Origin of the sequence: Olsenella sp. CU969, assembly GCF_905219715.1 — a bacterium.
GTDB classification, from domain to species: domain Bacteria; phylum Actinomycetota; class Coriobacteriia; order Coriobacteriales; family Atopobiaceae; genus Granulimonas; species Granulimonas faecalis.
This window is the reverse complement of record NZ_CAJMXC010000010.1, coordinates 1-42,340: the sequence shown is the minus strand read 5'-3', so window position 1 is coordinate 42,340 and position 42,340 is coordinate 1. Positions and strand designations below refer to the sequence as shown.

Genomic DNA, 42,340 nt, shown 5'->3' with positions numbered 1-42,340 from the left:
GTCTTCCCCGTGCCCCCGGAGCCCGCCGCTGCCAAAAGTCGCTCGTCCCGGCTCGGGCTCGTTTCGGCCGTCGCCGTGTTCCTCGCCGCCCTGGCGCTGCTCGCGGCCTTCGTCACCTGGCGAATGGAGCTCTGGGGCGGCCGCACCCTGCCCGACACCGTGGGCATGGACCAGGCCCAGGCCACCCAGCTCCTGCAGGACGGGGGCTTCTCGGTGGCGACGTCCGACGTGGTCTCCGACGGCAACGTGGGCAAGGTCGTGGAGCAGGATCCGGCCCCCGGCCGCCGTGTGGACCCCGGCACCGTGGTCGCGCTGGGCGTGGGCGTGGAGCGCTCCGTCCCCGACGTGGAGGGCATGAACCTCGACGACGCCAAGCAGGCCCTGGAGAAGCGGGGCATCGCGCGCCTGCGCATCGAGTACGAGAACTCCGACAGCGAGGAGGGCACGGTCATCTCGGCGTCGCCCGCCGCCGGCACCGTGGNGACCGAGAACGACGTCGTGACCCTCGTGGTGGCCCAGCCCTACACCGTGCCCGACGTCGCGGGCCTCTCGAGCGAGGAGGCCCATGAGGCCGTGGCGCGNGCCGGGCTCACGCCCAAGGAGNTGCTCGTGGCCTCCGACGAGGAGTCGGGCACCGTGGTGTCCACCGACCCCGGCGCCGGCGCCACCCTCAAGCAGGGCGCCACGGTCACGCTCAACGTGAGCTCGCCGTACCCCTCCACCCCCTACGCCGTGACCGAGTACCTCTCCTGCCGGCCGCAGGACCTCTCCACCTACCTGCGCGATCGCGGCTACTCCATACGCTACGGCGCCTCCAAGGACAACGCCGCCACCNTGACGTGGACCGGACCCGCGGCCGACCCCGAGGTCGTGGTGGGGCCCAACCCCTTCGCCCGCTACGAGGGCTTCCAGTTCTGGGCCACGGACGCCCTGGCCGCCGGCGCCTCCGTCGACGGCGTGCGCCTGCAGGTCACGCAGGAGAGCGCCCCCGCCGACGTCGGCACCCTCAAGGTGGACCAGTCGTGCGTCAACGCGCTCATGAATGCTTGCGGCCTCAAGGCGTCGTCGGGCACCACGACGGTGGCCACGCCGCAGACCGTGACGCCCAAGATGAAGGACGCCCCCGACTTCGTGGCCAAGGCCGGCACCTCGGGCGACACCGTGTGGGCCGTGGTGGTGTGGCGCCAGGGCGACGCGGTCCAGGCCGCCGTGTGCGCGGCGCCCACCGAGGCGCTGGAGGGCAACCTCAAGAAGGAGTCGGTGGACCTGGGGCACTACGGCGACTCCATGGCCAACCTGGCGGCGTCCTACATCGTGGGGGAGGCTGGGCGGTGACGGCGGGCCACGGGACCGCGGCCGTGCCGGGGGCCGCCGGTGCGCCGGGCGGCGACCGGCGGCGGAGCGAGGGCGAGCACCGCGGGACCGAACGCCGCGACCGGGAGTTCTGCCGCGCGGAGAACGAGGACGACGACGGCTACGACCCTTGGAGCGACCGTCGGCCGGAGCCGGAGCCCCTCTGGGAGGAGGACCCCTGGGCGTGACGNCCCGCCTCCCTTGAGAGAAGACGGGGTGCGAGGCCCGGGGGCACGGGGTTTATCAATAGTAAAATAATCGAAGTGACAGATGCGCCAGGCACCGCTGTCACGAGGCGCCGCTGGCACGCGCCGTCTGCCGGCGGCGGCCCCGGGGTCCTAGCGGACGACCAGCCACACGACCAGCGCCACCACCGCAAGGGCGATCACGGCCGCCAGGGCCATGGTCACGCGGCGCCGCTGCGTCTGGCGCTTGGAGGAGAAGAGGTCGCGCCGGCCCTTGGGCACGCTCAGGTACTGGCCGTACCTGAGGTCCTTCTTGAAGCGCTTCTCGTCGGCGCGGCTGCGGCGGTACCCGGCGCCGGAGAGCACGGGACCGCGGCGCGTGGTGAAGCCCGACTCGTGGGCGTAGTCGATGGCGCCCTCGGTGTCGTCCTCGTCCATGAGGTCCACCGCGGGCTGGGTCACGTGGGGCACCGGCTCGCGCACGAAGGCCTCGCGGCTGCGGCCCACGGACGGCGCCGGGGCGGCGTGGCGCGGGGCGGTGTTGGTCGGCCGGGCGAGCTCGGGGTCCGGGGAGCGGTGGTCGAGGTCGCCCTCGAAGGCGGGGTCCACGGCCGAGAGGTCGCCCTCCGGCGTGGGGGCCGAGACGGTGGGCGGCTCGTCGTCGAAGTCGGGCAGGTCGAGGCCGGTGACGCGCTGGGTGCGCCCCAGGTTGGGGATGGCGGGCCCCGTGGTGGGTCGCTCGGTCCGCTCGTGCTCTGCCATGGTCGCTCCCGTCCCCGGTGCCGCTCGGCTTGGTGTGTTCACGTCATTCTAGAAGAGCCCCGCCGCGGGCGACGCTCCTCCAGGCACCCGCTAGAAAACCGACACGGGCGCGTCCTGCGCCGCCGCGAGCACCCGCAGGCGGCCGTCGGGCGTGGCGGCGTGCACTCCCAGCGCGTCCAGCGGCTCGGCGNCCACCGCGGCCGCNAGGCACCGCACGGCAACGGAGGGCCGGTTGTTCTCCTGCGAGAGGTGCATGGCCACCACGGCCTCGGTCTCGNGGGTGACCAAAGACGGCAGCGCCGCGGCCGCCTGGGCGTTGGAGAGGTGCCCGCGCTCGCCGGCCACGCGGGCCTTGAGGTAGGCGGGGTAGGACCCGTTCCGGAGCATGGCCTCGTCGTGGTTGGACTCCAGGGCGAGGATGCGCACGGAGACCAGGGCGCGGGCGGCCTCGGGGGTCAGCACGCCGGTGTCGGTGCAGATGCCCACGGCGTCGCCACCGCAGCGCACCGTCACGCCCATGGGCTGGCGCACGTCGTGGCTCGTGGGGAACGTGGAGACCTCCAGCCCCGCCACCGAGAAGCCCTCGCCGGGCACGACGGTCTCAAAGGGCAGGGCCTCCATGGCCGGCCGCGCCGTGGCCGTGCCCTCGCTCGAGACCAGGCGACCGCGCCAATGGCGGCACCATACGGCCAGGCCGCGCACATGGTCGCCGTGCTCGTGGGTCACCACGCAGGCGGAGGCCGCCTCCACGTCCACGCCCAGCTCGGCCCCGCGGCGCAGGAGCTCCCTGCGCGAGAGGCCGTCGTCCACCAGCAGGGAGCCGTCGGGCCCCTCGACCAGGTAGGCGTTGCCCTTGGACCCGGAGGCCAGGACGTGCAAGGTCAGCAGGCGTTCCATGGGGCCTCCTCGCGGGCGGGGCGGTGTCTCGGGCCCCACAAGTCTACACTTCAATGCTGTCCCTGAGCCCCGCGTCCGCCCGAGGAGGACCCCATGACCAGCGTCGCCAAACGCTACGGCACCGGTACCGCGCGCTTCTCGCNCCCCGCTCCCGCCGGCGACCCCGCCCTGCGCGCCCCCGTGGTGCTCATGGTCTCCGGTGGGGCGGACTCCTGTGCCCTGCTCCTCATGGCGGCTACATCGAGCCTCGACGTCGACGACGGCCGCGGCTGCGCCCCCATCGCCCGTGAGCGCCTGCACGTGCTCCATGTGAACCACGGCCTCCGNGGCATCGACGCCGAGGAGGATGCCGAGTTCGTGGCCGACCTCGCGGCCCGCCACGGCATCCCATGCACGGTGCGGTTCGTGGACGTGCCCGCCCTCGCCGACGCCACGCCGGGAGAGTCGTTCGAGTCCGTGGCGCGTCAGGTGCGCTACGAGGAGGCCACGGGGCTCGCCAACCGCCTCTGCGCCGAGGTGGGCTGCCCCCGATCGGCCGCGCGCATCCTCACCGGGCACACGGCCGACGACCGCTGCGAGACCTTCTTCATGAACGCGCTCANGGGCGNGGGCCCGTCGGGGNTCTCGTCGATCCCCCGGCGCCGCAACCGCATCGTGCGCCCGCTTCTGGACCGCACCCACGACGACCTCTGCGACTACCTGCGCATGCACGGCGTGGTCTGGCGCGAGGACGCCACCAACGCCGACACCCGCTACCTGCGCAACTACGTGCGCCACGTCGTGGTGCCCGCCGCGGCCGAGCGCAACCCCCGCCTCGTGGAGGCCGTGGCCACCTCGTGCGACCTCATGGCCGACGAGGACTCCTTCATGACCTCCGTGGCCGCCCGGGCCCTCCGCGACGTCTGCCGCCGTGCGGACCCCGGCGCCCGCACCCTGGACGCCGGGCGCCTCGCCGCCATGGACGTGGCCGTCGCCCGCCGCGTGGTGCGCATGNCCCTGCTCGAGGTGGCTCCGGGCGCCCGGCTGGAGGCCCGCCACATCGCCCGGGTGCTGGCACTGGTGACGGCGGGGGAGGGGTCGTTCACGGCGCCCCTCGGCGTGGACGTCTCGGTGCAGTACGGGCTGCTCCGCATTCGCGGCCGCGAGGGGGTCGCCGTGCTCCGTGGCGCGTGGCTCGACGTCCCGGGCACCCTCGACCTCGGCGACGGCCGCACCCTCACGGCGTCGCTCGTGGCCGTCTCGGGCGCCGACGACCCGCCCGGCCTCGCCCGCACGTTCGCCTCGGAGCGCGGCGCGTCCTCGGCCATGCTCGACGCCGAGGCCTCTTGCGTGTCGCCCACAGGCGGCCGGCTCTGGGTGGCGTCGCCGCAGCCGGGCGAGGTGCTCTGCCCCCTGGGCATGCACGGCCAGTCCAAGCGGCTCTCGGACCTCCTCCAGGACGTCCGGGTGCCGGCCCGCGATCGCGCCTCCGTGCCGGTGGTGCGCACCGGTGCCACAGGCCCCGTGGTATGGGTGGCCGGCGTGCGGGCCGACGAGCGCAGCCGTGTGGGGCCCGCCACAAAGACCCTGTTAGTATTGAACCTGCACGGCGCATGAAGAGGCATCGAGGAGANGAAGCCGTCATGGCAGAGCTGCACCCCGACATCGAGCGCGTGGTCTTCTCGGAGGAGGACATCGCNGCCATCGTGGAGAAGATGGGCCGCGAGATCACCGAGGAGTACGCCGACAAGAACCCNCTGGTCGTCTGCGTCCTCAAGGGCGCCGTGGTCGTCATGGCCGACNTCATNCGGGCCATCAGGGCGCCGCTGACCATCGACTTCATGGCCGTCTCCAGCTATGGCGACGCCACGTCGTCCTCCGGCGTCGTGCGCNTCCTCAAGGACCTCGACTCCCGCATCGAGGGCCGCCACGTCATCATCGTCGAGGACATCCTCGACTCCGGCCTCACCCTGTCGTACCTCATCAACATGCTGCAGTCCCGCGGCCCCGCCTCCGTGGAGGTGGCCGCGTTCCTCGTCAAGGACGTCGACGACCGTGATTGCTCCGTGGTCCCCAGGTTCGTGGGCGCCCACGTGCCAAACGAGTTCATCGTCGGGTATGGTCTGGACTATGCGGAGCGCTACCGCAACCTTCCATACATCGGAGTTCTCAAGCCGGAGTGCTACTCCTAGGGCGAGCGCGCCCAGCAACGGGGAGGGCCCTTCGGACCGGCAGGGGGTAACCACATGGCCGATCAAAAACCCACGGGAAGACCTACGGGGCCGTCGGGCAAGGGGCCCGGCCCGTCCCGCTCGAGCCTTCTCTACGTTCTCATCCTCGTGGCCTGCGCGGCTTACCTGTTCTGGTCCATGGGCGGCGTCGGCCAGCCCCAGGGGACCCAGACCACCGGTGACGCCGCCGGCCAGAGCCAGCAGGCCGCGCCCAAGAACGGCGGGCGGCTGTCCACAAGCGAGTTCGTGGCCGCCGTCGACTCCGGCCGCGTGAAGGCCGCCACCTGGTCGTCCTCGTCGGGCACGGTCACGGGTACCTACTGGGCCGAGCAGGACAAGGTGGGCAGCTAGTCCGACCTTGTCTCGTTCACCAGCTCCTATGCCGGGGCCGACTCCCTCGAGGAGCTCATGGCCGCCCACCCCGACACTGACTTCACCGTCGACACGAGCGACGCCAGGGCCGGCATGGACTTCCTCTTCGCGCTCCTGCCCACGGTGATCATCATCGTGTTCATGTTCTACTTCATGAACCACATGCAGGGGCAGAACTCCGGGGCCATGNAGTTTGGCAAGACCAAGGCCAAGACCACCNAGGAGACNCGGCCCACGGTGAAGTTCTNCGACGTGGNGGGCATCGACGAGGCCGTGGCCGAGATCCGCGAGATCCGCGACTTCCTCGTCNACCCCGAGCGCTTCCAGCGCATGGGCGCCGAGATTCCCCACGCCGTGCTGCTCATGGGCCCTCCGGGCACCGGCAAGACGCTGCTCGCCAAGGCCGTGGCCGGCGAGGCCCAGGTGCCCTTCTTCTCCATCTCGGGCTCCGACTTCGTGGAGATGTTCGTGGGCGTGGGCGCCAGCCGCGTGCGCGACCTCTTCAAGCAGGCCAAGGCCGCTGCGCCCGCCATCGTCTTCATCGACGAGATCGACGCCGTGGGCCGTCAGCGCGGCGCCGGCCTGGGCGGCGGCCACGACGAGCGNGAGCAGACCCTGAACCAGCTCCTCGTGGAGATGGACGGCTTCGAGGGCAACGCCACGGTCATCCTCATCGCCGCCACCAACCGTCCCGACGTCCTCGACCCGGCCCTGCTGCGCCCCGGGCGCTTCGACCGTCAGATCACGGTGGACCGCCCCGACGTCAAGGGCCGCGAGAGAATCCTCCAGGTGCACAGCGCCAACAAGCCTCTNGAGCCGGACGTGGAGTANGGCGCCCTCGCCAAGCTCACCCCTGGCTTCACCGGCGCCGACCTCGCCAACCTCATGAACGAGGCCGCCCTCCTCGCCGCCCGGCGCGACAAGGACGCCATCGGCATGGAGGAGATCGAGGAGGCCATGNAGCGCGTCATCGCCGGCCCCGAGCGCAAGAGCCGCGTGGTGTCCGAGCTCGAGCGCACCACCATNGCCTTCCNCGAGTAGGGCCACGCGCTGGTGGGCCACTACCTCTCCAACGCCGACCCGGTGCACAAGATCACGATCGTGCCCCGTGGCCAGGCCCTGGGCTACACCCTGTCCCTGCCCGAGGAGGACCACTTCCTCCAGACCCGCAACGCCATGTTCGAGCAGATCGCGGTGCTGCTGGGCGGCCGCACCGCCGAGGAGCTCTTCTGCGAGGACATCACCACCGGCGCCTCCAACGACCTCGAGCGCGCCACCAAGCTGGCCCGCCAGATGGTCACCCGCTACGGCATGNCCAAGGTGCNGGGCACCCAGGTGTTCGGCGAGGCCCAGCACGAGGTGTTCCTGGGCCGCGACTACGCCGACAGGCAGGACTACTCGCCCGAGACCGCCCTGCGCATCGACGGCGAGGTGAGTCGCATCATGCGCCAGGCCCACGAGAAGGCCAAGGCCATTCTCGAGGAGCACGCGGATCAGATCCGCACCATGGCCGGCGTGCTGCTGGAGCGCGAGACCGTGGAGGGCGAGGCCGTGCAGGCCCTGCTCGACGACGCCTGGGACGAGTACCTGGCGGCCCATCCCGAGGAGAAGGTCAACGAGGAGGCCGCCGAGGTGGGTCACGTGGTCGTCCCCGCCGGCGACGCCACGGGCGACGGCGGCCTGGACGAGCTGGGCAGCGAGGAGGCCCATGAGTCCGAGGAGGGGATCGACCACGAGCTCGACCCCAAGGACCCCAAGAGCCCCGAGGACCCCGAGGACTAGCCGTCACACAGCGTCACCGAAGAGGGCGGGCGCGGTCGGAACCGATCCGGTCGCGCCCGCCCTCCTGTCATCCCCGTCCCATTGGTCGGACACTTTTGTCCCAATGGTCGGGCACTTCTGTCACATTGCGCAATTTATGCAGCGGGCCCCCGTCACGCCACCACGTTCTGAGGGTTGCCCTCGCAGAACGCGGTCACGTTGGCGAAGGCGATCTTGGCGCGCCGCTCCATGGCCTCGGCGGTGTAGTAGCCCACGTGGGGCGTGAGCACCATGCGGGGCGCCGAGAGGAGCGGGCATGACGGGTCCAGCGGCGGCTCCTGGTCGAACACGTCNACGGCGGCGCCGCCCAGNTGGCCCGAGACGAGGGCNTCGGCCAGCACCGTGGCATCCACGATGGGCCCGCGGGCGCAGTTCACGAGCACGGCCCCCTTCTTCATTGCGGCGATCTTCTCGGCGTCGATGAAGCCGCGGGTGGACTCGGTGAGCGGCAGGTGCAGCGTGACGATGTCGGACTCGGCCAGCAGGGCGTCGAGGCCCCGGTAGCTCACTCCGGCATCCATGCAGGCGGGGTTGGGGTGGCGGGCGTAGCCCAGCACCTTGGCCCCAAAGGCCGAGAAGAGCCGGGCCACCCGGGTGCCGATGCGGCCGGTGCCGATGACGCCCACGGTCTTGCCGGCGATCTCGGTGCCCATGAGGCCCTCGGAGGTCCCCCCGTCGCGCACAGCCTGCTGGCCCGACGGCACGCGGCGCAGCACGTCCACGGTGAGGCCCATGACGAGCTCGGCCACCGCGGCGTCGGAGTAGCCGGCGCAGTTGCACACGGTGACGCCCTGGTTGCGGCAGGCCTCGATGTCCACGAGGTCCACGCCGGTGAAGGCCACGTCCACGAGCTTGAGCTTGGGTAGGGCGCCGATGACGCTCGCCGGGAACGGCGTGTTGGCGATGATGACGACGTCGGCGCCCTCGGCGCGTTCCCTCAGCTCATTGGGGTCGGTGGTGCGGGTGGGGAAGGCCTTGAAGCTGTGGCCGGCCTCCACAAGCGGAGCCGAGAGCTCGGCCACGATCTTGTCGGGCACGGAGAGGGGCTCGAGTAGGGCGATGTTCACGGGGGCTCCTTTCNTCTGATGCATCCTANCGCACCGGGNTGCGTAATGNATCAACGGGGAGCTGACGGCGCGTGACAGCGGTGCCTGGCCCATCTGTCACTTCGCCTATTGCCCGATTGATGGTCTATGCGCACCAAGGCCGCGCGGTAAGGGGCCCTCGACGCAGGTGCGGCTTGCCGTGCGTCCATAGGGCCCCTCCCGACGCGAGAAGGGCCCTGCGGACGGACTCCGGCACACGGGGCCCGTGGGGAGCGGTAGGCCGCCCGGTGAGGCCCCCTCGTGTAGAGAGGCCCTTACCGGGCGGCCTCGGTGTGTGCCGCGGCAGTTCGGGTGTGCCCCGACCCCAAGGCCGGTTCCGGTGGGCCCATGACGGCCCGTCGCGGCTCGCGGATGCCCCCGGCCATCCACCCCCGGCCGAGAGGTCATCGCACCGCGGCGCCGGCGGAGAGCCCGTCCACCACGGCCGGAACCTCGTCGAGGCGGTCCACCATGCGGTGCGCGCCCTCCTGCGAGAAGCCGAACCGCGTCTCCCTCCTCGCCACCACGAAGAGCCCCGCCCTCCTCGCCGCCTCGATCCCCGTGTCGGAGTCCTCCACGGCCACACACCGCCGCGGGTCCACGCCGAGGAGGCGCGTCGCCTCGAGGTAGACGTCGGGTGCCGGCTTGGAGCGGGCCACCTCGTGGCCGCTCGCCACGGCTGCGAACCGGTCGCGCACGCCGCAACCATCGAGGGCCGCCTCTATCTCCGCCGGCGAGGAGCACGACGCCACGGCGCAGGGGACGTCCCGGTCGCGCAGCCCGTCGAGGCAACGGTGCAACCCGGCCATGGCCAGCTCGCCGAGCCTCCCGTCGAGGACGGAGAAGGCCGGCTCCACCACCTCCTCGGCGCCCATGCCCTCCCATGCGGGGTCGGGGCTGGGTACCCTCGCGAGCCACCGCTCCAGGTGCTCGCGGTACACGGGGGCGGCGCACCCGACGATGGCACCCGCCTCGTCCCATCCCAGCGGGACCCCGTGGCGTCCGAAGAAGTCAACGAGGATGCGGCAGTAGGCCGCCTCGGTGTCGACGATGACCCCGTCAAGGTCGAACACGACGGCCGCAACAGTGTCCATGTCCCCTCCTGTCNGAAAATTGGTATTAAGAANACACNATATTGTCTACAATCACAGAAAGAAGGGATTTGTTCAAGGGGGTTGTCATGGGGCTGCTCGGGCGCAGGGATCCACGGAGGGTCTTCGACGGCCCCGACTTCGCGGTGACGTCGGTCCTGTTCGAGCCGCCGCGTCTCTCGCTGCTCCCCTGGGTGGTCGAGGACTCCTCCCGGGGTCTCTGGGCCGTGCGCTTCCCCGGGTGCGACCCCGCCGTGTTCCGCGACTCCGAGCTCCTCGACTGCCGCATCGTCGAGCGTGCGCCCGATGTCGGCGACGGCAGCGACCGTGGGCTGGCGGCGCGCATCATGGCCAACCCGGCGGCGGTGTCCCGGGCCAACGCGGCCGGGAAGGGCCGCTGCCTGGGTCTCTCGGTGGTGCTCGCGGTGCGCTCCGGCGAGGAGGGGGTCGCCCGTCTGGAGATTCCCGTCATAACGAGGGAGGTCCGCCGCGACTCACCGGCGTTCGAGAGTCTGAGTGGCTATGCTGGGGAAATAAAGGGGCGCATGGACGTCGTGATAGAACGAGGGGCCGCGGGGCCCGGGGGAGCGGGACGCGAGGGATGGGCTCAGGATTGACCATACCGGCCAAGGACCGCGCATCCGAGGGCATCCGCTGGCTCATCACCTCCCGGGGGCTCGGTCCCGGGGACCGCCTCCCGCCCGAGCGGGAGCTCTGCGAGCTCGTCGGGGTGTCGCGTACGGCCCTGAGGGGTGCCATCGCCGAGCTCGTGGCCGGCAATGTGCTCGAGAGCCGCCAGGGGTCGGGCACCTACGTGGCGGACCCGCGGGTGCTCCTGGTCTTCCAGGAGACCTACAACTACGGCGCCGCGGCGCGCGACGTGGGCATGGCGCCGGGCAGCCTCCTGGTCGCCTCCGGGGCGGAGGGGGCCCCGGCCGATGTGGCGGAGCGTCTCTCCCTGACCCCTGGCGACCCGGTCTTCTTCCTCAAGCGGGTGAGGACCGCCGACGGCAGGCCCAGCTCCATCGAGACCGGCTGGATCGACCATGGGCGATTCCCGGGTGTCGAGGCCCACGACTTTGCCCGGGAGAGCCTCTACGAGGTGCTCGAGAGCGATTACGGCGTCCGTATCTCCCACGGCGAGGAGCGCATCTCGGTGACGAGGGTCCGCGAGGACGAGGCCCCCCTGCTGGGCCTCGCCCCCGGCGACGCCGCACTCTACTTCCTGGCCGTCGAGAAGGACGACGAGGGGCGTCCTGTGGAGTTCGGCCGCCACATCATCCGGGCCGACCGCTACCACTTCGCCAGCAACGACCTGCCCGAGCACCTCAAGGGGAAGGTGGGCAAGAAGCCGTGGCTCTTCTCGTGACCGACAGGGCCCCGTCCGAGGACGAGCCCGTCTACCTCAGCATCCGCAGGGTCATCGCAGAGCGAATCGAGCGCGGCGACTATCCTGCCGGCCTCGCCCTGCCGTCCGAGAACGAGCTGGCGGACGAGTTCGGCTGCACCCGCCTCACGGTGCGCAACGCCGTGGGGGAGCTCGTGGACCGCGGCCTCGTGCGGCGCATCCAGGGCAAGGGGGCCTTCGTCGTGAGCCTCTGGGACGGGGCCGAGGCCGCCGGCATGGGCTTCCGCGAGATGATACGGGCCCACGACGCCGAGCCCTCCGTGCGTATCCTGTCGCGTTCGCGGCGCCTCGCTGGCCCCCTCTTCTCGGACCTGTTCGGGGTGGCGCCCGAGGACGAGCTCTACTGCGTGCGTCGGCTCAACAGCGTCGACGGTGTCCCGATCTCCATCGAGAGCGCGCTCATCCCGCTCTCGCTCTTCCCCGACATCGAGGGGGTGGACGTGGCCGTCTTCAGCCTCTACGAGACCTACGCGATGTACGGGCNCGAGGTCGTGGGNACCCAGGAGGTCCTCGGCCTGACCNAGCTCTCGGCGCGCGACGCCGGCCTGTTCCGCGTGCGGGCCGGTGACCCCGCCTTGACCCTCGACTGCGTGAGCTACGACGGCGAGGGCCGTGCCGTGGAGTACGTGAGGGCCCTCAACCTNGGCGACCGCGGGGGCTACGTCTACACCTACTGACGCCCGTTGGGCGGTGGGGGCGGTTCCGCTACCGCTTGTCCCTCATTTTCTACCGCTCGCCGGTATCCCTTGGTTACCGAGAATTGGTATCAAAACAGTGTTAGCTTGTGTATAGCAAATGGTCACAAAAAGTCGCCACTTATATTCTCATTATCGCCAACCGTCGATTCAAGGGAAGGGGCAGCAGTGAAGTCGCAGACCCCCACGATGCTCGATTACGCCCGGTCGGCGCNGAACCGCATGGCCGAGAACCTCGGNCGTTCGGCGGAGCTCACCTGCTGGCTGGTGGATTCCTATGCCGCGACGCTCCGGCGCTCCGGCGGCCCGGCGGTCAGGANCGTCGCGTCCGGGTCCTCCCGCCACGCGGCCGACTGCGCCCGCNACTTCATGGCCCGGACCCTCGGGGAGCAGGTGTGCGTCGTGACCCCGGAGCGGTTCATGGCGTTCGACCACGACTACCCCGNCAACGCGTTCAACGTGGTGGTCTCGCAGAGCGGATACTCCACCAACGTGCTCGCGGCCCTCGACTTCCTGCATGACAGCGGTCAGCCGGCGGTCGCCCTCACNGCGAACCCCGGCTCGCCCGTGGCCGCCCGCGCCGACGTGGCGGTGGACTACGGGTGCGGGCTGGAGGCGGTGGACTTCGTCACCCAGGGCATGCTCACCCTGGTCGAGTTCTTCATGCTCTTCTCGCTCTACGGGGCAGAGGCGGCGGGGACCATCGGGCAGCGGGCCCTCATGGAGGGTCTCGCCTCCGTCGAGGACGCCGTGGCCGCCCACGGTGCCTGCCTGCCCGTGGCCGACGCCTTCGTCGAGCGGCACATGGGCGAGCTCTCCCGCCGCTCCCCCGCCCTCGTCGTGGGCAACGGCCCCGCATGGGGCGTCGCCGAGGAGGCCGCCCTCAAGTTCCAGGAGACGCTCAAGATCGCCGCCGCCCCCTTCGAGGGCGAGGAGTTCATGCACGGCCCCGAGATGCAGGTGGCCCCCGGACACCTCGTGTTCATCCAGGACGACCCCGCAGGGTCGCCGCGCCTCGCCCGCTGCGCCCGGGTCATGTCCCAGGTGACGCCGTCGGCGTGGCTGCTCACGGCCCACCCGGCGGGGGAGCCCTGCGAGGTGGCCCTGCCCCCCTTCGCCGACCCGCTCTGCACCGCCATTCCCAACCTGGGGTTCTTCCAGGTCGTGGCGGCGACGGTCGCCCAGGCGACGGACTCCTGGGACGTCCACCCGTTCCTGGCGGCCCACGAGGGCGAGCTCGGCAGCAAGGCGCCCGGCTACGACGAGGCCGTGGCCGAGCTCGAGCGCCGGGCATCCACTTCCGCAGANACGGCGCGTCCCTAGGCGCCTGNCCCTTGGACGGCCGCCGGTACCCGGCCGCCCCGTACCACCGGAGAGAGAGTGAGAGGAACACCGTGAAAGAGACTGAGAAGGTTGAGATCATGCACTTCGACCAGGAGGGGTACCTCGCCGNCGGCGAGGCCCTCCACGAGACCGGCAAGCGCATGGCCGCCATGGCCGACAAGGTGGCCGACGAGGGCTACGACGNCGTCTTCCTCATGGGCGTCGGCGGCACGTGGGACGAGCTCATGCAGCTCGAGTACATGATGAACAAGTACGGCGACAAGGACCTCGAGGTCTACCTCATCCACGCCGCCGAGTGGCTCGTGGCGGGCCACAAGCGCATGACCGAGCGCTCCGTGGTGCTCACCGCGTCCGAGAGCGGCACCACGCCCGAGATCCTCGAGGCGGTGGCCAGGCTCAAGGAGATGGGCGTGCGCGTGGTGGCCATGACCAAGCCAGACGGCCCCATCGGCAAGGCGGTGGGTGCCGAGAACTGCGTGGCCATGGCGTCCAGCCACGGGTGCGGCGGCTGCGAGGGCGGGTATTACCTCGCCGACTGCTTCGGCCTCAAGCTCCTCGAGCGNCGCGGCAGCTTTCCGGCCTACGACCGCTTCATCGAGCAGTGCCGCGGAATTTGGGCGGACCTCGTCGACATCCGCAAGAGGTTCGAGCCCGTCGCCGAGAGGATCGCGCGCTCCTACGCCCTCGCCCCCTACACCATGTTCGTGGGCTCCGGCGCCCTATGGGGCGAGACCATCCTGTTCGCCATGTNCATTCTCGAGGAGATGCAGTGGAAGCGCACCCGCTACATCAGCTCCGCCGACTTCTTCCACGGCACCCTCGAGCTCGTGGAGGAGGGCGTCCCCGTCGTGCTCTTCAAGGGCGTCGACGAGTACCGCAAGCTCGACGACCGCGTCGAGGCGTTCCTCAAGAGCGGCCGCACCGGTGACGACGACGTTGTCGTCATCGACGTCGACGAGTTCGCGACGCCCTCGATCGACAAGGAGTTCCGCACCATCGTGAGTCCGTGGATCCTCTCGTCCCTGGTGACCGACCGCGTGTCCGCCTACTACGAGACCGTCACGAAGCACAACCTCAACTATCGCCGCTACTACCACCAGTTCGAGTACTAGCCAGCAGCCGTGGCCGGCCGGGGTGCTGGCCACGGGCAGGGGGGTCCCATGAGAAGGTTCGTTATCGCATCCCATGCCCACTTCGCCCAGGGAATCGCCGAGGCCCTGGCCTTCCTTGTCGGGGAGCGCGAGGACCTCACGACGGCGTGCCTGTTCGTCGACGGCAACGACGACGTGGCAGCGGTGGCGGCGGAGGCCGTGGGCGACGGGGACGACGAGGTCGTGGTGTGCTGCGACATCCTCGGGGGGTCGGTGTGCAACGNGTTCACCAAGCTCCTCGCCGGNCACCCCAACCTCCATGTGGTGGCCAACATGAGCCTCCCGCTCCTGATCTCCCTGCTCTTCTCCGACTCGGCCGAGCCGGTGGGAGAGGTGGTGCGCCGGGCCGTGACCTCGCCGGATACGGCACCCAAGTACGTGAACGACCTCGTGGCGTTCGAGGGCGCCGAGGAGGAGGAGTTCTGAGAACGGCCTCGAGGCCGGGACCGCACGTCCGTCCGTTCGTCTCTAGTTCCTGGGGGTATCAACTATGATTCNTTTGCTGAGGGTCNACCACCGGTTGCTCCATGGGCAGGTCGCCGTGTCGTGGTGTCAGGGGCTGGGCGCCAACTGCGTCTTCTGCGTCGGGGACCACGTCGCCAACGATCCCGTGTGGAAGACCACGTTAAAGCTGGGCAAGCCCGCGGGCTGCAAGCTNGTCATNNNGGACATGGACCATGCCGTCNAGGCCATCAACTCCGGCGTCANCGACAAGTACCGCATGGTCGTCAGCGTGCAGANCATCGCCGAGGCCAAGGAGCTGGCCGACCGCTGCCCGGTGGTGACCAGCATCAACCTCGGCAACACCAAGGCGAGCCCCACGACCCGGGAGGTCTCCCGCCAAGTCTTCCTCGAGCCCGAGGAGGAGGCCATNATCCGCGAGCTCGTCGACCGCGGCGTCGAGGTGGAGATCAGGCCCCTGGCCGACGACCCCAAGGTCGACGCCGCCTCCGTGCTCTGAGGCCACTCCTTTGCATCCACTCCACAGATTGGCGGAACCATGATCGTACAAGCCGTGCTCGTCGNCCTCATCGGGGCCCTCGGGTGTCTCGACTACCAGTTGGGAACGCTCTACATGTTCAGGCCCATCGTCATGTGCCCCCTCGTGGGCCTTGCCCTGGGTGACCTCCAGACCGGCCTCGCCGTGGGCGCCAGCCTCGAGTTGCTGTTCATGGGGTCCATCTCCATCGGCGCCTACGTGCCGCCCAACGAGACCATCGGCGGCGTGCTGGNCTGCGCGTTCGCCATCTCGCTCGGCGAGGGGACCGAGGCGGCCATCGCCCTGGCGATGCCCATCGCGGTGCTCTCCCTGGCCATCGGCAACCTGCTCCAGCCCATCTNNCCCTTCTTCGTCGACAAGGCCGACGCCTTTGCCAAGAAGGGGAACCTCAGGGGCATCTACGCGCTGCACTGGGGTATCGGCCTGTGGGGCTGCGTCGAGTACTTCCTGCTTTGCGNGGGCGCCTTTCTCCTCGGCGTGGACGCCGTGCAAGGCATCCTCGATTGGATCCCCAGCTTCATCCTCGACGGCTTCGGAGTGGCCGCGAACCTTCTGCCGGCCATGGGCTTCGCCATGCTCGGCCGCCTCGTGATCACGAAGAAGCTCGTCCCCTTCTACTTCCTGGGTTTCCTGCTCTGCAGCTACATGGGGGTGCCGGTCCTGGGCGTGGCCATCCTCGCCATCATCATCGGCATCGAAAAGTTCGACCTTATCAATATGAACACGGGCGCCCAGATGGCCCTCGAGGGGGATGACGACGATGACTTCTGATGCGATGAACCTCGGCGCCACCGGCGCGACGGTAGAGGACGACGGCAAGATCACCCACAGGGACCTCGTCAAGTCGGCCCTGGGTGTGGGGTCCCTGGGCATGGAGTTCTCCTGGACCTACTACAAGCAGATGAACATCGCCTTCTGCCTGATGATCGCCAATATGCTCAAGAAGATCTACCGTGACGACCCCGAGGGCTACAAGGCCGCCCTCGAGCGGCACCTCGCCTTCTTCAACATCACGGTGCAGTTCGCCCCCTTCGTGGGCGGCGTGGCCATCTCCATGGAGGANNGCGTGGCCNGGGGCGAGATNGACCCGGAGTCGNTGANCGACGTNAAGGCGGNGCTCATGGNNCCGCTCTCCNGCATCGGTGACTCCATCTTCCTTGCCACCATCCGCGTCATCGCCGCCGCTGTGGGCATCGCCCTCTGTCAGGCGGGCAACCCCTTCGGCCCCATCGCCTTCCTGCTCATCTACAACGTCCCCGGCTTCTGGCTGAGGGTCTGGGGCGTCCAGAAGGGCTACGACCTCGGCGTGGACTTCCTCGCCAATGCCCAGGAGAACGGCCTCATGACCAAGGTGATGACGGCCGTGTCCATCGTGGGCGTCATGGTGGTGGGCGCCATGAGCGTGGACATGTTCTGGGCGTCCATCCCCATCGAGATCGGCGTGGGCGAGAACGTGCAGACGGTCCAGGACATCCTCGACGGCATCATGCCGGNCATGTTGGGCATGGCCGNGTTNTGGCTCTACTACTGGCTTCTCTCCAAGAAGATCAGCCCCTCCTGGCTCATCGTCGGTTCGATGCTGCTCGGCGTGGTGGGCGTCTACTTCGGGTTCTTGGCATAGCCCCCCAGGACGGGCGGCGGTCGGCTGGGGCCGGCCGCCGCCCTTTTTGCCGAAACGGGCCGCAGGGATGCGGCCTACGGGTTGCGGGACACCGCGGAAAGGGGCGCCTCTGCGCCGCGTGATATGAGATGAGAAGAACCGTCGACGGCACCACGGCGGAGCACCGCCTCTCGAGGGCGGAGGTCGACCTGATCTGGATCGAGTCGCTCCAGTGGNGCGNCAACAACGCCGTCGACTTCCTGGGGCTCATCGGTGCCGCCACCTACGATCTCGCCGGCGGGGCGTTCCTCGTCGCCGCTGTCACCCTCGTGCGAAACCTCTGCGTCTCGGCGGGCAACGCCTTGGCGGGGCCGGCCATCGACCGGGTCGGGCCGCGCCGGGTGGCCATGGTCACGGTGGCCGCGGCGGCGGTGTCGAGCCTCGTGATGGGCGTGGTGCCCATCAGTGTGCCATCCCTTGTCTTCGCGGCGGTCTTCCTCGGGCTCTGCGGCGGGTTTCTCAACACCACCACCCATGCGTACCCCGGCTACCTCCAGCCGGACGAGCACGGTAGGCAGCGGCTTAATGGCCTGCTGGTGTTCTACAGTAACATCGCCTTCACCTTGGGCCCGGTTGCGGGAGGGCTTCTAGTGGGCGTGCTCCCCACCAACTCGGTCTACCTGTTCATGGCGGCCGTCATGGCCGTGACCTTCCTGTTCGCCCGCGACTGCCGGGAGCGGGTGAGGCCCGCCGGGAACGGCGACGCGCCTGCGGGCGTGGTCTCCGGCATGATGGAGGGTGCGCGCATCACCTTCTCCAACCACGACCNGCTCATCATCTTCGTCTCNGGGTTCNTGGGGTTCTTNGCCTTCGGCGCCTTCGACTCGCTCGAGTCGCTTTTCTACCGCGACGTGCTGCGGGTCGACATCGTGTGGCTGGGTTGGCTCTCCGCCGTGGTGGGCCTCACCTCGTCGGTGGGCGCGTGGGTCCTCACCCGCGTCCCCTCCTCCCGGATCGACCTCGGGCTGTTGCTGGAGTCGCTCTTAGCGGTGGGTGTGGGGTCCATGGTCTACGNGGGGACCGACATCCTGTGGGTGGCCGTCCTCGGTCAGGCCGTCAACGGGTTCGCCTGGGGCTTCCTGGAGCCGGTGCAGATGACCCTGGTGCAGCAGGAGACGCCCATCGCCTCCCTTGGCCGCGTCATGGGATTCGTGCGCTTCGGCCTCATGAGNGCCGGCGTGCTGCCCCTGCTGGCGGCCCCGTTCCTGGCAGACGCCTTCGGCGTCCAACCGGTGCTCTTCGGGGCGTCGTGCGTCATCGCGGTGGTGGGTGCGGCGTTCTGCCTGTGGTGGCGCTTCAGCCGGGAGAGGTGACCCAGGGGCGGTGCCCGGTGCCGGCCTGCCGCGCGCGAGAGCGGTGCCTGACCCATCTGTCANACGCGTCCCGTTGTGGGGGCCNTCCGGGAGGGCTATCGTTCTGGGGATGCCCACAGACGGGAGGCCGTATGGCGCTGTTCGATGCGGAGCACCTCAGCACGACCTACATGAGCCGGGGAGAGCCGCACGCGCCCTTCGACGACGTGTCGTTCGAGCTCTCGGCCGGCGGTGTCTACGACCTCACCGGTCCCTCGGGATCGGGCAAGACCACGCTGCTCAGGGTGTGTGCCCGCATGCTGCCGAGAACCTCCGGCACCCTCAGGATCGAGGGTGCGGATGCCGNGTCGATGCCCCGGCCCAGTGGCGCCGGCGGGTGTGCCTCGTCCCCCAGCAGTGCACGCTCGTGCCCGGGACCGTGGGCGACAACCTGCGCCTCCCTTGGACACTCAGGATCAACGCCGGCTCCAGGCCGCCGGATGACGCGGAGCTCGCCCGCCTCCTCTGCGCCGTGGACCTGGGCGACGTCGGGTGCGGCACGGATGCCTCCCAGCTCTCCGGCGGCCAGCAGGCCCGCGTGGCGCTGCTCCGGGCCTTCGCCACGCGCCCGCGGGTGCTCCTCCTCGACGAGGTGGACGCCGCGCTGGACGACGACTCCGCCATGGCCGTGGGCCGCCTCTGCCGCTCCTTGGCCGCCGAGGAGNGCTGCGCCGTGCTGCGCATCCGCCACCGGCCGCCCGACGGCATGGCCGACGCCGTGTTCGTGCTCGCCGACGGCGTCATCGACCGCACCGAGACCGGGGGAGGGGATGCGTCGTGACCGGGGGAGTCGTCGACATCGGGTACCCGGAGCTGCTCATGGCCGTGGCGCTCATGGGCGTGGACCTCGTCGTGTCGTGGAGGCTGCGCCTGGGGCTCGTGAGGTCCATCGCCGTGTCCACGGCGCGGCTCCTCGTGCAGCTGCTGGCCCTCGGGTTCGTGCTCGGTTACCTGTTCCGATACCAGACGGTGTGGTGGGTGGCCCTCGCCGTGGCCGTGATGTCGCTGGCTGCCACGCAGATCGCCTGCGACCGCACGCGCAAGACGGTGCGTGGGGTCGCCCCGAGCGTGTTCGTCTCGATCTTCGTGCCGTCGGTCTCCGTGGCCCTCGTGGTGGTGGACGGCGTCATCGGGGCCCAGCCGTGGTGGAACGCGCAGCAGCTCGTGCCCATCCTCGGCATGGTGATGGGAAACGCGCTCTCGTCGGTCTCCGTGGCCATCGAGCGGCTCTTCTCCAGCATGGACGCCCGGAGCCAGGAGATGTACGCCATGGTGGCCCTCGGCGCCACGCCGCGGGAGGCCGCCTTCCCGTCCATCAAGGCCGCGGTCTCCGCCGGCATGGCACCCACGCTCGCCACCATGTGCGCTGCGGGTATCGTGCAGATCCCGGGGATGATGAGCGGTCAGATCCTGGCGGGCGCCGACCCGATGATCGCCGCCAAATACCAGGTGGTGGTGCTCCTCATGGTCAGCGCGGCCGGCACCGCAGCCATCGTGTGCGCCTGCTACCTGGCTTACCGCCGTCGGTTCACCGACGAGGGCTACTACCTGGANCCGGGCCTGCGCGACGAGCTCTCCCCTANGCGCTGANGTGTGACAGCGGTGCCTGGCCCATCTGTCACCTTGCCTATTGACTGATTGATGCTGAGGCGGCACATCGCGCCTCGTGATCGCCTCCTGCCCGTCCGGAACCGGTTCCGGACGGGCAGGAGGCCTCGATTGGTCAACCAGGCTGCTGGCCTCGGCGAGTNGCGACGTAACGTTGGTTCTTGCTCCGCGGTTTGTCGGGGAGGGTCCTCAGGAGGAGGCCGCGGTCTGCCATCGGATTGAGGTAGTACGAGGCGACGTACGCCTTGCTGGTATCGAAATGCTCGGCGACCTCCTCGCGGCTGCGGGGTATGCGGCAAAAGGCGATGACAGCCTCCTCGGAGAGAGGCTCGCCCTCGCCCTCCCTCTCGCGTGTCGACGCATCTCCGTAGACGGTGACACGNAACTCCCCCCGCCGGTCTTCGAAAACCGGTGGAAGGAGGTCGGCCCTTTCGCATTCGTCGCGGATGACGGGGATGCCCGAGTGGCGGTTCTCGGCAACTCCTTGAATCTCAAGAATCGAGNCGAGGGTCGGGTTGCGCGTCTGCATGTTCGAGACGCCCAGTTCTTCCACGCTCTGACCGCCGTAGATTCCCCCAGGGTTCGAGCACTCGATCCTATCGGAGTAGATCGTGAGGCGCGTGGGCGTGCCGTTGTTGTAAGGGCCANAGTCACGGTGCATCAGGGAGTTCGTCACTATCTCGCGAATCGCTCGCTCGGGATATTGAGGAACATCTTTCCGGATGGCTCCCATGATCACGGAGCGCGTCTTCGTATTGCGTGCGACAAACGCCATGGTGTNCTCCACAATCTCGTCGATCGTGCCGTCCATGNTCTTGTTGTCCAANAAGCGGTTCCCCACCTCGTCCTGAGAGATCGAGGGCCCTGCGACGGCGATCGCCGTGAGACATAGGTTGGGATATTCCTGCTGAGGGTAGTCGCCAAGGGTCATGATTCCGGCCAAAGTGGGCTTTCCCCCTACGACAGCGCCCGTGAGGGCGAGGACCTCTTCTTGGCTCCGTTCGGAAAGTCGCATCCTGTTCTTCTGGGCGGCGGAGACGAATGCGGCCGTCTTGGAGTTGTCTAGCAGGTCTGCGGAGGATCCCTCGGGAATCATACGGTCGGAGCGGGTGCCGTTTTTGAAGGCCTCGATCTCGTAAAGTTCCTGCGGGCTCATGTGGATGTCCTGGTCACCCGCACGAATATAGGAGCCCNTGGTGATGCCTGCGGTCGTGCGGTAGGCGGGGCGCCTCCCCATGGGCAGGCCTTCGATGATGGCGCCTACGATAACGGCGCCGTCTCGTTCGGCTAGGGCGAAGGTCGGGCGCAGCTCGGNAGTCATCTCCTTGCACTGTTCGACGATGTCCCGTTGCACCTTCTGCGCGTCAAAGACACCAACGGGGGCGAAGCCCTTCCCCTCGTCGATCCCGCAGAGGATGATTCCGCCTTCGGTTTGGTTGGCGAAGCTCGAGAGTGTTTCGTACAGNTTGGGGGTGCCGCCTCGCGCGGCCTTCACCTCGACGGTCTGTCCCTCGCATTGGAGGGNGGTCACACGGTCCACGGCGGCTTCGACAGTTTGGTCCATAGCTTCCTCGCGATACTTCGCATACTCTTTTCTGATATGAGAAGATTATGGCAGNANCTGCTATTTGTCCGCTNAATATNAGAAGAACATCGCAGATTTCTGCGATGTTCTTCTTATATCAGAAAAGAATGGCAAAAACGCTCCTTGGTCGACGAGGTGCCTGGGAAAAGGGCCGGACTTTATTGGTGTGGGGTCTAGGGTCTGGAATCCCATACGGCCGACCCTTCCCGGGGCCGGTTCCGGGAAGGCTGAGGTGCCCCGATGGGCCCTGCGGGCGTCCCNGGCCCGCCCGCAACCGGTTCCGGGCGGGCGGTTTTCAAAAGAGGAGAAACCAACCCCGCCCGCAATCAGCTCCGGGCGGGAAAACCGTCCCAAAACCCACTCCGGTCGCCCGAATAACATTCAATTGGGAAACTACCGGCGCCCGGAACCGGTTCTGGGCGCCCGGACGCCCGGCCTCGCGCCCTGCCCCCGCAACCCGCTTCCCCGCACGACAAGAAACCGGGGCCGGGCGACGCATCCGCCGCCCGGCCCCAGCCGATCCGCCGATTAAAGCCGGCCCGTCCGGCTACTCGCAGCAGTCCTCGCCNAAGGCGTAGCGGCCCAGGGCGTCGGCGCCGAGGATGGCGCTCTCCACCATGTCCACGGTCACCTCGAAGGGCATGTTGCCCATGGTGTCGCCGGGGGCGCAGGCGGCCTCGGCCACGGCGCGGACCTTCTCGGGCGTGACGTCGGTGACGCCGATCTGCGCCAGGGTCACGGGCAGGCCCACCTCGCAGCAGAATCCGATGACCTCGTCCAGCTGCTCGGACGGCGCGNCCTCCAGCACCAGCTGCACGANGGTGCCAAAGGCCACCTTCTCGCCGTGGTACATGCCATGGGTCTCGGGCAGCTGCGTGAGGCCGTTGTGCACGGCGTGGGCGCAGGCGAGGCCGCACGACTCGAAGCCGATGCCGCTGAGCAGCGTGTTGGCTTCAACGATATGCTCCACGGCCTTGGTGGCGGCGCCGGCCTCGAGGGCCACCTTGGCCTTCACGCCGTCGGCCATGAGGGTCCTGTAGCAGAGCTCGGCCAGGGCAAGGGCCGCCATGGTGGACTTGCCGCCGGCACAGGTGCCGGCGTCGGCGTCCACGCAGGCCTTGGCCTCGAACCAGGTGGCCAGGGCGTCGCCCATGCNGGAGNCCGTGAGGCGCANGGGTGAGGCCGCGATCACCGTGGTGTCCATGAGGACGATGTTGGGGTTGGACGGCAGGAACAGGTACTCGTCGAAGGCGCCGTCGTCGGTGTAGAGGACCGAGAGGGCCGAGCAGGGCGCGTCGGAGGAGGCGATGGTGGNGCAGANCACCACGGGCGCGCCCTCGTAGAAGGCCACGGCTTTGGCGGTGTCGAGCACCTTGCCTCCGCCCACGCCCACGACCACGTCGCAGCCCTGCCCAGCCACGACGCCGCGGATGCGCTCCACCTCGCCCTTGCTGCACTCGCCGTTGAAGTCCTCGAAGACCACGGTGGCGTCCGCGGTCTCGAAGCCGCCGGCGATCTTGTCGCCCACGCGCCTCTTGCCGCTGGGGCTGCAGATGACGAGGGCCTTGGAGCCGAGCGGCGTCACGTAGGTGCCCAGGTTGGCGAGCTCGTCGGGACCCTGGATGTACTTGCTGGGGCTGTTGTAGATCTTGGCCATGGATAGCTTCTTTCTGAATGGTATTTACCTACGTTCGATATGGTAATGGATTTCAAGTGACGTTAATGACACGGAGGCGAGGGCGCACAATAGGGGTGTAGCCGACAAGGGGAGGTACGCGATGGCCGGGCGCAGGAACTGGACCGAGCAGGAGTATCTGGCCGCGCTGGTGCTCTACCTCACGGTGCCTTCGGGGCGTCATGNCAGCNGGAACCCGNGGGTCAGNGAGCTTGCGGAGGCCATGGGCCGCACATCGGGGTCCGTGGTCATGCGTCTCGCGAACTTCCGCGCCTGCGACCCCAACGCGGGCACCGTCGGCCTCACCCATATCTCCCAGGGGGATGTGGCCCTCTGGGAGCGGTACCTTTCGGACCCCGAGGGTACCGTGGAGGCNGCCGTCGGTNCCTTCGACGCGGTGATGGGNNCGGCGGGCCTCGACGGCGAGTCGTCGGTGGAGGACGTGCTCGTGGCCGACGACCTCGTGCTCCCCCAGGTCACCACGCGCGAGGCCGTGGTGAGCCAGCGCGTCAATCAGAGCTACTTTCGCAACGCGCTGCTCGACAACTACGGGGAGCGCTGCTGCGTGACGGGCATCTCGGTGCCGAGCCTGCTGGTGGCGAGCCATATCAAGCCGTGGGCGGCGTCGGAGGGGCCCGAGGAGCGCCTGACCGCGGCCAACGGCCTGCTGCTCAACGCGCTGCACGATCGCGCCTTCGACCAGGGGTACCTGACGCTGGGCTTCGACGGTCGCATGCGGGTCTCGTCCAAGCTGCCCCACGGCGGAGGCAACGACATCCTATGGCGCTGCGACGGGCTCGCCGTCGCCCGTCCCAAGCGCCTGCCTCCGGCCCGCGAGTTCGTGGAATATCACCAAGACGTTGTCTTCAAGGGCTGAGATGTGACGTTTCCCCTGGTATCTCCCAATGCAAGAAAGACGCGGCATCACCCAGGCTACGGTCTTGCCGGAGGTGGGGACTGTGGCTGACGATGAGCGCGACCGGTCCGGGGGAGTCTATCTGAGCCGGGTCACCTGGCCGGCCGCAGAGGGCGTGGACGAGGGTCGCTTCCTCGTGCACGGGGCCGACGCCGCGGCGTTCTTCCGTGCCCCCGCACGAGGAATCCTCTCGTGGGGCGCCGAGCCGATGCCCTTCAAGGCGCATGCCGTCGAGGGCGGGGCCGTCCTCTCGGGTCCGGCCGTCGAGGCGGCTGCCGGCGAGCTGGCCGGTGTCGGCTCCCTCGCATTGTTCCGTCATATCGGCGACGGCCGTTATGAGGGACGCGTCCTGCACCGTGACGATGAGATCGAGGCCGCCAGCGAGACAAGCGGCATGGGCCCGGTGCGGACATCGTGGTGGATGAGAATAACTTGATCCCTCTTCCTCCCTGTGGGATTGTTGCCACAGGAGGTCGCCATGAGTATGCCTGCCCAGCGTATAGACGCAACTATCGCCGAGGACATCTCGGCATNGGCCGCCACCGCCCTCGTTGACTGGACGGTCATGTCTAGGGAGGAGCTGCGTCCCCGGCTGCTTGTAAACAACCACAAGGCCGGGGAGAAGGTGCTCGCGCATCTGCTTCGCGAGCTCAGAGGATGTGACTCGTTCGACTTTTCCGTGGCGTTCGTTCGGGAAAGCGGTCTGATCCTCATCGCCGACGTCCTCGAGGAGCTCGCCGCCCGCGGAGTCCGTGGACGCATCCTGACAGGTACATATCTCACGTTTAACGAGCCTCGTGCATTTCGGCGGCTACTCGCTATGGAGAACGTGGATGTGCGCGTCTTCAACGGGAGCCTTCACTCCAAGGGTTATTTCTTCCATCATGCCGGATCCACCCACTTGATCGTCGGTAGCGCGAATCTTACGGACACCGCACTCACGGCCAATCAGGAATGGAACATTGCCCTCTCGTCGACTGACGACGGCGATCTGGTGCGCAGCTCTCGCCGGGAGTTCGAGCGTCTNTGGCATCACGAGAAGACCTCCGANCTTTCGGAGGGATGGATCGAGGAGTACGAGCGCTTCTATCGAGAGCGGCAAAGGGTTCAGGCAGCCTCGTTCACGCAGACCCTCGATGGGTCCATGGTGGCGCCGAACGCCATGCAGGAGCGCGCCCTTCTCGGCATCGACGAGGTACGACGGCATGGTGGTGATAAGGCGCTTGTGGTCTCTGCAACGGGAACGGGCAAGACCTACCTCGCGGCGTTTGACGTTCGGGCGTGTCGGCCGCGACGTATGCTTTTCGTGGTACACCGCGAGCGAATCGCGCGGGCGGCTATGGAGAGCTTCAGGCGCGTTTTGCCCAAGGGCACGACCATGGGGCTTTATGCGGGCGGGGAGCGCACGCCCGATGCCGATTGCGTCTTTGCCACCGTCCAGACTCTTTCGCGACCCGATCATCTGAACTGCTTTGCCCCCGATGCATTCGATTACATCGTCATCGACGAGGTGCATCGTGCCGGAGCGGCATCCTACCGACGGCTTCTCGACCACTTTGACCCGGCCTTCCTGCTGGGGATGAGCGCCACGCCCGAACGCATGGACGGGTTCGACATCTATGCGCTGTTCGACCACAACATCGCGTACGAGATCCACCTGCAGGATGCCCTCGAGTACGACCTGCTGACCCCGTTCCATTACTTCGGGGTTGCGGATGTGGAGGTCGATGGTCAGCCCCTCGAGGAGAAGGCCGACTTCTCGCGTCTTGNGGCAGATGAGCGCATGAGGCATCTGGCCGAGGCCGTGGAGCGCTACGGCTATTCCGGCGACAAGGTGCGCGGCCTCGTCTTTTGCTCNCGTAACGACGAGGCGGCCGCGATGGCTGAGCGGTTCTGCGATATGGGCTATCGTGCCATGGCCCTTTCGGGTTCCACTTCCGACGGTGAGCGTGAGCGGGCCATCGAGCGCNNCGAGATGGAGGAGTGCCCCGAGGCCCTTGACTACCTGTTCACGGTGGACATCTTCAACGAGGGTGTGGATATCCCCGCAGTCAACCAAGTGGTNATGTTGCGACCCACCCAGTCGGCCATTGTTTTCGTGCAGCAGCTGGGACGAGGCCTCCGTCGTGCAGAAGGCAAGGATTACGTGGTCGTCATAGATTTCATTGGGAACTACCAGGGGAATTACCTGATTCCCATAGCCTTGTTCGGTGACAGGATCGGGGCCCGCGAAAGACTCCGGCGCCTGGTTTCCGGTGGCTCCGCGGAACTGCCCGGTGCGTCTACGGTGACGTTCGACTCGGTGGCTGCCAAGACGGTCATAGCGGCGGTCAACCAGTCGAACATGACAAGGGTGGGAGAACTCAAGCGTGCCTATCGGGAGGTCAAGGCCAAGGTGGGTAAGGTGCCGACTCTCGAGGAGTTCGACCGTCTGGGGTCGCTCGACCCCACATGCTTTTTCGAGTCCTCGTTGGGCAGCTACGACGNCTTCCNCTCGAAGTACGAGCCCGACTACACCGTGCGCTTCTCGGAAGTGCAGCGCGACCTTCTGAGGTTCGCTNCCGTCGAGTTTGGCGCAGGCAAGCGGCTCGCCGAGTTGGCGCTTATCGAGAATCTGCTGGTAAGNTCCAAAGTCACTCTCAACAGTGTCGCCGAGGACCTCCGGGCTGAGGTGGAGGGTTGGGACGATGGCTTCGGGGTGGGGTTGAGTTTCGATTCCTGTCTGATGCAGGTGCGAAACGGCTCCAGCGTTCTCGACCTCTCGTGGTATGAGAAGAAGGACCAGGGCAAGTTCCCGCCCATAGCCGNACTGGACGGCGATGTCGTGAGACGTTCTCCCGAACTAGAGGCGGCCCTGACTCAGCCATGGGCCAGGGAGTTCTTCGGCCAGATGACCGAGTTGACAGCGGTGGCNCGCGGCCTGCATCGACGCGACTACGGCAGCCCGTTCAACGATCGCCCCTTCTGTATCGGTCAGCGGTATACACGAAAGGACGCATGTCGGCTTGCCTGCTGGGAGCAAAACGTCACGGCCCAGAACATCGGCGGGTACCTGTTCNAGGACGACGACTGGCTCGTCTTTGTGACTTACAAGANGGATGAGGGAATATCCGACACCATCAAGTATCACGATTACTTCGTGAACCGGTCGACACTGCACTGGATGTCAAAGAACCGGCGGACCAGCACGAGCAAAGACGGCGTCAAACTTTCTGCTTTTGACCCTGACGTGACCCGCATCCATCTGTTTGTGAAGAAGGACGACAACGAGGGCACCGACCACTACTATCTGGGCACCATGCNTCCNGGCGAACTCGTGGACTCGTCTCTTCTCGACAAGGGCCAGCCTGTCTCCGTCTTCGAGACCGAGTTTACGCTCGACCATCCTGTGGACCAGGGCATCTACGACTACATCGTGGGGGCTTAGGCAAGGGGTCCTTCGAGTTTCTCGACCACTTCAAGATCGGCGGGCAGCCAGTGTACCGCCTGCAGGTTGTCCTTTTGAACCNAGCGGAGGTGGCTGTGGGCATGGAGATGCAGGGTCCCATCGACGATCCTGCAGGTGAAACACTCCATGGATAGATGGAAGTCGGGGTAGTCGTACTCGACAGTCACGAAGTGGCAGCCGTCTCCCACGGTCACCTCGAGCTCCTCCCGGATCTCGCGGACACAGGCTTCCCACCCGGTTTCTCCCGTCTCGAGTTTGCCGCCGGGGAACTCCCACCCTCCGGCCATGGGGCCGTAGCCGCGCTGGGCTGCAAGGATGCGGATCCCGTCTACGATGATGGCGGCGGCTACGTGCAGGGTCTTCATGGTCAAGGACGCTCCCTTCGAGACGGACCCGCCCAGGCTACCCCACACCGGCTCGCGATGAAAGATCCTCACTCGGCCGACTGCCCTCGGCGAGCGCCCACGGGGCTGCGCGCCTGAGTGAGTTGGCTTGGGGTCTTCGGTGTGCGGATTTGGCACTCACCGAGCTTCGGTGTGCGGGTTTTCACTCATCGAGACCTCCAAGGGTGCTCACTGAACGCCTCAGCCCACCAAGACCTCCGAGGGCGCGCACCAAAGCNTCTGCCCCTGCCCCCGTTACCGCCCCGCAACGGCCGCGGTGTAGCATCCCTCCAAAGAGAGAGCCCGGCCCGAGGGAGCACCATGATCAACGAGCAGATGTACGCCTACGGCGCCCAGAAGTCCTCCATCCGCGAGATCGCCGCCTGGGGCGCCGCCCGCGCCGCCCAGATCGGCGCCGAGAACGTCTTCGACTTCTCCCTCGGCAACCCCAGCGTCCCCGCCCCGCCGCAGGTAAACGAGGCTATCGTGCGCGCCCTTGCCCTGCCGCCCACGGAGCTCCACGGCTATACCCCCGCCGNCGGCCTGCCCGCCTGCCGCGAGGCCGTGGCCACCTCCCTCAACCGGCGCTTCGGCACCGGTTACGGCCCCGGCGACGTCTTCATGACCGTGGGCGCTGCCGCCTCGCTCTCCTGCACCTTCAAGGCCGTGGTCAACCCCGGCGACGAGGTCATCGTCATCGCGCCGTACTTCCCCGAGTACCGCGTGTGGATCGAGACCTCCGGCGCCACCTGCGTGGAGGTGCCGGCCGACCCGGTCACCTTCGACCTCGACGTCGACGCCGTCGCCGCCGCCCTCACGGCGCGCACCAAGGCCGTGGTCGTCAACTCGCCCAACAACCCCGTGGGCGTGGTCTACGGCACCGAGACGCTCACCCGCCTGGCCGTGGCCCTCGAGGAGGCCGAGCGCACGTTCGACACCTCCATCTACCTCGTGTCCGACGAGCCCTACCGCGAGATCGTCTACGGGGCGGAGGTCCCTTGGGTGCCCGGCGTCTACGGCCGCACCGTCGTGTGCTACTCCTACTCCAAGAGCCTGTCTCTGCCCGGCGAGCGCATCGGCTGGGTGCTCGTGCCCGACACCAACCCCGACCACGACGAGCTCGTGGACGCTGTGGCCGGCGCCGCCCGCGCCCTGGGCTTCGTCTGCGCCCCCTCGCTCTTCCAGCGTGTGATCGTGGACTGCGTGGACGTCCCGGCCGACGTCGCCGCCTATGCCGAGAACCNGGCCCTGCTCTGCGAGGGCCTCAAGGCCCTGGGCTACGAGTATGTGGAGCCACAGGGCGCCTTCTACCTGTGGGTAAAGGCGCTGGAGCCCGACGCCCAAGCGTTCTTCGAGCGCGCCCGCGAGTTCGAGCTGCTGCCCGTGCCCAGCGACTCCTTCGGCTGCGGCGGTTGGGTGCGCGTGGGCTACTGCGTCTCCCGCGACACCATCGAGAGGTCCATGGCGGCGTGGGAGGCCCTGGCAAAGAGCTACCGTTAGGGGCGCACACGGCAAAACCGCTACCCCCGGGGGGCCCCNATGCTTNAGAACCNCTGCGACACCCACACCCACACCGTGTTCTCGCGCCACGCCTTCTCCACAGTGGAAGAGGACGTCCGCGCGGCCGCCGAGGCGGGCCTCGAGCTCCTCGGCATCGCCGACCATCTCTCGGCCATGGTGTCGGCCACGGGAGACGTGCGCGAGTACCAGCACTTCCTCAACATGGGCTGCTGGCCCCGCCGCTGGCACGGGGTGACGCTGCTTCGCGCCGCCGAGGTGGACATCCTCGACGTGGACGGCACCCTCTTTGGCCAGGACGCCATGCTCGAGACCGGCATAACCGAGATGCCCCTGGAGCCCCAGAGCCTCTTCGACCACTGCACCTCCCAGTNCGACTACCTCATCGCCTCCATCNATCACGCCCCTCTCTTCCGCGACCTACCCGTGGCCCGGGCCACCGACCTCTACCTCAAGGCCCTCTCGCACCCCAAGGTGCTCATGGCCGGGCACATGGGCCGCGCCGGCGTGCCGTTCGACACGACGGCCGTCCTCGAGTACTGCCGCGCCGAGGGCAGGCTGGTGGAGATCAACGAGCACAGCCTGGACTTCTCGCCCAGCGAGGTGCCGGGCCACTGCCGCGAGCTCGCCTGCGCCTGTGCNGAGGCCGGCGTCATGGTGGCTGTGAACACCGACGCCCACATCTCCTGCGACGTGGGCCGCGCCCCAAAGGCCCTGGCCATGCTGGAGGAGGTCCACTTTCCCCAGGAGCTTGTGGCCACGCGCTCGGCGGAGGCGTTCCTCGGCGCCGTGGCCCGCGTCGCAGGCCCGGTGGAGGGCCTCTAGGGCAGGTCGTCGGCGCCCGGGCTCCTGTGCCGTCTTCTTGGCCGGGTGCCGCCGCCCGCANTCCGGGCGCTCCCGGGGGAACAGACCCAGCGTCACAACGCAGCGCCGACCACCGTCGCAAAGGGGTCAAACATGGAGAAGTTCGTCTCGTGGAACGTCAACGGCATCCGCGCCATCCTGCGCAAGGACTTCATGGCGTTCTTCGACCGGGAGGACGCCGACGTCTTCGGCGTGCAGGAGACCAAGTGCCAGGAGGGCCAGGTGGAGCTCGACCTCCCTGGCTACCACCAGGCTTGGAGCTACGCCGAGAAGAAGGGCTACAGCGGCACCGCGGTCTTCTCCAAGAAGGAGCCGCTCCAGGTGGTCCGCAAGGTGGGCCTGCCCGTGGCCGACGAGGAGGGCCGCGTCTGCGCCTGCGAGTTCGAGGGGTACTGGTTCGTCTCGGTCTACTCGCCCAANTCCCAGGACCGGCTCCAGCGCCTGCCTATCCGCGAGGAGTGGGACGCCCACCTCACGAGGTTCCTCGACGGCCTGGCCAAGGACAAACCCGTCATCCTGTGCGGCGACCTCAACGTGGCCCACAAGCCCATCGACATCGACGACCCCGAGAAGAACGCCGGCCACGCCGGCTTCACCGACGCCGAGCGAGACGACCTCACCCNCCTGCTGGACTCCNGNTTCGTGGACNCCTTCCGCTACCTGNATCCCACGGAGGCCGACGTCTACACCTGGTGGAGCTACCGCGAGCGCGCCCGCCGTACCAACGCCGGCTGGCGCCTGGACTACTTCCTGGTGTCCGACGCCCTCAAGGACAAGGTCGCGGCGGCCAGCTGCCTCACCCAGGTCATGGGGTCGGACCACTGCCCCGTGACGCTCANGCTGGACCTCTCCGCCCCGGGTCGTTCGTGAACGCGAGACAGGGGGAGCTTCTTCGCAGGCTCTTGGATGCGGAGGGCCATCTCACGGCCGTGGAGCTCGCGGATGACCTGGGCTGCTCCGAGCGTACGATACGGTCGGACGTGGGGGTGCTGCGGGACGCGATGGCCCGCGAGGGGCTGCGCACCACCGTGGACGCCAGGCGCGGTGCCGGCATCGGCCTCACCGTGGTCCCGGGAGAGCACGACTCGCTGCTGCGTCTTCTGGGTGAGAGCGACACGTCCATGCACCCACGCTTCGAGCGCCTGTGCCAGGAGATGCTGCTGANGGTGGCCACGCCGGGCCCCCATAGCTCCCGTAGCCTGGCCTCTGCCCTCTACCGCACGCCCACGCAGGTGCAGCGCGACCTTCACTGGTGGCGCGGGGTCTTGGGAAAGAGGCACCTTGCGTCGGTCAAGGGGCGTTCCGTGGACGTGGAAGGCGACGAATGGGCCCTTCGCGGCTTTGTCATGTCGCTTCTCTTCGCCCTGGCGCCTCCGGCCGTGCGCTCCCACATCCTGCCCATGCTCACCGACGGGCTCTCGGCNGAGNANCTTGCTGCCATCGAGGAGTGCGANGAGGACCTCCAGGATGCCCTGGGTTTTGAGTTTTCCGGCAACGCCGCTTGGCAGCTCTCGGTGTACCTGGTCCTCATGCTGGTGCGCATTCGCCTGGGCCACGTCATCGAGTCGTGGCCGCACGGCCAGGAGCCCCACGGGGTCCTGCGAAAGCTCGGTGCCAAGCTGGAGAGGCGCTGCGCCGTTGCCGTGAGCGACGCCGAGCTGGCGCTGCTCTGGGACATGGCGCGGTGCTGCACGTGGCAGTGGAGCCTTGCCGCCCTGGATGCGGCCGAGCCCAGCGAGCGTGCGCGCACCATCGTGGGCGCCATGGACCGGGCCCTGGCCGCCGCCTTTGGCGAGCCCCTNTCCCCTGCCCTGATCAAGCCCCTGGCCATCNTCGTCGAGAGCAGCCTCGTGCGCCGCNCCTGCGGGCTCTCGGCGCTCAACCCCAACGAGTGCTCGGTCAAATACGACGCCATGGATGCGGCTGCGGCCGTCTCGTCGGTGCTCTGCTCGGTGCCCGAGTTTGTGGACGCCGACCTCTACGGGTCGGACTATGGACGCCTCTTGCTGGCGCTGCTCGACTACATCGAGTCGACGGGGTCGCTGCGCTCGTTGCGCGTGGGCCTTGTGGTCAACTCGGGTATCGACCTGGCCATCTGGGGGGCGGCCCGCATCGAGCGCCTGTCGCCACGCCTCAAGGTGGTCGACGTGCTCAACGGGCAGAGGGTCGAGGCTGCGGGTGGCCCCGCTGCCGCCGNCCTGGAGCGGTTCGACTTCCTCGTCTCCTTTGAGCCGCTGTCGGTAGACTATCCCAGCATCACGGTGTCACCGGCGGTCTCCCGCGCCGACGTCGACGCCATAATCGACTCCATCCCCCTTTGGCGTCGCGGCCGCACGCCCATACCCTGGGCCCGAAAAACGCTGCNTGCATTGGCTGACNCCCATGGGCTCGTGGGGGCGCTCTATGAGGACCTCTGCGCCGAGGGGCTCCTTGCCATGGGGGAGGAGCGGTTCCGCTGGCTCTTGCGGGAACTCTCGTGCGTCAAGGGGCGCACGCTGGTGTGGTGCTGGTGCGGCCCCGACGTAAAGGCTGCCGGCATTCGCATCTATACGGTGTCCGGTGCCCCCCAGGNGGCGGTGCAGTGGCCGTCCNTGGCGGTGCTGGTGCTCCCGATCTCCGAGCGTGGTCAGCTCGCGGTGCAGACCCGTTGGTTCAAGCAGCTCGTGGCTGAGTTCGCCGACCTNGGGACCCCGGCAGACGACGAGTTCCTCTCCACGCTCACCCGCCAAGAGGGGGCGGTCTGGGCGTAGGNGCCAAGGCGGGTCGATACGCAACAAGGGCCCCTTTCGCGCGGCGAAAGGGGCCCTTGTGCGGGCGCGTGCCCAATGGTTGGACGCGGTGTTGGCTNGGCGCGGTGGCGCTGGCAGAAGGACAGAGTGAGGTAGCCGGACAGGGCGCCGCCGGCGGCGCAGAGCATGCCCTTGAGCAGGGTCATGGCGCCCAGGCCCAGAGGCCCGGTGGCCTGCATCGCCAGGGTGCAGGTGCCGGTCATGGCGACGGCGCAGATCAGGGCCACCAGGAGCATGGAGGCTCCGTATGCGCGGGGCATGGGGCAGCAGAGCAGCCCGTCGCCCTCGGCGGCCGTGAACGTTCCGTGGGCCCGATCCATCTTGGTGAGCGGCACCACGCAGGCAAAGAGCAGGGGTCCCAGAAGCAGGCCAGTGAAGGCCAGGTCGTGGGCGGCGTCGGCCGGGGTGNAGATGGCGCCGGGGGCTGAGTGGTGCAAGAGGTAAAAGATGACGGCGTTGATTATGCCGTTGATGACGCCGTAGCCGATGAGGCACTTATGGCGCATATAGGCGACAAAGGGTTTGGGCTGATGGGCGCTGTGCTCGGCGACTGATTCCATGGTTTCTCGATCCTCCCGTGAGAGCCTGCGTGTAATGCATATTCTGATGATATGGGCGCGTCCCTTGACGAGGGCAAGTATAGAAAGCGNTGGGGCGTAGCNGGCCTTCAACCGTTTCCGGAGCTCCGGAAACGGTTGCGGCGCGGCTATGTCTGACCGCTTCCTATGATGGGTGCCGTACTCAAGCCCCGACGGAGACGCCCTATGACGCCCCGCCAGACCACTTCCGANGGAGGAAGNATGGCATCTATCAAAACCGCATCCAAGGCCGAGGGAGNCGCCGAGAAGTTCCTGGTGGCGCCGATCANCGTGNTGATCTTGGCCCAGATGGGCACCTCCGGTGACAACGGGGCCCTGGGCCTCGCCAACCAGCAGCTGGTGGACGTGCTGGGGGCCACCACCCCCGACATCCAGCTTGCCAACATGGTCTACTCCCTCATGGCTGGCGCGTTCATGGTGGCCGGCGGCCTGGTGGGCACCATCATCGGCTTCCGCAAGAGCTTCCGTATCGGCGTGGCCATGTGCGCGGCGGGCGAGCTCGTCATGNCCCTGGCCCCGTCGATGGCNGTGTTCATCTGGGGCGGCCGTGTGCTCGTGGGCTTTGGCGCGAGCTTCATGATCCCCGCGGTGCTGGGCCTCGTTCCCTTCATCTACCACGGAAAGAACCGTCTCGTCGCCTTTGGCTGCATCGGCGCGGCATCGGGCCTCTCTGCCTTCCTGCCCTTGGGCCTGGGCATCGTCATGGAGGCCTCCGGCTTCCGTGTGACCTTCGGCGTTGTGGCGGCCTACTTCGCCGTGGTGCTCCTGGCCTCGCTGGCCCTGCCCTCCTTTGAGAAGCCCGAGGGCAAGNTGCATTTCGACTGGCTCGGCTGCGGCATCGCCTCTGCTGGTCTGTTCCTGATCCTCGTGGGCCTGTCGCGCATCTCTGCCTGGGGTCTCGTCGCTCCCTTTGCCGACGCCCCCTTCACGGTCTTCGGTATTTCCCCGGCGCTGCCCATGGTGTGCGTCGGCCTGGTGCTCCTTGCCATCCTGGTCCCTGTGGAGAAGCGCATCGAGGACAAGTACNGNATCGCTTTGATCCCCCACTCCTTCCTCGCGACCCCGCAGGTCCGTGCCGGCCTCGTAGCCAACGCCGTCACCTTCTTCTTCATGGGCATTCAGGCCATCCTGCTCTCGCCCTACCTGCAGCTCGTTGCNGGCNGGTCGCCGNTGCTCANNGGCGTCATGGCCCTCGCTGTGGGCATCCCCACGTTCCTGTTCGCCTTGGGCGTGCCCAAGCTGCTGCCCAACGCCAATCCCCGCACCATCATCCAGGCCGGCTATGGCGTCATGGCCTTCTCCTTTGTNCCCATGGGTCTCGCCCTGCACGGCTCCGAGGCAGGTCCCCTCATGTGGGTGGGCCTGGTCATTGCCGGTGCCGGCGCCGGTCTGGTGAGCGCCGAGGCCTCCAGCATCGTGGCCCTGGCCGTCAACGAGCGCGACGCTGCCCAGTCCGGCGGCATCCAGGCCACCATGCGCAACGTGGGCCAGGCCATCGGCGTGGCCGCCATCGGTGCCGTGCTCCTCTTTGGCATCACCGCCAACATCAACACGGCCATGGAGCAGAACTCCGCCGTCACCCCCGCTGTGCGCGAGGCCGTGGCAGAGCGCAACATCACCCTCATGGGCGACGCCCAGTTCGAGCAGACCATCGCCGACATTCCCATGGACGACACCTGCCGCGAGGCTCTGGTCTCCATCAACTCCGACGCCCGCGTCGAGTCCACCCGAACCTCGTTCACGGTCTCGGCGGCCCTCGTTCTCCTGGGGCTTGTCAGCACCCGCTGGATCACCATCTTCAGGAAGCAGGAAGAGCCCGTCTCCGACGTGGTGGCCGGCGAGCAGGCCCTCGAGCTCACCCAGCTTGCCGAGGACGTTGCCTAACCCTTCGCTGTGCGGGGCGGCGGGAACGACCCGCCGCCCCTTCTTAAGAAAGGAGTGCGCCATGAAGCGCCTCTTTACCAACGCCACTTTTGTGACCATGCGCGACGCCCGGGAGCGGGCCGAGGCCCTGCTGGTGGATGACGACGGCACCATCGCCTACGTGGGCGACCTCGGCGAGGCCCGCTCCCTTGCCCAGGGCGCCCCCGAGACCGACCTGCACGGCGCCTGCGTGCTGCCGGGCTTCATCGATCCCCACAGCCACTTCACCGGGGCGCTGCAGTACCTACTCTATGCCGATCTCTCGCAGTGCACATCCTTCGCNCAGATCGAGGCCGTCCTGAAGGAGTTCGCCGCCTCCCGCCCCNTCGGCGAGGACGGCGTCATCATGGCCATCGGCTACGACCAGAACAACCTGGAAGAGGGCCAGCACCCCACCCGCGAGCTTCTGGATTCCGTCTCCACCGAGGTGCCCATTCTCATCACCCACGTGTCCAACCATATGGGCGTGGCCAACTCCCGCNTGCTGGAGCTTGCCGGTCTGGATGCNCGGACGCCTGACCCCGAGGGCGGCCGCTACGGCCGTGACGACAACGGCGAGCTGACGGGTTATGCCGAGGAGCCCGCCGCCATGAACGGCCTCTACGCCGTCACGACGCCCCGCATGAACTTAGACTTCTTCTCCATGGCCAACGACATGCAGGANGTCTACCTGGTGNACGGTGTCACCACGTGTCAGGACGGCGCCACGGGCCCCGACATGGCCAACGTGCTCTGCGCCCTGGCCGAGCGCGGCCTTCTCAAGATGGACGTCGTGGGCTATCCCATGGCGGGGAGCGATCCCTTGGCCACCCTGGAGGCCCATCCCGACTATGACGGGTCCAACTATCGGGGGCATTTCCGCCTAGGAGGCCTCAAGATGTTCCTCGACGGGTCGCCGCAGGGCCTTACGGCGTGGATGAGCGAACCCTACGTGGAGGGCCCCGAGGGCGAGCGCGACTGGTGCGCCTACGGCACTATGAGCGACGAGGATGCCCTGGCCTTTGCCAAGGCGGCCGTGGACACCAACCACCAGCTGCTCTGCCACACCAACGGCGACGCCGCCGCCGACCAGCTCCTGCGCGTTTACGCCCAGGCCCGGGCACAAAGCGCCAACCCCGACGCCAAGGCGCTCCGCCCGGTGATGACCCACTGCCAGACCGTTCGCAAGGACCAGCTCGAGACCATGGCCGAGCTATCGATGGTCCCCTCCATCTTCGCTTCCCACGTGTGGTACTGGGGCGACGCCCATGTGAAGAACTTCGGCCCCGTTCGCGGCGGTCGGGTGAGCCCTTGCGGCGACGCCGTGGACTGCGGCCTGCCGTTCACGCTCCATACCGATACCCCGGTGCTGCGCCCCAACCTCCTCGAGGGGGTGTGGTGCGCCGTGCGCCGCGTCACCAAGGGTGGCCGCCAGCTCGACGCCGAGCAGGCCGTGAGCGTCTTTGACGCGCTGCGCGCCATCACCTACAACGGCGCCTACCAGTACGGCGAGGAGAGCTCCAAGGGGACCCTGGAGGCGGGCAAGCTGGCCGACCTCGCCGTGCTCGACGCCAACCCCCTGGAAGTGGACCCCGATGAGATCCGCTCCATCAAGGTGTTCGCCACCGTCAAGGAGGGCGAGAACGTCTGGGAGCGCAAGGCCTGCTAGTGGGTTTGGGCCACGGCCGATATGCAGGGGGCTGGAGACGCCGTGTCTCCGGCCCCTCTTCTTTTTGCGGCTCTCCTACAGCCCGCAGAACGCCAGCACGCGCTCGAGCTCCCGTGCGGCCTGGATGTAGCCGGCGTCCCACGACGCCTCCAGCCGCGCCTTGTCGAGGCACGCGTTGTCCACCGGCATGGTGTCGGGCCGGATCACGAGGGCCTGGCCCCGGCGCTCCATGTCCTCGAGCTCGGCCATGGCGTCGTTGTAGGCCTGCGCCCTGGCCACGAGCGCCTCGGCCACCCGCGGGTAGCGAGCCAGCGCCCGGCGGGCCAGGAGCCGCTGGGCCGTGCCGAGGGTCTCCTTGCGGTAGCCACGCGGCCGTGTGGCCACCACCACGAGCCGCTCGTAGCCGTCGGCCAGGGCCATGCCGTGGGGCAGCCCGCCGCGGTCTCCCAGGCCGCCGTCGAACCAGAGCTCGCCCTCGATCTCGACGGGGTTCATGAGGAGGGGCATGGTAGAGCTGGCCCGGGCGTGGCGGGCGAGGTCCACGGGGTCGGCGTAGTCGGCCTTGTGCCACGTGCGGGTGCGTCCGGTGTCGGCCGAGAAGGCCTGCANNGCGGCCTCGGCGGGGGTCTCGCAGAAGGCGCCCCANCGCACGGGCACCTCGCCCGACTCCACGCACCCCTCGTAGAGGTAGTCGGAGTTGAAGTAGCNCTCGCNGCNCAGGAANTGGCCGATGCCGCCGNAGCGCGGGTCGTCGGCGTACTCCACGAACTGCAGCCGTGAGCGGTGGGCGTCGCGGGCCACGTGGTTCACCGTGAGCGACGAGCCGGCCGAGACGCCGCACACGTAGGGGAAGTCGAGGCCCAGGTCCTCGAGGGCCTGGGAGAAGGCCGCGGTGTAGGAGGCCCGCATGNCGCCGCCCTCGAAGCACAGTGCGACGTCGTTCACGCGGGTCACGGGGTTGTTCGCCATGGGGTCGCTCGCTCTCGGGTCGTGTCGGGTGCTAGCATCGGGCATTGTATCCCGCGCGCGAAAGGCCGGACATGGANCGCGNAACTCATGTGGACAGGGCCCGCGAGGTCCTGAGGGAGGCCGTGGAGCAGAGCGACGACCTCGTGTTCTTCGGCGGTGCCGGCGTCTCCACGGCCAGCGGCATTCCCGACTNCCGCTCCGAGGACGGCCTCTACCGCCAGCAGTTCGCCTACCCGCCCGAGACCATGCTCTCCCACAGCTTCTACGAGGCGCACCCGACCGAGTTCTTCGACTTCTACCGCAAGAAGATGGTGGCCCTGGGGGCGAGGCCCAACCGCGCCCACCGCAAGCTGGCCGAGCNCGAAGGGTCGGGCCCCCTCNNNGCGGTGCTCACCCAGAACATCGACGGCCTGCACCAGATGGCCGGCAGTCGCAACGTGCTCGAGCTCCACGGCTCGGTGCACCGCAACGTCTGCCAGGGCTGCGGCCGCGTGTACCCGGCCGAGTGGGTCATGGCNACCGAGGGCGTGCCCGTGTGCGAGGAGTGCGGCGGCCCCGTGAAGCCCGACGTGGTGCTCTACGAGGAGCCCTTGGACCGGCGCGTGCTCGACGCCGCCGCCGATGCAGTCGCCCGGTGCGACACGCTGGTGGTGGGCGGGACGTCGCTCGTGGTGTGGCCCGTGGCCGGACTCGTGGACCTCTTCTCGGGGCGCCGCCTCGTCATCGTGAACAAGGGGGCCACGGCCATGGACGGCCGCGCCGACGCCGTCCTGGACGTGGACATCGCCCGGGCCTTCGACTTCTGAGGGTCTTCCTGCGGTGTCGTGCCGGCNGAGNGCGNATCCCTCCCATAACGGTACAATCAACTAAGTCTTGCAACCGGACCCGGAGGGGCACCCATGGCGTCTGAGCACCATATGGACCGCGCAAAGATCGAGCGGGGCGTGCGCCTCATGCTCGAGGGCGTGGGGGAGGACCCCGACCGCGAGGGTCTCGTGGATACGCCCGCCCGCGTCGCCCGCGCCATGGAGGAGGTCTGTGGCGGGGCCGCCGTGGACGTCGACGGGCTCTTCTCGGTGACCTTCGACGCCGGCTGCCACGACATCGTCGTGGTGCGCGACATCCCGTTCTACTCCCTGTGCGAGCACCACCTGCTGCCGTTCTTCGGCCGGGCCCACATCGCCTACATCCCCGGCCCCGACGGCCGCGTGTGCGGCATCTCCAAGCTCGCCCGCGTGGTGGACGCCTATGCGCGGCGTCCACAGCTGCAGGAGCGGCTCTGCGCCCAGGTGGCCGATGCCGTGGTGGGACACCTCGACCCCATGGGCGTGGTGGTGGTCATGGAGGCCGAGCACCTCTGCATGACCATGCGCGGCGTGCGCAAGCCCGGTGCCATGACCAGCACGTCTGCGGTGCGCGGGGGCTTTGCTGCCAGCTCCACCACCCGTGCCGAGGCCATGAGCCTCATCTTTGACGGAACCCACGTTCGGTAGGAGGCCCTTTTGCTGAGACGNGACTNCGCCACGTGNCAGNGCGGCGACCGCGAGCTCTCCCTCGCGCGCCCGCGCGTCATGGGCATCCTCAACGTGACCCCCGACTCCTTCTCCGACGGCGGAGAGCACGCGGACACCGCGTCGGCCGTGGCCCACGGCCTGGCCCTTCTCGACGCTGGGGCGGACATCGTCGACGTGGGCGGCGAGTCCACGCGGCCCGGGTTCACCCCGGTGGACCCCGAGGAGGAGGCCGCCCGCGTGGTGCCCGTGGTCCGCGAGCTGCTGGATGCCGGCGCCCTGGTGAGCGTGGACACGCGCCATCCCTCCGTNGCCGAGCTCTGNGTGCGCCTGGGTGCGCACNTGCTCANNGACGTCACCGGCTTCACCGACCCCGCCATGGTCAAGATCGCGGCCGAGGGCGAGTGCGGTGTGGTGGTCATGCACGCCGGCGAGGTGGCNGACCACCCCACACGCCGCTCGGTGCTGCTCGACTCCGACCCGCGCTCCCGCGAGGCGGCTGCCGAGGACGCCGAGGNCGAGGTCGCGGATGGCGACGACGCGCCGGCCGACAGGGGCGACGCCTCCTCCGTGCGCCTGGACGAGGTCATGCGCAGGAGCGCCCGTGGCGTCACGAGCCCCACGGTTCGCCTGGCCTCCGGCTCCAACCGGCGGTTCACCCTGNCGGAGTCGGCCCCCATCATGCGTCGCATCATGGGCTTTCTGGGCGACCAGGCCCGCACCCTCATGCGTGCCGGCGTGGCCCACGACCGCATCTGTCTGGACCCCGGCGCGGGCTTTGGCAAGATGGCCGACGAGGACGTGGTGATTCAGCGCGCCTGCGCCCAGATGGTCTCCATGGGCTATCCCATCATGTGCGCCGTGTCGCGCAAGCGCTTCGTGGGCGCCATCTCCGGGGTGGGCTCCGCGGCCGACCGCGACGCCGCCACCATCGGCGCCGCCCTGGNCGCCGCTGAGGCCGGCGCCCGCATCCTGCGGGTGCACGACGTCGCCGGGGTGACCCAGGCCCTGAACGCGTACTGGTCCATCGCACACCCCGGACAGTCCNGCGCCTTCGTGGCCCTGNGCTCCAACGTGGGCGACCGCGTGGGCTACCTTGCCNGGGCCTGCGCCCTGATCAACGAGATCCCGCTTACCTGCGTCTCCGCCGTGAGCCACGCCTACGAGAGCGAGCCCGCCTACGGCATCGCCACCCCGGTGGCCAATGCCGTGGCCGAGCTGCGCACCGAGCTGGCGCCGGAGGTGCTGCTCGGTCACCTCATGGAGGTGGAGCAGGCCCTGGGCCGCACGCGTCCGGCGGGCCAGGACGGCCACGGGCCCCGCACCATCGACTGCGACCTGGTCTTTGTGGAGGGCGAGCGCCACGCCGGCGAGCGCCTGCGGCTGCCGCACCCCGGCCTCGTCGAGCGCGACTTCGTGCTGGTGCCCATGGAGGACCTGGTGCATGACCCGGCCCGCTACCTGCGCCATGCCGGCATCGCGGTGCTGCCCCGCGAGGAGCGCGTGGGCATCGTGCTGGCGGACCTCGGCCCCATCGAGTGGTAGGGGGCACAGTGGTGGATGTGGTGGGCACCTGCGCCTCGGTCCTCGACGAGGCCGCCTCCCTCGCCCGCGAGGNNGTCCCGGCCGGCACCTGCGTGGCCGCTCGCGAGCAGACCGCCGGCCGNGCCCGGCTCGGCCGCGTNTGGGAGTCGCCGGCCGAGGGGCTGGCCGTGGCCGTGGTCCTGCGCCCGAAGGCGCCCATGGGGCTGCTCTCGGGGCTGTCGTCCGTGGCGGGCCNCGGCGCCGTGGACGCGCTGCGGGCCCTGGGGGCGCCGGTCTCGCTTGCATGGCCCGACGACGTGGTNGATGCCTGTGGCCNNAAGCTGGGCGGCGNCGTGTGCAGTGCCGGCTATGGCGAGGGCGGCGTGTTCGTGGTGGCGGGGGTCTACGTGAACGTCCTGCCCCCCGACGGCGACCTCGCGACCGCCGGTTCGCCCGCGCCCCGAGAGGCGGCGGGTCTCGCCTCCCTGCTCGATACGGTGCCCGGCCTCGAGACCCTCGCCGCCGCGATCGGCGACGCCGTCGTCTCCCGCGTCCGCGCCTGGGAGGANNNCATCGCCGCCGGCCAAGGCACTGCCGGCCCCCTCGGGCCGGTGCTCTCGGAGTGGTTCGACGAGATGCCCCTCATGGGCCGGGAGGTGCGGGTGCTCCTGCCCGACGGCCGCGTGGCTGCCGAGGGCATGCTGGCGGGCATCGACGGCTGGGGTCGCGTCACCGTGCGCACCGACGACGGCCGGGAGCTGGAGTTCTCCAGCGAGCAAGGGTCCGTGCGGCCGCGGNAGGGCGGCCCTGCGTCCTTCGGTGAGTGGCTGACCCTTCAGTGAGTGCCTTTGCATGCCTCGGTGAGTGAAAACCCGCACACCAAGGCTCCGTGAGCGTCCTAATCGCTCACTGAAGGTCATCGGGCCGCTCACTGAGCACCCCGCCCCGACCCCTCCCCGCGGCCGTTGTTCAAAACTACATACACACTGAAGTC

Annotated in this window: 40 protein-coding genes and 1 pseudogene; 33 read left to right on the top strand and 8 right to left on the bottom strand. The window is 68.6% G+C overall.

Features of this window, described 5'->3' with window-relative positions; translation table 11 throughout:
* A partial coding sequence (locus tag JX283_RS02305; protein WP_204829158.1) for a PASTA domain-containing protein occupies positions 1-1,335 on the top strand: 1,335 nt, incomplete at its 5' end.
* Positions 1,332-1,541 carry a hypothetical protein gene (locus JX283_RS02300; protein ID WP_135977987.1) on the top strand — a complete coding sequence of 70 codons (210 nt, stop codon included), beginning with the start codon at positions 1,332-1,334 and terminating at the stop codon, positions 1,539-1,541. The genes JX283_RS02305 and JX283_RS02300, both read left to right, overlap by 4 nt.
* 150 nt (positions 1,542-1,691) lie before the next feature.
* Here JX283_RS02300 and JX283_RS02295 read toward each other — a convergent pair whose 3' ends face one another.
* Together JX283_RS02295 and JX283_RS02290 are read right to left on the bottom strand one after the other, a co-directional pair.
* Positions 1,692-2,300 (bottom strand): hypothetical protein, encoded by a 609-nt coding sequence (locus JX283_RS02295; protein ID WP_204408009.1) that lies wholly within the window; start codon positions 2,298-2,300, stop codon positions 1,692-1,694.
* 90 nt (positions 2,301-2,390) lie between these two features.
* A complete protein-coding gene (locus tag JX283_RS02290; RefSeq protein WP_204829157.1) occupies positions 2,391-3,197 on the bottom strand; it encodes an MBL fold metallo-hydrolase in 807 nt (268 codons plus the stop codon).
* 93 nt (positions 3,198-3,290) lie between these two features.
* Here JX283_RS02290 and tilS point away from each other — a divergent pair, with 93 nt between their 5' ends.
* From tilS to JX283_RS08760, 5 genes are all read left to right on the top strand, one after another.
* Positions 3,291-4,793: a tRNA lysidine(34) synthetase TilS gene (tilS, locus tag JX283_RS02285; protein WP_204829156.1), complete on the top strand. Its 1,503-nt coding sequence runs from the start codon at positions 3,291-3,293 to the stop codon at positions 4,791-4,793.
* Between the two features lie 26 nt (positions 4,794-4,819).
* Complete coding sequence (gene hpt, locus JX283_RS02280; protein WP_204829155.1) at positions 4,820-5,368, top strand: hypoxanthine phosphoribosyltransferase; 549 nt, start codon at positions 4,820-4,822, stop codon at positions 5,366-5,368.
* 54 nt (positions 5,369-5,422) lie between these two features.
* Complete coding sequence (locus tag JX283_RS08770) at positions 5,423-5,758, top strand: hypothetical protein (RefSeq protein WP_204829154.1); 336 nt, start codon at positions 5,423-5,425, stop codon at positions 5,756-5,758.
* A 57-nt stretch (positions 5,759-5,815) separates the two neighbouring features.
* Positions 5,816-6,820: an ATP-dependent metallopeptidase FtsH/Yme1/Tma family protein gene (locus tag JX283_RS08765; RefSeq protein ID WP_370583395.1), complete on the top strand. Its 1,005-nt coding sequence runs from the start codon at positions 5,816-5,818 to the stop codon at positions 6,818-6,820.
* Positions 6,821-6,832: 12 nt separating this feature from the next.
* A complete protein-coding gene (locus JX283_RS08760) occupies positions 6,833-7,561 on the top strand; it encodes a hypothetical protein (RefSeq protein WP_370583394.1) in 729 nt (242 codons plus the stop codon).
* A 152-nt stretch (positions 7,562-7,713) separates the two neighbouring features.
* Here the strand turns inward: JX283_RS08760 and JX283_RS02265 are convergent, their stop codons facing one another.
* The gene (locus JX283_RS02265; RefSeq protein ID WP_204829153.1) at positions 7,714-8,667 is read right to left on the bottom strand and encodes an NAD(P)-dependent oxidoreductase; all 954 of its coding nucleotides are present in this window, start codon (positions 8,665-8,667) and stop codon (positions 7,714-7,716) included.
* 422 nt (positions 8,668-9,089) lie between these two features.
* Positions 9,090-9,779, bottom strand: a complete 690-nt coding sequence (locus JX283_RS02260) for an HAD family phosphatase (RefSeq protein ID WP_135977994.1) — start codon at positions 9,777-9,779, stop codon at positions 9,090-9,092.
* Between the two features lie 86 nt (positions 9,780-9,865).
* Between JX283_RS02260 and JX283_RS02255 the strand changes: the two genes are divergently transcribed.
* The 13 genes and pseudogenes from JX283_RS02255 (at position 9,866) to fetB (ending at position 19,976) form a co-directional block, all read left to right on the top strand.
* On the top strand, positions 9,866-10,393 hold the full coding sequence (locus JX283_RS02255) for a hypothetical protein (protein WP_204829152.1): 528 nt from the start codon (positions 9,866-9,868) through the stop codon (positions 10,391-10,393).
* Positions 10,378-11,145, top strand: a complete 768-nt coding sequence (locus JX283_RS02250) for a GntR family transcriptional regulator (protein WP_204829151.1) — start codon at positions 10,378-10,380, stop codon at positions 11,143-11,145. Before JX283_RS02255 ends, JX283_RS02250 begins: the two co-directional genes overlap by 16 nt.
* Positions 11,142-11,861: a GntR family transcriptional regulator gene (locus tag JX283_RS02245; RefSeq protein ID WP_204829150.1), complete on the top strand. Its 720-nt coding sequence runs from the start codon at positions 11,142-11,144 to the stop codon at positions 11,859-11,861. The genes JX283_RS02250 and JX283_RS02245 overlap by 4 nt, the downstream gene beginning before the upstream one ends.
* Before the next feature lie 186 nt (positions 11,862-12,047).
* Positions 12,048-13,202: an SIS domain-containing protein gene (locus JX283_RS02240; RefSeq protein WP_204829149.1), complete on the top strand. Its 1,155-nt coding sequence runs from the start codon at positions 12,048-12,050 to the stop codon at positions 13,200-13,202.
* 71 nt (positions 13,203-13,273) lie between these two features.
* Positions 13,274-14,335, top strand: a complete 1,062-nt coding sequence (locus JX283_RS02235; protein WP_204829148.1) for an SIS domain-containing protein — start codon at positions 13,274-13,276, stop codon at positions 14,333-14,335.
* Positions 14,336-14,383: 48 nt separating this feature from the next.
* A complete protein-coding gene (locus JX283_RS02230; RefSeq protein WP_204829147.1) occupies positions 14,384-14,800 on the top strand; it encodes a PTS sugar transporter subunit IIA in 417 nt (138 codons plus the stop codon).
* A gap of 64 nt (positions 14,801-14,864) precedes the next feature.
* Complete coding sequence (locus JX283_RS02225; RefSeq protein ID WP_204829146.1) at positions 14,865-15,335, top strand: PTS sugar transporter subunit IIB; 471 nt, start codon at positions 14,865-14,867, stop codon at positions 15,333-15,335.
* Between the two features lie 39 nt (positions 15,336-15,374).
* The gene (locus tag JX283_RS02220; protein ID WP_204829145.1) at positions 15,375-16,145 is read left to right on the top strand and encodes a PTS sugar transporter subunit IIC; all 771 of its coding nucleotides are present in this window, start codon (positions 15,375-15,377) and stop codon (positions 16,143-16,145) included.
* Positions 16,135-16,995 (top strand): PTS system mannose/fructose/sorbose family transporter subunit IID, encoded by an 861-nt coding sequence (locus JX283_RS02215; RefSeq protein WP_204829144.1) that lies wholly within the window; start codon positions 16,135-16,137, stop codon positions 16,993-16,995. Before JX283_RS02220 ends, JX283_RS02215 begins: the two co-directional genes overlap by 11 nt.
* A 128-nt stretch (positions 16,996-17,123) precedes the next feature.
* Positions 17,124-18,347 carry an MFS transporter gene (locus JX283_RS02210; protein ID WP_204829143.1) on the top strand — a complete coding sequence of 408 codons (1,224 nt, stop codon included), beginning with the start codon at positions 17,124-17,126 and terminating at the stop codon, positions 18,345-18,347.
* A gap of 131 nt (positions 18,348-18,478) precedes the next feature.
* Positions 18,479-18,685 (top strand): annotated as a pseudogene (locus JX283_RS08755) (ATP-binding cassette domain-containing protein); the annotation flags it as partial.
* Complete coding sequence (locus JX283_RS02200) at positions 18,634-19,167, top strand: ATP-binding cassette domain-containing protein (protein ID WP_370583393.1); 534 nt, start codon at positions 18,634-18,636, stop codon at positions 19,165-19,167. The pseudogene JX283_RS08755 and the gene JX283_RS02200, both read left to right, overlap by 52 nt.
* Positions 19,164-19,976 carry an iron export ABC transporter permease subunit FetB gene (fetB, locus tag JX283_RS02195; RefSeq protein WP_204829141.1) on the top strand — a complete coding sequence of 271 codons (813 nt, stop codon included), beginning with the start codon at positions 19,164-19,166 and terminating at the stop codon, positions 19,974-19,976. Before JX283_RS02200 ends, fetB begins: the two co-directional genes overlap by 4 nt.
* Before the next feature lie 133 nt (positions 19,977-20,109).
* Here the strand turns inward: fetB and JX283_RS02190 are convergent, their stop codons facing one another.
* Together JX283_RS02190 and JX283_RS02185 are read right to left on the bottom strand one after the other, a co-directional pair.
* Positions 20,110-21,558: an ATP-binding protein gene (locus JX283_RS02190; RefSeq protein ID WP_204829140.1), complete on the bottom strand. Its 1,449-nt coding sequence runs from the start codon at positions 21,556-21,558 to the stop codon at positions 20,110-20,112.
* Between the two features lie 568 nt (positions 21,559-22,126).
* Complete coding sequence (locus JX283_RS02185) at positions 22,127-23,236, bottom strand: glycerol dehydrogenase (RefSeq protein ID WP_204829139.1); 1,110 nt, start codon at positions 23,234-23,236, stop codon at positions 22,127-22,129.
* A 241-nt stretch (positions 23,237-23,477) separates the two neighbouring features.
* On the opposite strand from JX283_RS02185, the gene JX283_RS02180 reads away from it, so the two are divergent.
* From JX283_RS02180 to JX283_RS02170, 3 genes are all read left to right on the top strand, one after another.
* On the top strand, positions 23,478-24,131 hold the full coding sequence (locus JX283_RS02180; protein ID WP_204829138.1) for an HNH endonuclease: 654 nt from the start codon (positions 23,478-23,480) through the stop codon (positions 24,129-24,131).
* Between the two features lie 82 nt (positions 24,132-24,213).
* Positions 24,214-24,606, top strand: coding sequence for a hypothetical protein (locus JX283_RS02175; protein ID WP_204829137.1), 393 nt, complete (start codon positions 24,214-24,216; stop codon positions 24,604-24,606).
* 42 nt (positions 24,607-24,648) lie between these two features.
* Entirely contained in the window at positions 24,649-27,597 is a 2,949-nt protein-coding gene (locus tag JX283_RS02170) for a DUF3427 domain-containing protein (RefSeq protein ID WP_204829136.1), read from the top strand.
* Here the strand turns inward: JX283_RS02170 and JX283_RS02165 are convergent.
* Complete coding sequence (locus JX283_RS02165) at positions 27,594-27,983, bottom strand: (deoxy)nucleoside triphosphate pyrophosphohydrolase (protein WP_204829159.1); 390 nt, start codon at positions 27,981-27,983, stop codon at positions 27,594-27,596. The two genes, JX283_RS02170 and JX283_RS02165, sit on opposite strands and share 4 nt — an antisense overlap.
* Before the next feature lie 339 nt (positions 27,984-28,322).
* On the opposite strand from JX283_RS02165, the gene JX283_RS02160 reads away from it, so the two are divergent.
* The 6 genes from JX283_RS02160 to JX283_RS02140 all read left to right on the top strand — a co-directional run bounded on the left by JX283_RS02160 (position 28,323) and on the right by JX283_RS02140 (position 37,342).
* Positions 28,323-29,501 (top strand): pyridoxal phosphate-dependent aminotransferase, encoded by a 1,179-nt coding sequence (locus JX283_RS02160; RefSeq protein ID WP_204829135.1) that lies wholly within the window; start codon positions 28,323-28,325, stop codon positions 29,499-29,501.
* A gap of 39 nt (positions 29,502-29,540) precedes the next feature.
* Entirely contained in the window at positions 29,541-30,344 is an 804-nt protein-coding gene (locus JX283_RS08390) for a PHP domain-containing protein (protein WP_239652429.1), read from the top strand.
* A gap of 132 nt (positions 30,345-30,476) precedes the next feature.
* Positions 30,477-31,253 carry an exodeoxyribonuclease III gene (locus tag JX283_RS02155; RefSeq protein ID WP_204829134.1) on the top strand — a complete coding sequence of 259 codons (777 nt, stop codon included), beginning with the start codon at positions 30,477-30,479 and terminating at the stop codon, positions 31,251-31,253.
* Positions 31,250-33,133, top strand: a complete 1,884-nt coding sequence (locus JX283_RS02150; protein ID WP_204829133.1) for an HTH domain-containing protein — start codon at positions 31,250-31,252, stop codon at positions 33,131-33,133. Before JX283_RS02155 ends, JX283_RS02150 begins: the two co-directional genes overlap by 4 nt.
* An 839-nt stretch (positions 33,134-33,972) precedes the next feature.
* The gene (locus tag JX283_RS02145) at positions 33,973-35,655 is read left to right on the top strand and encodes an MFS transporter (protein WP_204829132.1); all 1,683 of its coding nucleotides are present in this window, start codon (positions 33,973-33,975) and stop codon (positions 35,653-35,655) included.
* A 61-nt stretch (positions 35,656-35,716) separates the two neighbouring features.
* Entirely contained in the window at positions 35,717-37,342 is a 1,626-nt protein-coding gene (locus JX283_RS02140) for an amidohydrolase (protein ID WP_204829131.1), read from the top strand.
* Positions 37,343-37,417: 75 nt separating this feature from the next.
* Here the strand turns inward: JX283_RS02140 and JX283_RS02135 are convergent, their stop codons facing one another.
* A complete protein-coding gene (locus JX283_RS02135; RefSeq protein ID WP_204829130.1) occupies positions 37,418-38,311 on the bottom strand; it encodes a patatin family protein in 894 nt (297 codons plus the stop codon).
* Between the two features lie 71 nt (positions 38,312-38,382).
* Between JX283_RS02135 and JX283_RS02130 the strand changes: the two genes are divergently transcribed.
* The 4 genes from JX283_RS02130 (at position 38,383) to JX283_RS02115 (ending at position 42,188) form a co-directional block, all read left to right on the top strand.
* The gene (locus tag JX283_RS02130; protein WP_204829129.1) at positions 38,383-39,117 is read left to right on the top strand and encodes an NAD-dependent protein deacylase; all 735 of its coding nucleotides are present in this window, start codon (positions 38,383-38,385) and stop codon (positions 39,115-39,117) included.
* A 93-nt stretch (positions 39,118-39,210) separates the two neighbouring features.
* Positions 39,211-39,804, top strand: a complete 594-nt coding sequence (folE, locus tag JX283_RS02125) for a GTP cyclohydrolase I FolE (RefSeq protein ID WP_239652428.1) — start codon at positions 39,211-39,213, stop codon at positions 39,802-39,804.
* A gap of 9 nt (positions 39,805-39,813) precedes the next feature.
* A complete protein-coding gene (gene folK, locus JX283_RS02120; RefSeq protein WP_370583392.1) occupies positions 39,814-41,367 on the top strand; it encodes a 2-amino-4-hydroxy-6-hydroxymethyldihydropteridine diphosphokinase in 1,554 nt (517 codons plus the stop codon).
* Entirely contained in the window at positions 41,361-42,188 is an 828-nt protein-coding gene (locus tag JX283_RS02115; protein ID WP_204829127.1) for a biotin--[acetyl-CoA-carboxylase] ligase, read from the top strand. Before folK ends, JX283_RS02115 begins: the two co-directional genes overlap by 7 nt.
* The last annotated feature ends 152 nt before the right edge of the window (positions 42,189-42,340 follow it).

Excerpts from the sequence above, each read along its gene's own strand:
- JX283_RS02295 (WP_204408009.1), bottom strand. The coding sequence starts at position 2,300 with ATGGCAGAGCACGAGCGGACCGAGCGACCCACCACGGGGCCCGCCATC.
- JX283_RS02250 (WP_204829151.1), top strand. The coding sequence starts at position 10,378 with ATGGGCTCAGGATTGACCATACCGGCCAAGGACCGCGCATCCGAGGGC.
- JX283_RS08770 (WP_204829154.1), top strand. The coding sequence starts at position 5,423 with ATGGCCGATCAAAAACCCACGGGAAGACCTACGGGGCCGTCGGGCAAG.
- folE (WP_239652428.1), top strand. The coding sequence starts at position 39,211 with ATGGCGTCTGAGCACCATATGGACCGCGCAAAGATCGAGCGGGGCGTG.
- JX283_RS02255 (WP_204829152.1), top strand. The coding sequence starts at position 9,866 with ATGGGGCTGCTCGGGCGCAGGGATCCACGGAGGGTCTTCGACGGCCCC.
- JX283_RS02260 (WP_135977994.1), bottom strand. The coding sequence starts at position 9,779 with ATGGACACTGTTGCGGCCGTCGTGTTCGACCTTGACGGGGTCATCGTC.